The sequence below is a fragment of the Bacillus sp. FMQ74 genome (assembly GCF_001875785.1).
In the GTDB taxonomy this organism is placed as follows: Bacteria; Bacillota; Bacilli; order Bacillales; family Bacillaceae; genus Bacillus; species Bacillus stercoris.
Genome location: NZ_MOEO01000008.1, coordinates 57672 through 114789 on the forward strand (window position 1 = coordinate 57672; position 57118 = coordinate 114789).

Sequence of the window (57118 nt, forward strand, 5' to 3'; positions counted from 1 at the left end):
AGTCATTCTTCGCTTTACTTCACAAGCGTACAGCCTGTTAAAAGAAGGCGGACATTTTATTACGTCAGGTATCATCGGCCATAAAAAACAAGAAGTAAAAGAAGCATTGGAACAAGCTGGCTTCACCATTGTAGAAATCCTTTCAATGGAAGATTGGGTCAGCATTATTGCGAAAAAATAACAGTTAGTAGGTGTCACAGCGTATGCAACGATATTTTATCGAGCTCACGAAGCAGCAAATAGAGGAAGCGCCGGCTTTTTCGATTACCGGCGAAGATGTTCATCATATTGTGAACGTAATGAGAATGAATGAGGGAGATCAGATCATTTGCTGCTCTCAAGACGGCTTCGAGGCAAAATGTGAACTTCAATCTGTTTCCAAAGATAAAGTGTCCTGCCTTGTGATAGAATGGACGAATGAAAACAGAGAGCTTCCGATAAAGATCTATATTGCGAGCGGCCTCCCGAAAGGAGATAAGCTTGAATGGATTATCCAAAAGGGGACTGAACTCGGAGCTCATGCCTTTATTCCCTTCCAAGCCGCGCGTTCTGTTGTCAAGCTGGATGACAAAAAGGCAAAGAAAAAGCAGGAAAGATGGACGAAAATTGCAAAGGAAGCGGCTGAACAATCGTACCGTAACGAAGTGCCGCGAGTGATGGATGTCCATTCTTTTCAGCAGCTTCTTCAAAGGATGCAGGATTTCGATAAATGTGTCGTTGCATACGAGGAGTCATCGAAGCAAGGGGAAATAAGCGCATTCAGCGCGGTTGTAAGCAGCCTTCCGAAAGGATCATCTCTTTTGATCGTATTTGGTCCCGAAGGCGGTTTAACAGAAGCGGAGGTTGAACGGCTCACTGAGAAAGACGGTGTGCCGTGCGGCCTTGGACCGAGAATTTTAAGGACAGAAACCGCTCCGCTATATGCGTTGAGTGCGATTTCTTATCAAACAGAGTTATTAAGAGGTGATCAGTAATGGCAACTGTTGCTTTCCATACGCTTGGCTGTAAAGTCAACCATTATGAAACAGAAGCAATCTGGCAGCTTTTCAAAGAAGCGGGCTATGAAAGAAGAGACTTTGAACAAACAGCTGATGTATATGTCATTAATACATGTACGGTAACGAATACTGGAGATAAAAAAAGCCGCCAAGTGATCAGACGCGCCATTCGTCAAAATCCTGACGGTGTCATCTGTGTCACAGGCTGCTACGCGCAAACCTCACCTGCTGAGATTATGGCGATCCCTGGTGTCGATATTGTAGTTGGAACACAGGACCGTGAAAAAATGCTTGGCTACATTGACCAATACCGTGAAGAACGCCAGCCGATTAACGGCGTCAGCAACATCATGAAGGCAAGAGTATATGAAGAGCTCGATGTGCCTGCTTTCACGGACCGGACAAGAGCGTCATTGAAAATACAGGAGGGCTGCAATAATTTCTGCACATTCTGTATCATTCCGTGGGCGCGCGGCCTGCTACGCTCCCGCGACCCTGAAGAAGTCATTAAACAAGCTCAGCAGCTTGTTAATGCCGGCTATAAAGAAATTGTTCTTACAGGTATTCACACGGGCGGCTACGGCGAAGATATGAAAGATTACAACTTCGCTAAGCTTTTGAGCGAATTAGACTCTCGTGTAGAAGGCGTGAAACGGATCAGAATTTCTTCAATTGAAGCCAGCCAAATCACTGACGAAGTGATCGAAGTCTTAGACCGCTCAGATAAGATAGTGAATCATTTGCATATTCCTATCCAATCCGGATCAAACACAGTGCTTAAACGGATGAGACGCAAATATACAATGGAATTCTTTGCAGACCGTTTAAATAAATTGAAAAAAGCACTGCCAGGCTTAGCTGTTACTTCTGATGTTATTGTAGGATTCCCTGGTGAAACAGAAGAAGAATTTATGGAAACCTATAACTTTATTAAAGAACATAAATTCTCTGAACTGCATGTTTTCCCTTATAGTAAACGTACAGGAACACCAGCTGCGCGAATGGAAGACCAAGTGGATGAAAACGTGAAAAACGAACGTGTGCATCGCCTGATTGCTCTTTCTGACCAGCTTGCAAAGGAATACGCTTCTCAGTATGAAAATGAAGTGCTTGAGATTATCCCTGAGGAAGCGTTTAAGGAAACAGAAGATGAAAATATGTTTGTCGGTTACACAGACAATTATATGAAGGTTGTTTTCAAAGGCACGGAAGATATGATCGGCAAAATTGTAAAAGTCAAAATCCTAAAAGCAGGTTATCCTTACAACGAAGGACAATTTGTCCGTGTTGTTGAGGATGAAATAACTGAACATATGCGTTTGTCTTCTTAACCTAAAAAACCGGTGCATTTCATTGTGCCGGTTTTTTATTTAGCCGGGATAAGAAGGTGAATCAATCGGTAAAACAAGTTTGTAAGCGGAAGAAATAAAAGAGCTGTCACTACATTAAATAAAAGGCTGAAATGAGCAATCCTTTGGGCGGGATCGGGTGATAACTGCTCTACAAAGCCGGTCGATGCGGTCAGAAAAGGCAATACTAGAGCCACCCCTAGCACGTTAAATACCACATGAGCATACGCTGTCTGTTTCGCTGCATATCCGCCGGATACAGCCGCCATGACAGCTGTAATGCATGTCCCGATATTTGATCCGAGCACGACGCTCATCGCCTGTGTCAGTCCGATAATCCCTTCATTCATAAAACTCATTAAAATGCCGATACAGACAGAGCTGGAATGAATGATAGCAGTTAACACCATTCCGATGAGCAAAGCTGACCAGTTCGAATCGTTAACGTGGTATAGAACGTCGGCTCCCGTTTTCAGCTTTGTCAGAGGCCCTGCAAGGTGGCTGAATCCACTGATGCAAAAGAAGATGATGCCCAGTCCGAGGCAGCTTGTTCCTAGCTGTTTTAAAGGATACCTGCCAGTCAGAAAAAACAATAAACCGCCTATTAAAAGAACCCAAATCAAAATATCCATTTTGATGGCAATAAATTCAGTTGTAAAAGTAGAGCCAACATTTGTTCCCAGAATCATCGGTATCGTTCGCTTAAAAGAAAGAACGCCCGCACTGACAAAGCCGATGACAATGACCATAAAGGCTGAACTGCTCTGAAGTATCCCCGTAAATACAATGCTGATAAGAAACGCTTTTAACGGGTGGTCCGTAAATAAAAGCAAACGGTCTTCAATTTTTGAGTACGCCATCGATATTAAGCCTTTTCGAAGCATATTCATGCCTGCGAGAAAGAATAATATAAGAGCTGTAAAACTGATCAGAATCAACATCCTATTCACCAACCCCTTTCCATCATTATATAGACAGGCAGTCTCACTCATGACGGAAAAGTGAACTCACTTAGTTGACCTGACTGATGGCTTATATTATAATGTCAAAGTACATGTTTATATGTGTAACTTAAAGGTAGTCGATTGGTGTATTCGGAGGGAGGGAAAGAGAATGTCAAAAACGGTCGTTAGAAAAAACGAATCGCTTGAAGATGCTCTTCGTCGCTTCAAACGCAGTGTATCAAAGACAGGTACTTTGCAAGAAGCAAGAAAGCGTGAATTTTATGAAAAACCTAGCGTAAAGCGCAAGAAAAAGTCTGAAGCTGCTAGAAAACGCAAATTCTAAAAGAGGGTGGATTTATGAGTCTTCTTGAGCGTCTCAACCAGGATATGAAGCTGTATATGAAAAACCGTGAGAAAGACAAACTGACTGTCGTTCGAATGGTTAAGGCTTCACTTCAAAATGAAGCAATTAAGCTTAAGAAAGACAGTTTGACCGAGGATGAGGAACTCACTGTCCTTTCTCGTGAACTTAAGCAACGTAAAGACTCCCTCCAGGAATTTTCAAACGCTAATCGTTTAGATTTAGTAGATAAAGTTCAAAAAGAGCTGGACATTTTAGAAGTTTATTTACCTGAGCAGCTGTCAGAAGATGAGCTGCGTACAATCGTAAATGAAACCATCGCAGAGGTCGGTGCGAGCTCAAAAGCGGACATGGGCAAAGTGATGGGGGCAATTATGCCTAAAGTAAAAGGTAAAGCTGACGGAAGTTTAATTAATAAGCTTGTGAGCAGTCAACTGTCTTAAATGGCAAAGAAAAGGACATCTTTCTAAGAGAGATGTCTTTTTTTATACATAAAAAAATGAAACCTTTGATACATTTGTTACGTATGAAGAGAAGGCACTTATTATAAAAGGAAGGAGGGATACACAGCCCTTGCTTCAAATCAAAGGATTCCGTGCTGTTCTTTTGAGTATATTTTTACTTTCTTTATTTTGCGTTCAGCTGAACGCAAAAGCAGAAAAACAAACTATTTATGTGATCCCGGTTGAGAAAAATGTCGAACAGGGTCTCGCCTCGTTTTTGTCCCGTTCGTTACAAGATGCAAAGGATGCACATGCAGCCCACATTATTCTTGATATCAATACACCGGGGGGATTGGTCAGATCTGCTATTGATATGGCGGATGTGATCACCGAAAGCGAGATCCCCGTAACTGCATATGTAAACAAACGCGCGTTGTCTGCTGGTGCATATATTGCTCTGCAAGCCGATCACATTTATATGGCGCCTGGCGGAAAAATGGGAGCCGCTGCGATTATTGATGGTCACGGCAATGCCGCTGACCAAAAAGCTGAATCACTTTGGCTGGCAGAGATGGAAGATGCCGCAGTGAAAAATAATCGCGATCCAAAATATGCGCTCGCAATGGCTGACCCGGATATAGATGCCAAGGAAGTCGGCGCGCCTAAAGGAGATCTGCTGACACTTAACGCAGACAAGGCGATTGAGGTAGGCTATTCAGAAGGCACTGCTGACAATGTATCCGCGCTCGTAAAGAAGCTTGGGTTCGAAAAAGCGCATATCAGCTATGCAAAGGAAAGCTTTGCGGAAAAAACAGCAAGATGGCTGACGAGCCCGGTCATTGTCCCCATTCTGCTGACAATCGCTTTTTTAGGTCTGACAGTGGAGCTTTTTTCTCCGGGTGTCGGCCTCCCTGGAACGGCTGGATTCATTGCGTTATTGCTGTTTTTCTACGGTCATCTCGCAGCCGGCCTTGCCGGGTATGAGACGGTTCTCCTCTTTATCGCAGGGGTGATCCTCATCTTCCTTGAGATTTTCCTTCCTGGAGGAATCATTGGTTTACTTGGCTTGGGATCGATTATTGTGAGCCTGTTTTTAGCCGCGGGGAGCTTCACTGTCATGGCGGTTTCTCTCTTGATCGCCACAGCTGTTTCAATTACAGCTTTTATTTTACTGACAAGGGTGTTGGGAAAGCGTATGAAATTTTTTAGAAAATTGATATTAAATGATTCTACAAATACGGAGAGCGGCTACGTATCAAATCAAACGCGCACGGACCTAATGGGGAAAGTGGGTGTAACCTCTACACCGCTGCGTCCTTCCGGTACCGTCATTATTGACGATGAACGCCTTGATGTTGTTTCGGAGGGATCGTTTACAGAAAAAGATAAGAAAGTAAAAGTGATTAAAGTAGAAGGCTCACGTATTGTCGTGAGAGAAATTTAAATAGAAACGAGGAGAAGTTATATGGATCCGTCAACATTTATGATTCTGGCAATTGTCGCAGTTGCGATCATTGTTTTGGCTGTATTTTTTACATTTGTGCCTGTAATGCTTTGGATTTCAGCTTTAGCAGCTGGAGTGAAAATCAGCATTTTCACCCTAGTTGGGATGAGGCTTCGCCGAGTCATACCGAATCGGGTTGTTAACCCGCTGATTAAAGCGCATAAAGCGGGACTTAATGTTGGAACAAACCAGCTTGAAAGCCACTACCTGGCCGGAGGTAATGTTGACAGAGTCGTCAACGCGCTTATCGCCGCCCAGCGCGCGAACATTGAACTCACATTTGAACGTTGTGCTGCCATTGATCTTGCCGGCCGGGATGTATTGGAAGCTGTTCAAATGAGCGTTAATCCTAAGGTCATTGAAACGCCGTTCATTGCCGGTGTGGCCATGGACGGGATTGAAGTGAAAGCGAAAGCGAGAATCACAGTAAGAGCGAATATCGAGCGCCTTGTCGGGGGAGCAGGGGAAGAAACCATTGTTGCCCGTGTCGGTGAAGGGATCGTCTCTACAATCGGTTCATCCGAAAATCACAAAAAAGTGCTTGAAAACCCCGACATGATTTCTCAGACGGTACTAGGAAAAGGATTGGACTCAGGAACGGCATTTGAAATTCTCTCGATTGATATTGCTGATGTTGACATCGGTAAAAACATCGGTGCGATTTTACAAACTGATCAGGCCGAGGCTGATAAAAACATCGCGCAGGCAAAAGCGGAAGAACGGCGTGCAATGGCTGTCGCTCAAGAACAGGAAATGCGCGCCCGCGTAGAAGAAATGCGCGCGAAAGTGGTAGAAGCCGAGGCGGAAGTGCCGCTTGCGATGGCGGAAGCCTTGCGTGAAGGGAATATTGGCGTCATGGATTACATGAATATCAAGAACATCGATGCTGACACAGAAATGCGTGATTCATTCGGCAAGCTGACGAAAGACCCTTCGGATGAAGACCGCAAATCATAATCTCTCTAAGAAGGGAGAACGCTGATGGAAGATTTACTGACCAATCCGCTTATTATTGCAGCGATCATCGGAATCATTTCTGCGATTTTCGGCAAAAAGAGCAAAGAAGAAAAGCAAAACAGTCAAAAAAGAAAAAAACCTCAACACGTGCATCCTGCTTCTCCTCAAAAGAAGCAGTCAAAAGAAGATGCCCCTGCCCCTATCCCTAACCGTATGGAACAGGCAAGACGGGAAGCGGAAGAAAGACGCAGGGAAACAGCAAGAAACCTGAAAGGGCTGGAACGAGATCTTGCTGCTGCCAAACAAAAAACAGTATACACAAAACAAAAAATGCTTCAGGTGAATAAAGACACCGTCGTACAGGGGATCGTTCTAGGAGAGGTGTTCGGGCCTCCACGGGCGAAAAAACCTCACCATACGATGCGCTCGGCCCGTAAAAATTAAAGTGTTAGAACCTCCTTTCAAATCATACATATGAGATGAAAGGGGGTTCTTTTTGTATGGGGCAAAGAAAGAATCGTATGAAAGCTTGGCTGACAAGAGCATTGGAAATTCCCCCGGACGTTATGATGGATCTGCCGAGGATTACAATGGTTGGCAGACTTCATATCTACATAGAAAACCACAGAGGTCTTTTGCTTTTCAGTGAGAATGAAGTGAGGCTGATGCTGAAGCAGGGCCAGTGCATCATATCTGGTAAAAATTTTGTCATCAAGGCGATTCTTCCGGAAGAGATACTTTTGGAGGGTACAATTGATGTCGTTCGATATGTTGAGTCATAAAGCCGAGGGGGAAATGTTGTGAAAAATAAATGGCTGTCTTTTTTTTCGGGTAAGGTCCAGCTTGAATTGACGGGAAGAGGGATTGAGCGGCTCCTTAATGAATGCACAAGACAGGGGATTCCGGTCTTTCATGTCAAAAAAAAGAAAGAAGCCGTATCGTTATATATACAGCTTCAGGATGTACATGCCTTTCGGCGGGTGAGAAGTAAATTCAAATGTAAAGCTCGATTTATCAATCGGAAGGGATTTCCCTTCCTGTTGCTGAAATCAAAGCTGAATATAGGGTTTACGATCGGTTTTGCGATTTTTTTCATCCTTTTGTTTTTACTTTCCAATATGGTGTGGAAAATTGATGTGACAGGCGCTAAACCTGAAACAGAACATCAAATGAGGCAGCATCTTAATGAAATCGGGGTCAAAAAGGGCCGTCTGCAGTTTTTAATGATGTCGCCCGAAAAAATACAGAAATCATTAACCAATGGAATAGACAATATCACTTGGGTCGGCGTTGATCTGAAGGGGACGACCATTCACATGAAAGTTGTGGAGAAAAATGAGCCCGAAAAAGAAAAGTATGTTAGCCCGCGCAATATTGTGGCCAAAAAGAAAGCAACCATTACGAGAATGTTTGTGCAAAAAGGACAGCCTATGGCCGCCATACACGATCATGTTGAAAAGGGTCAGCTGCTTGTTTCGGGGCTGATCGGCAGCGAAGACCATCAGGAGGAAGTCGCCTCAAAAGCAGAAATTTACGGAGAAACCTGGTATAGATCTGAAGTGACAGTCCCGCTTGAAACATTATTTAACGTCTATACGGGCAAAGTAAGGACAAAGCACAAGCTTTCTTTTGGCTCTTTGGCAATCCCGATCTGGGGGCTGACGTTTAAAAAAGAGGAATTGAAGCATCCAAAAACAGAACAAGAAAAGCATTCGCTTCATTTTCTCGGATTTAAGCTCCCTGTATCCTATGTCAAAGAGCAAACAAGAGAAAGTGAAGAGGCTTTGCGAAAATATACGAAAGAAGAAGCAGTTCAAGAAGGCATTAAATTGGGTAAACAGGATGTAGAGGATAAAATAGGCGAAAACGGCGAGGTGAAAAGTGAAAAAGTTTTGCACCAGACTGTTGAGAATGGTAAAGTAAAGTTGATTATTCTCTACCAAGTTATAGAAGATATCGTTCAAACCACACCTATTGTCAGGGAGACTGAAGAATGACAGAACATTTACTTGCGATGAATCAAAAACTGAAAAACCCGGACGAGGCGCTTTCACTCTTCGGGAACCAAGATTCTTTTTTGAAATTGATGGAGAAAGATCTGAATGTAAATATCATTACGCGCGGCGAAACGATTTATGTTTCAGGCGATGATGAATCGTTTCAGATTGCAGACAGGCTGCTGGGATCGCTCCTCGCTTTAATTCGCAAGGGGATAGAGATCTCTGAACGTGATGTGATTTACGCCATCAAAATGGCAAAGAAGAATGAACTTGAATACTTTGAAAGCATGTATGAAGAAGAAATTACAAAAAACGCAAAAGGCAAATCAATTCGTGTAAAAACAATGGGACAGCGGGAATACGTGGCCGCTATGAAGCGGAATGACCTTGTATTCGGCATTGGCCCGGCGGGAACCGGGAAAACGTACCTGGCTGTCGTAAAAGCAGTCCATGCTTTAAAAAATGGACATATCAAAAAAATCATTTTAACAAGACCTGCCGTGGAAGCCGGTGAAAGCCTCGGTTTTCTCCCAGGTGACCTAAAAGAAAAAGTAGATCCTTATTTGCGCCCGCTGTATGACGCTCTCCATGATGTGCTAGGGGCAGATCATACAGAACGTCTGATGGAAAGAGGCATCATTGAAATTGCTCCGCTCGCGTATATGAGGGGACGGACGCTCGATGATGCTTATGTTATACTTGATGAAGCACAGAACACCACGCCTGCTCAAATGAAAATGTTTTTGACGAGACTGGGTTTTGGCTCTAAAATGATCATTACAGGTGACGTTAGCCAAATTGATCTGCCGAAAGGCGTCAAATCGGGACTTGCAGTAGCGAAGGAGATGCTGAAAGGAATAGACGGCATTTCTATGGTTGAGCTAGACCAGACAGACGTGGTCAGACATCCGCTTGTTGCGAAAATTATTGAAGCATACGATAAGCAAAATTAATGCTGAATGACCCGATCGCGCGTTATCGGGTCATTTTTATGATTGCTTGTGGGCTTGATGTTCAAGAGGAGGTTCTTGTGTTGAAAAAGAAGGCTAAGACCAAAAGCAGCTCAAAAAAATGGAGCAATTTTAAAAATGCCCGCTCCATGCATGTACTGCTGTATCTTCTGCTGGCTGCCATTATGTTTGCTTTGCTCTTTGTACATGTTAAGCCGGAAACACTTGATTTAGACCTGTTTTCAGTCAGCGACAAGACCATTTATGCTCCGGCAACCGTGGAAGATCAAAAAGCCACAGAGGAAAAAAAGCAAGCCGCTGAGGACGCGGTTGAAGATCAATATACATTAAAAAAAGAATACACAGATAATCGGATAGACCTTGTGTCATCAATATTCGACAGTATCAGTGAAGTGAAAAAATCATCGGAAGAAGGCAGCAAATCACCATCGGAAAAATCAATGGTCAAATCCGTAAAGGATAAATTGACGTCAGATGTGAATGATTCCATATCTGAGGATTCAATTAAGACATTGCTGAAAGCAGACAGTGAAGACTTTTCTTTTGTCAGAGATACGGTCATTACCGCGGTAAATACGGTCATGAGCAGTGAAATCCCTTCGGATAAACTATCTGATGCAAAGGATAAAGTAGAAAAAGAGCTAAAGAGCAATTCTATTCCGTCTAAATACTTGGGAGCTGCGACAGAAATCGGGCGTTTTGCTATTATTCCGAATTACGTTTTCGATCCGAAAGCAACAGAGGCAAAGCGGCAGGAAGCGTCAGACAATGTCCAGCAGGTTCAAATCAAACAGGGACAAGTGCTCGTGGAAGAAAATGACCTCATTGATCGGGAAGTGTACAGAAAACTTGAGCTGACCGGGTTATTAAATAACTCAAATCTCTTTAAGCCGATCAGCGGGCTATTGATTATGATCGGTCTGTTCATTGCAACTCTTGTATATTATTTTGAAAAACAGAAACAAAATCTAAAGGTTAAAAACCAATCTATTCTGTTATTCTCTATTATCACAACACTTTTGCTTGTGATCATGGAGGTTGTCAGTTTGTTTCAGAAGATGGAATATAATAATATCGGCTACCTGGTTCCCATTGCAGCCGGGGCCATCTTGATTAAACTGCTGATGAATGAACGCATTGCCATTTTGGGAAGTATCATTCTTGCGATTTGCGGGAGTATGATGTTTAATCAGGGTGTGACAGGAACATTCAACTATGTCATAGGGATTTATTATTTGATTAGCGGCATTTCAGGCGTTTTATTTTTAGGAAAACATAATGCAAGGTCAAAGATTTTGCAGACCGGACTTTTCGTGGCGTTTATTAATATGGTTGTCGTTCTTTCCTTATTATTGATCCAGAACACCGCACTGTCGGGTCTTGAAATCGGCACGTTAATGCTCATGGGTGTTGTGTCGGGGTTTGCTTCATCGGTATTGATCATCGGCCTGATGCCGTTTTTCGAGACAGGCTTTGGCATTTTATCTACTATGAGGCTGCTCGAGCTGTCTAACCCTAACCATCCGCTATTGCGCAAAATACTGACAGAAACACCAGGTACATATCATCACAGTGTAATGGTTGCTAATTTATCAGAGGCAGCCTGTGAAGCGGTTGGGGCTAATGGTTTGCTTGCAAGAGTCGGCGCATATTATCACGATCTTGGAAAAACAAAGCGTCCGCAGTATTTTATTGAAAACCAAATGAATATTGACAATCCGCATGATAAGCTGTCTCCTCAGCTGAGTAAAAATATTATCATTTCGCATACGACAGACGGTGCGAACATGCTGAGAAGCTATAAATTTCCGAAAGAGCTTGTCGATATTGCTGAGCAGCATCATGGAACCTCGCTTTTAAAGTTTTTTTACTATAAAGCAAAGGAAAAAGGCGATCAGATTACAGAGGAAGAGTTCCGTTATCCGGGGCCGAAGCCGCAGTCAAAGGAAGCCGCAATTATATCAGTGGCCGACAGTGTTGAAGCGGCCGTCAGATCCATGCATAATCCAAACCCTGAACGAATTGAAAAGCTTGTCCGGGGTATTATATCGGATAAGCTTCAGGACGGACAGTTCAGTGAATGTGATTTGACATTTAAAGAACTGGATACAATCGCAAAAACGCTCTGTGCAACATTAAAAGGAATTTTCCACTCCCGGATTGAATATCCGGAGGCTACTAAGAAGGTGAAATAGATGAGTTTACTGATTGATATTGTTGATGAAACGGGAAGCGTCTCAGAAGAGATGCTCAAAGAAGTAGAAAATCTGCTTCAATTTGCTGCTAAGCGTGAAGGCGTTCAGGATCAGGCTGAAGTTTCTGTCACGATCGTTACCAATGATGACATACAGCAGATTAACAAAGAATACCGGGGAAAGGATACACCGACAGATGTCATCTCATTTGCTCTTGAAGAAGAAGGAGAAGGCGAGGTCGAAATCGTGGGCGCGGAGATGCCTCCGGTTTTAGGTGATATTATCATCAGTGCCGATCGCACAAGAGAGCAGGCAGAGGAGTATAATCATTCTTTTAAAAGAGAGCTCGGATTTCTTGCCGTACACGGATTTCTGCACCTTTTAGGATATGACCATATGACGAAAGAGGAAGAAGAGGAGATGTTTACTAAGCAAAAGGATTTGCTGGACGCTTATGGACTCAAGAGATCATAGAAATGAGCTGAAGCGATTCTTCAAAAGCTTCGTGCATGCAGGCCGGGGAATCTGGAAAACAGCGCGGACGGAGCGGAATTTCCAATTTCATGCCGCAGCCGCCTGCGTTGTTCTCATTTGCGGCTTCCTTGTAGAGCTCAGCGTGATAGAGTGGGTGATTATATTCCTTTTGATCGGCGGAATGTTTTCGCTTGAGCTTTTAAATACAGCCGTTGAACATACGGTTGATTTAATAACTGACAAACATCACCCTCTTGCTAAAGCGGCCAAGGACGCTGCCGCCGGGGCTGTTTGCGTTTTTGCCGTCATTTCGTGTATCATTGGTTTACTTATTTTTTTGCCAAAGCTGTAATGGCTGAAAATTCTTACATTTATTTTACATTTTTAGAAATGGGCGTGAAAAAAAGCGCGCGATTATGTAAAATATAAAGTGATAGCGGTACCATTATAGGTAAGAGAGGAATGTACACATGAACAGACAAGAATTAATAACAGAAGCTTTAAAAGCGCGTGATATGGCATATGTGCCGTATTCCAAGTTCCAAGTAGGAGCCGCTCTTCTTACCAAGGATGGAAAAGTGTACAGAGGCTGCAACATTGAGAACGCGGCATACAGCATGTGCAATTGCGCCGAGCGTACCGCTTTATTTAAAGCTGTTTCTGAAGGGGATACAGAGTTTCAGATGCTGGCCGTTGCGGCTGACACCCCTGGACCGGTATCTCCGTGCGGAGCCTGCCGCCAGGTGATTTCTGAGCTTTGCACAAAGGACGTTGTTGTCGTACTGACTAATTTACAAGGACAAATAAAAGAAATGACTGTGGAAGAATTACTGCCAGGCGCATTTTCATCGGAGGATTTACATGACGAACGAAAGCTTTAAATCAGGATTTGTATCCATTATTGGAAGACCAAACGTAGGAAAATCTACATTTTTGAACAGAGTCATAGGGCAAAAAATCGCCATCATGAGCGATAAGCCCCAAACGACGAGAAACAAGGTGCAAGGGGTATTAACGACAGGCACATCACAAACCATTTTTATTGACACACCTGGGATTCATAAACCTAAGCATAAGCTTGGGGACTTTATGATGAAAGTGGCGCAAAATACATTAAAAGAAGTCGATTTGATCTTGTTTATGATCAATGCCGAGGAAGGCTACGGGAAAGGCGACGAATTCATCATTGAGAAATTGCAGAAGATGTCTACGCCTGTATTTTTAATCGTAAACAAAATTGATAAAATTCATCCCGACCAATTGCTTTTGCTAATTGACGAATACCGCGGACGTTATCCTTTTAAGGAAATTGTTCCGATTTCTGCTCTAGAAGGAAATAACATCGAAACATTGCTCGCTCAGATTGAAGCGTATTTGCCGGAAGGGCCGCAATTCTATCCGAGTGATCAGGTCACCGACCACCCGGAGCGATTTATCATTTCTGAATTAATCAGGGAAAAGGTGCTGCATTTGACGAGAGAAGAGATCCCGCACAGCATTGCGGTGGCCATCGAATCCATCAAAGGGCAGGACAACGGTTCTGTGCACGTAGCGGCAACGATTGTGGTCGAGCGGGATTCCCAGAAAGGCATCGTGATTGGTAAAAAAGGAAGCCTTCTGAAAGAGGTCGGAAAAAGAGCGAGGGCGGATATTGAAGCACTGTTAGGCTCCCGTGTCTACCTTGAATTGTGGGTGAAAGTGCAGAAAGACTGGCGCAATAAAATGTCCCAGCTTCGCGATTTTGGCTTTAAAGAGGACGAATATTAATCTCTTGCTGTGTGTCATTATCTCACAGGAACAGGGATACATTAGCAAATTTTGTTTAACATGAAATGGAGGACATCTGGTCAAGATAAAGGTAAGAATTTGGAGTTTAGGTAAGCTAGTTTAACTACAGAAAGGTGGGTTTCTTGTGTTGAATTTTACCTGGAACGTATTTTCTCAAACAGGAAATGTTGATACGTATCTTCTTTTTAAAGAACTGGAAAAAGAGAACATGGAAAGACCCGAAGAACTAGAAGATGAGCTAGCCCGATTTGATTATCCAATTTTATAAACCTCTTGGCCGCTCCTGCTTTAGGAAGGTGCGGAAATGCTGACAAAATGTGAAGGGATCGTTCTTCGCACAAATGATTACGGAGAGACGAATAAAATCGTAACATTACTGACAAGAGAACACGGAAAAATAGGTGTTATGGCACGAGGCGCCAAAAAACCGAACAGCCGTTTATCAGCAGTCAGCCAGCCCTTTTTGTATGGTTCATTTTTAATGCAAAAAACATCAGGCCTCGGAACGCTTCAGCAGGGGGAAATGATCCTCAGCATGAGAGGCATCAGGGAAGACTTGTTTTTAACAGCTTATGCCGCATATATTGCTGAATTAGTCGACAGAGGCACAGAGGAAAAAAAGCCAAATCCTTATTTATTTGAATTCATATTAGAATCACTAAAACAGCTGAATGAAGGAACAGATCCGGATGTTATCACCTTCATTGTTCAAATGAAGATGCTCAGTGTCATGGGGCTGTATCCTGAGCTGAATCATTGTGTACATTGTAAAAGCCAAGACGGGACCTTTCATTTTTCTGTCCGTGATAATGGTTTTATATGCCATCGCTGTTTTGAAAAAGATCCTTACAGGATTCCGATTAAACCGCAAACAGCAAGGCTGTTGAGACTCTTTTATTACTTCGATCTGTCGAGGCTGGGCAATGTGTCCTTAAAAGAGGAAACAAAAGCTGAATTAAAGCAAGTGATTGATTTGTATTACGAAGAATATTCAGGGTTATATTTAAAATCAAAGCGCTTTTTAGATCAAATGGAAAGCATGAAACACCTTATGGGTGAAAACAAAAGTTGACATCTGGTCCATCTTTTTATATGATCATTTATTATAAAATATGTTGCAGTGAGAGAAAGAAGTACTTGCGTTTACCTCATGAAAGCGACCTTAGGGCGGTGTAAGCTAAGGATGAGCACGCAACGAAAGGCATTCTTGAGCAATTTTAAAAAAGAGGCTGGGATTTTTTTCTCAGCAACTAGGGTGGAACCGCGGGAGAACTCTCGTCCCTATGTTTGCGGCAGGCAAGCATAGAGACGGGAGTTTTTTGGTTGCTGCCGCAGTCATTTTATGAAAGAAAAGTGGAGGTGCTTGAAATGAATATTCAAGACATGATTCTTACCTTGCAAAAGCATTGGTCCAGTCAGGGCTGTGTGCTTATGCAGGCTTACGATGTAGAAAAAGGAGCCGGCACGATGAGCCCGTATACATTTTTGCGCAGCATCGGCCCTGAGCCGTGGAAAGTGGCTTATGTAGAGCCTTCAAGACGCCCTGCAGACGGCCGATACGGGGAGAATCCAAACAGATTGTATCAGCATCATCAGTTCCAGGTCATTATCAAACCTTCTCCTGACAACATTCAAGAGCTGTATTTAGATTCCTTGCGGGCTCTTGGAATTGATCCGCTTGAGCACGATATTCGCTTTGTTGAAGACAACTGGGAGAATCCGTCTTTAGGCTGTGCGGGTCTTGGCTGGGAAGTATGGCTTGACGGAATGGAAATTACACAATTTACGTATTTCCAGCAGGTCGGAGGACTTGAGTGTAAACCGGTTTCAGTAGAAATTACGTACGGAATCGAGCGTCTCGCGTCTTATATTCAGGATAAAGAAAATGTTTTCGATTTGGAATGGACGACAGGGTTTACAGTAAAAGATTTATTCATGATGGCTGAATATGAGCATTCTGTTTATACATTTGAAACGTCAGACGTCGATATGCTGTTCCAACTGTTCAGCACATATGAAAAAGAAGCGATCAAGCAAATGGATAACGGACTTGTTCATCCAGCATATGACTATGTGCTGAAATGCTCGCACACCTTCAATCTGCTTGACGCCAAAGGTGCGATCTCTGTTACCGAGCGGACGGGCTATATCGCAAGAGTGCGGAATTTAGCTAGAAAAGTAGCAAAAACCTATTATGAGGAACGAGAAAAACTAGGGTTCCCAATGCTTAAAGGGGAGGGTTCTTCTCATGAGTAAACAGGATTTACTTTTAGAGATCGGATTAGAGGAAATGCCGGCGCGCTTTTTGAATGAAAGTATGGTTCAGCTTGGCGAGAAGCTGACAGGCTGGCTTAAAGAAAAAAATATTACTCACGGTGAAGTGAAGCTCTTCAATACACCGAGACGCCTTGCTGTGTTCGTTAAGGATGTCGCAGAAAAACAGGATGATATAAAAGAAGAAGCAAAAGGGCCTGCGAAAAAAATTGCCCTTGATGCGGACGGGAACTGGACAAAAGCGGCAATCGGCTTTTCAAAAGGCCAAGGCGCGAATGTGGAAGACCTGTACATCAAAGAAGTAAAAGGCACAGAGTATGTATTCGTGCAAAAATTCCAAGCCGGCCAAGAAACGAAGTCGCTTCTGCCAGAACTGAGCAGTTTAATTACAAGCTTGCATTTCCCGAAAAATATGCGCTGGGGAAATGAAGATTTGCGTTATATCCGACCGATCAAATGGATTGTCGCTTTATTTGGACAGGATGTCATTCCATTTTCGATCACAAACGTTGAATCTGGACGAACAACACAGGGGCACCGTTTTCTCGGACATGAAGTGTCGATTGAATCACCTTCAGCTTATGAAGAGCAGCTGAAAGAACAGCATGTTATTGCTGATCCTAGCGTCCGAAAGCAAATGATTCAATCTCAGCTGGAAGCAATGGCTGCTGAAAACAATTGGAGCATTCCAGTTGACGAAGACCTTCTTGATGAAGTGAATCATTTAGTAGAATACCCGACAGCACTCTACGGTTCATTTGAATCTGAGTTTCTGTCAATTCCTGAGGAAGTGCTTGTCACGACAATGAAAGAGCATCAGCGCTACTTCCCTGTCAAAGACAAAAACGGTAACCTGCTGCCTCACTTTATCACAGTCCGAAACGGCAACAGCCACGCGATTGAAAATGTGGCTCGAGGCAATGAAAAAGTGCTGCGCGCACGTTTATCTGATGCTTCATTCTTCTACAAGGAAGATCAGAAACTGAACATTGATGCAAACGTGAAGAAGCTTGAAAACATTGTGTTCCATGAAGAGCTTGGTTCTCTTGCTGATAAGGTTAGAAGAGTCACAACAATCGCAGAGAAGCTTGCAGTTCGTCTTCAGGCTGATGGAGATACGTTAAAACATGTGAAGCGGGCTGCTGAAATTTCTAAATTCGACCTTGTTACGCATATGATATATGAATTCCCTGAACTTCAAGGAATTATGGGCGAAAAGTATGCGAGAATGCTTGGCGAAGATGAAGCTGTGGCTGCGGCAGTCAATGAACATTATATGCCTAGATCAGCAGGCGGAGAAACGCCTTCTACTTTCACCGGAGCTGTTGTAGCAATGGCGGATAAGCTTGACACAATTGCTTCATTCTTCTCAATCGGCATTATTCCGACCGGTTCTCAGGACCCTTACGGACTGCGCCGCCAGGCAAGCGGTATTGTTGCGATTCTTCTTGACCGCAACTGGGGAATTTCATTTGAAGAGCTGCTTACTTTCGTAAAAACCGATAAAGAAAATGAATTGCTGGATTTCTTCACTCAGCGCCTGAAATATGTCTTGAATGCTGAACAAATCAGACATGATGTCATTGACGCCGTGCTGGAAAGCTCTGAGCTTGAGCCATACTCAGCGCTGCATAAAGCGCAAGTACTGGAACAAAAGCTTGGTGCACCTGGCTTTAAGGAAACAGCTGAAGCGTTAGGCCGAGTGATCTCTATCAGCAAAAAAGGAGTCCGCGGAGACATTCAGCCTGATCTGTTTGAAAATGAATACGAAGCAAAGCTGTTTGATGCCTACCAAACAGCGAAGCGAAATCTGCAGGAAAACTTCAGCAAAAAAGATTATGAGGCGGCGCTTGCTTCACTTGCAGCCTTAAAAGAACCGATCGATGCTTACTTCGATCATACAATGGTTATTGCGGATAATGAGGCATTAAAGGCAAATCGTTTAGCGCAAATGGTAAGCTTGGCGGATGAGATCAAGTCCTTTGCGAATATGAATGCCCTTATTGTAAAATAAAGAGAGAAAAGGCGGTTGCTGTGTGATCGGTAATCGTCTTTTCCCCATTTATAAGTTTATTGTTTGATTACAAGATATTTACGCTATAATATGAATTATTATTTCTTTACATAGCTATGAAGTGAAAAGGTGGTGAGTACGATCGAACTAAATAAACGGCAAGAACATATTTTGCAGATTGTAAAAGAAAACGGGCCGATTACAGGGGAGCATATTGCAGAAAAGCTGAACCTAACCAGGGCGACATTACGTCCGGATTTAGCCATACTCACCATGTCAGGATTCCTCGAGGCGCGCCCGAGAGTCGGTTATTTCTATACGGGAAAAACCGGCACACAGCTTTTAGCGGATAAACTCAAAAAGCTTCAGGTGAAAGACTTTCAATCTATCCCCGTAGTGATTCACGAAAACGTTTCTGTGTACGATGCGATTTGCACCATGTTTTTAGAAGATGTAGGTACTCTGTTTGTGGTGGACCGCGATGCTGTTTTAGTCGGGGTGCTTTCACGAAAGGACTTGCTCAGAGCGAGCATTGGCCAGCAGGAGCTTACATCGGTCCCTGTTCACATCATCATGACAAGGATGCCGAACATTACGGTGTGCAGACGTGAGGATTATGTAATGGACATTGCAAAGCACTTAATAGAAAAACAAATTGATGCGCTGCCTGTCATCAAAGATACCGATAAAGGCTTTGAAGTGATCGGCAGAGTGACAAAAACAAATATGACAAAAATACTTGTCAGTTTATCTGAAAATGAAATCCTATAAGATTGCAAACTAACGGGGGGATAATATGAATAACCGCATCATCTATGTTGTATCGGATTCCGTCGGTGAAACGGCTGAATTGGTAGTAAAAGCAGCACTCAGCCAATTTAACGGATCGGCGGATGATACACATGTAAGAAGAATTCCTTATGTTGAAGATATAGGCACTATCAATGAAGTGATTTCACTTGCAAAGGCAGACGGCGGCATTATCTGTTTTACACTCGTGGTGCCGGAAATCAGAGAATATTTGATAGCCGAAGCGGAAAAAGCAAATGTTTTATATTATGATATTATCGGCCCGTTAATTGATAAAATGGAAACGGCCTACGGTTTAACAGCGAAATACGAACCGGGGCGGGTCCGCCAGCTTGATGAAGATTATTTCAAAAAAGTGGAGGCCATCGAGTTTGCAGTTAAATACGATGATGGACGTGACCCAAGAGGGATTCTAAAAGCTGATATCGTTTTGATCGGCGTCTCAAGAACGTCTAAAACACCGCTGTCTCAATATCTCGCACACAAGCGCCTGAAGGTTGCCAATGTTCCGATTGTACCTGAGGTTGATCCACCGGAAGAACTTTTTAACGTTGATCCGAAAAAATGCATCGGCTTAAAGATTAGCCCTGATAAACTGAATCATATCAGAAAAGAACGCTTAAAATCACTCGGGCTTAATGACAAAGCAATTTATGCAAATATCAACCGAATCAAAGAGGAACTTGAGTATTTCGAAAAGATTGTGGATCGAATCGGTTGCCAGGTTGTTGATGTTTCAAATAAAGCGGTTGAAGAAACAGCGAATATTATCCATCATCTCAAAACAAAAAACTTATAACTCAGGACGCTCTATCCTGGGTTTTTGGCTATGCCAAAAGGGAATAATGAAAAACAATAGCATCTTTGTGAAGTTTGTATTATAATAAAAAATTGTGATAAAATGATTAATTTTAGGTTTAAGGATCGTGTGATACGAATAAACTATTATGGGTAAGATGTCAAGAATTTCTCCCGGAAATTTTTCGACAAATTCATATACATCCGCAATAATAAAGGATGTGCGATTTTGCTTGCTTTTATGCAGGAGTTTAATGGAGGGATGGAGAATTACTCTTCTTAATGAACAAGAAAAGACGATTTTTGTCGATGCTGATGCTTGTCCGGTAAAAGATGAAATTTTACAAACAGCATCTGAGTATGAAGTTCAAGTTCTTTTTGTCGCTTCATTTGAACATTATCAGCTTTCCAGAAGCAATGAAGAAAAATGGAAGTATGTTGATCCTCATAAAGAAGCTGCTGATTTATATATCGCAAATCACGTAAAACCGGGAGATATTGTTGTGACGCAGGACATCGGATTAGCATCTCTGCTGTTGAACAGAAATGTCTCTGTTATGTCGGAAAGAGGTCGTCTTTACAAAGAAGACACGATTGATTTTGCTCTTGAGAGCCGTCATTTTTCCGGCAAACAAAGGAGAAAAGGCGTATACGCCAAAGGGCCTAAAAAATTGAATAAAGAAGATCGAGAACGATTTATTACACTGCTGCAAAAAATCCTGTCGAACGATGAAGGGATTTTGCACTAAAGCATCGAATAATGTACGACGGAGTGTTATAAGATGGGAAATCGGATACCAGATGAAATTGTGGATCAGGTGCAAAAGTCGGCAGATATCGTTGAAGTCATAGGTGATTATGTTCAATTAAAAAAGCAAGGCCGAAACTACTTTGGACTCTGTCCTTTTCATGGAGAAAGCACACCTTCGTTTTCCGTATCGCCCGACAAACAGATTTTTCATTGCTTTGGCTGCGGAGCGGGCGGCAATGTTTTCTCTTTTTTAAGGCAGATGGAAGGCTATTCATTTGCTGAGTCGGTTTCTCACCTTGCTGACAAATACCAAATTGATTTTCCAGATGATATAACAGTCCATTCCGAAGCCCGGCCAGAGTCTTCTGGGGATCAAAAAATGGCTGAGGCACATGAGCTCCTGAAGAAATTTTACCATCATTTGTTAATAAATACAAAAGAAGGTCAAGAGGCACTGGATTATCTGCTTTCCAGGGGCTTTACGAAAGAGCTGATTGATGAATTTCAGATTGGCTATGCTCTTGATTCTTGGGATTTTATCACGAAATTCCTTGTGAAGAGGGGATTTAGTGAGGCGCAAATGGAAAAAGCGGGTCTTCTGATCAGACGCGAAGACGGAAGCGGATATTTCGACCGCTTCAGAAACCGTGTCATGTTTCCGATCCATGATCATCACGGGGCCGTTGTTGCTTTCTCAGGCAGGGCTCTTGGCAGCCAGCAGCCTAAGTATATGAACAGTCCTGAAACCCCGCTTTTTCATAAAAGTAAACTGCTTTACAATTTCTATAAGGCCCGTCTTCATATCAGAAAGCAGGAAAGAGCAGTCTTATTTGAAGGGTTTGCCGATGTCATATCGGCTGTAAGCTCGGGTGTAAAAGAAAGCATAGCCACGATGGGAACGTCTCTTACAGATGATCATGTCAAGATCCTGAGAAGAAACGTCGAAGAAATCATTCTTTGCTATGACTCTGATAAAGCCGGTTATGAAGCCACCTTAAAAGCTTCGGAGCTTCTGCAAAAAAAAGGGTGCAAAGTCAGAGTTGCAATGATTCCTGACGGATTGGACCCTGATGATTACATCAAAAAATTCGGCGGGGAAAAATTTAAAAACGACATTATTGACGCCAGTGTCACCGTAATGGCATTTAAAATGCAATATTTCCGAAAAGGAAAGAACCTGTCCGATGAAGGCGATCGCCTGGCTTACATTAAAGACGTACTGAAAGAAATCAGCACGCTTTCAGGGTCTCTAGAGCAGGAAGTCTATGTAAAACAGCTTGCTTCAGAGTTTTCGCTTTCACAGGAGTCTTTAACTGAGCAGCTGTCTGTTTTCAGCAAGCAAAACAAACCTGCTGACAATGGCGGTGAAACAAAAACACGGCGAGCGCATCTGACGACAAAAGCAAGGCAAAAACGTTTGCGCCCGGCGTATGAAAATGCAGAAAGGCTGTTACTCGCTCACATGCTTCGAGATCGGAGCGTCATCAAAAAAGTGATTGACCGGGTAGGGTTTCAATTTAATATTGATGAGCACCGAGCATTAGCCGCTTATCTTTATGCTTTTTATGAAGAGGGAGCCGAGCTGACACCTCAGCATCTGATGGCCAGGGTGACAGATGATCATATAAGCCAGCTCTTGTCTGATATATTAATGCTTCAGGTTAATCAAGAGCTTAGCGAAGCTGAGTTATCAGATTATGTAAAAAAAGTGTTGAATCAAAGAAATTGGTCAATGATAAAAGAAAAAGAGGCGGAAAGAGCCGAAGCCGAAAGGCAAAAAGATTTTTTAAGAGCTGCTTCTCTGGCTCAAGAAATCGTTACATTGAACCGATCTTTAAAATAACTGGAAAACTGATGAGGAGCATTTATTGGCAATGATTCCTTGCGGAGGAGCAAATAGATCGCTTAACCTCATCATGAATTGTCATTTCATTATTCGCACATTTGTTAAAGGCAGTTCATATAGAAAACGCCTGAATGGACCGAATAAGAATCATACCGCTTATAGAATTCGTTGCAAGCTTTGGAAGGAGGGATCCATAATGGCTGATAAACAAACCCACGAGACAGAATTAACATTCGACCAAGTAAAAGAGCAATTAACAGAGTCTGGTAAAAAACGTGGCGTTTTGACATATGAAGAAATCGCTGAGCGTATGTCCAGCTTTGAAATTGAATCAGACCAAATGGATGAGTATTATGAATTTTTAGGTGAACAAGGTGTTGAATTAATTAGTGAGAATGAAGAAACAGAAGATCCTAATATTCAGCAGCTTGCCAAAGCCGAAGAAGAATTTGACCTTAATGACCTTAGTGTACCGCCTGGCGTTAAAATCAATGACCCAGTTCGTATGTATTTAAAAGAAATCGGTCGGGTTAACCTTCTATCTGCAAAAGAAGAAATCGCCTACGCTCAAAAGATTGAAGAAGGTGACGAAGAATCTAAACGCAGATTGGCTGAAGCGAACCTGCGGCTTGTTGTCAGTATCGCAAAACGGTATGTCGGGCGCGGTATGCTGTTCCTCGACCTGATCCAAGAAGGAAACATGGGTCTGATGAAAGCCGTTGAAAAATTTGATTATCGCAAAGGTTATAAATTCAGTACGTATGCTACGTGGTGGATCAGACAGGCGATTACACGCGCTATTGCCGATCAGGCGAGAACGATCCGGATTCCCGTTCATATGGTGGAAACCATTAATAAATTAATCCGTGTGCAGCGTCAATTGCTTCAAGACTTAGGCAGAGAACCAACACCTGAAGAAATTGCGGAAGATATGGATTTAACGCCTGAAAAAGTACGCGAAATCTTAAAGATTGCACAAGAGCCGGTATCACTGGAAACACCGATCGGTGAAGAGGATGACTCACACCTTGGTGATTTTATTGAAGACCAAGAAGCAACTTCACCTTCAGATCACGCAGCATACGAGCTGTTGAAAGAGCAGCTGGAAGATGTACTTGATACGTTAACTGATCGTGAAGAAAATGTATTGCGTCTTCGATTCGGTCTTGATGATGGCCGTACAAGAACATTAGAAGAGGTCGGCAAAGTATTTGGAGTAACGAGAGAGCGTATTCGACAAATCGAAGCCAAAGCGTTGCGGAAACTAAGACATCCTAGCAGAAGTAAACGTTTGAAAGATTTCCTCGAATAAGATGGAACGGGTCTTGCAGATCCGTTCTTCTTTTTTAAAAAAGATATATGGATAATATGTCTTTATTTTACTGAAAAATGATGTCATTTGCAAATCAACATTGTGGTGAAAAATTTCAAAATCTAATTCCATATTTTCTATTGTAAGCGTATACAATACATTATACAATAGAATAAAAAGGATATTAGAGAAATAGGCATGTTTCTATTCAATTTTGTATAAAGTGTGAATAAAAAACTTTTGTATAGCAATCCATTTACTTTTTGTAAAAATAAGTTAGAATTAGAAGTGTTTACATAGGGAGAAGGATCAAAAAGGGGGAAGGGAAATGAAATGGAACCCGCTTATTCCATTTTTACTGATCGCTGTTTTAGGAATTGGTCTAACTTTCTTTTTATCAGTAAAAGGACTTGATGACTCTCGGGAGATTGCAAGCGGAGGAGAAAGCAAATCTGCTGAAAAGGAAGAGGCAAACGCTTCACCAGAGGATATTTATAAGGCAAACTGCATTGCATGCCACGGTGAAAATTATGAAGGTGTTTCGGGTCCAAGCTTAAAAGGTGTAGGAAATAAGAAAGATGTAGCTGAAATTAAAACAAAGATCGAAAAAGGCGGTAATGGAATGCCTTCCGGTCTTGTTCCGGCAGATAAGCTGGATGATATGGCAGAGTGGGTGTCAAAAATTAAATAAAAGAACTATATTTCTCTTTATACATTCACAGGCCGCCGAGATGTTCTCGACAGCCTTTTATTTTTGACTGCCGCGTGTAGACCCGCATCAAAAGAAATAAACTGAAAATCATTCGCTCAGCTTGGATTCCGGGCTGATTTTTTATATGATAGTAAAGGAAAAAATGATTGAGAAAAGTTGTGATGACAAGTGAATGAATTAAAATTATCTAAACGATTGCAAACAGTAGCGGAATACATACCGAATGGAGCGGTGATGGCCGATATCGGGTCTGACCACGCATACCTTCCTTGTTATGCGGTGCTGAATCATAAAGCGAGCGGAGCGATTGCCGGAGAAATAACAGACGGCCCGTTTTTGTCTGCAAAGCGGCAGGTTGAAAAATCAGGTTTACACTCGCGTATTTCTGTAAGACAGGGAGACGGACTGGAAGTGATTAAAAAAGGTGAAGCTGATGCCATTACGATTGCCGGAATGGGCGGGGCTTTGATCGCTCACATTTTAGAAGCGGGTAAAGACAAATTAACGGGGAAGGAACGCCTTATTTTACAACCGAATATTCATGCTGTTCATATCAGGGAGTGGCTTTATAAAGAAGGGTATGCGCTGATAGATGAAGTGATCCTTGAAGAGGACGGAAAATGCTATGAGGTGCTGGTTGCCGAAGCGGGAGACAGAGATGCGGCTTATGCCGATATTTCTTTATCAGCCGGAATGCTCGTCGGTCCTTTTTTGGCAAAAGAAAAAAATGCTGTCTTTTTGAAAAAGTGGGCACAAGAGCTTCAGCACACTCAAAACATTTATGAACAGATTAGACAAGCTGCAGGCACAGAGCAAAATAAACAAAAATTAAAGGAGCTCTCCGATCGAATGGAGCTATTAAAGGAGGTAATCGATCATGGCTAAAAGCGTAAATGGACAGCAGATCATCCAGCTGTTTGAACAATTTTCCCCGAAAGCCTATGCGGTCGAAGGAGATAAAATCGGCCTGCAAATTGGCACCTTAAACAAACCGATTAAAAATGTGATGGTTACACTTGATGTGTTGGAGAGCGTTGTCGATGAAGCGATTGAAAAAGAGATTGACTTGATTATTGCACATCATCCTCCTATTTTTCGGCCGCTAAAGCATATTTCAACAGATCAGCCTGCCGGAAGGTTAATTGAAAAGTGTTTGAAGCATGATATTGCTGTTTATGCAGCTCATACAAATTTAGACGTTGCGGACGGCGGCGTGAATGATTTGCTTGCTGAAGCACTAGAACTGCGTGAGACGGAAGTGCTGACGCCTACCTATACGGATCCTCTGAAAAAGCTGGCCGTATACGTGCCGAAGGAATATGAAGAGCAGGTCAGAGCGGCGCTTGGGAATGCTGGCGCTGGCCATATCGGCGAATACAGTCATTGTGCGTTTTCGTCTGAAGGGATCGGCAGCTTCAAGCCATTGGACGGAGCCAAGCCTTTTATCGGTGAAGTAGGAGAGCTTGAGCTTGTTCATGAAGTAAGGCTTGAGACTGTATTTCCTAAAAGCATCGAAAAAGCTGTTATCAATGCAATGATAAAAAGCCATCCATACGAAGAAGTCGCTTACGACATCTATCCTGTTGAACAGTCTCCCGCCGAAAAAGGGCTCGGCCGTGTCGGAACCCTTAAAAATGAGATGACGCTCAAGGAATTTGCCTTATATGTGAAAGACAAGCTTGATGTCAATGGTGTCAGAATGGTGGGAGATGCTGACAGTATGGTGAAAAAGGTAGCTGTTCTTGGCGGAGATGGAAATAAGTATATTCATCATGCAAAACGAAAGGGCGCCGATGTTTACGTTACAGGAGATTTATACTTCCATGTGGCCCATGATGCGATGATGCTTGGCCTGAATGTGGTTGATCCGGGCCATTACGCGGAAAAAATCATGAAAGAAGGCGTCACGAGAAAACTGACATCAATGTGTAATGATAAAAAATATGACGTGAATATCTTTGTTTCGGAAACAGATACAAATCCATTTACATTTCTATAAAAAAACTGAGGCTTTTACAGCCTCAGTTTTTTGCTTTTACTTTTGGAAGTATTTTTTTGAGCGGTACATTGTGATCAGTTGTCCAAGTTGATGGATCTTCGTGATCGTACTGCTCCAAAAAGCGAATGACTTCTTTTGTGATCGGCGTAGGTGTTGAAGCTCCCGCTGTAACTGCAACGGTATTAACGCCTTTCAGCCATTCAAGTTTTAATTCGCTTAAGTCGCCGATCCGGTATGCTTTTGTGCCGGCTATTTCCTCTGACACTTGAGCAAGCCGATTTGAATTGTTGCTTTTCGGGTCTCCGACAACGATTGTTAAGTCCGCTTTTTTCGCCTGCTCTGATACAGCTTCCTGCCGTACTTGAGTAGCAAGGCAAATCTCTTGGTGATATTCGACATGAGGATATTTCTCTTTGACAAGCTCCATAATGTCGTGAACATCCCATTGAGACATTGTTGTTTGATTCGTCACGATTAACTTATCTGCTTGGATATCAAGGTTTTTTACATCTTCTTCTGTTTCAACTAAGTGAACGATTTCCGGCGCTACGCCAACGGCTCCTTCAGGCTCAGGATGCCCTTTTTTGCCGATATAGATCACGTGATATCCTTTTTCTTTCATCTCTAAGATTAGATTATGAGTTTTCGTCACATCCGGACATGTAGCATCAATTGCGACTAACCCTTTTTCTTCTGCGATTCTTCTGACTTCGGGAGAAACACCGTGCGCAGTGAAAATGACAGTTCCTTTGTCAACCTGCTTTAGAATGTCCAGACGGTTAGTGCCGTCCAATGTAAAGATCCCTTCCTCTTCAAACGCATCAGTGACGTGTTTATTATGAACAATCATCCCGAGTATATAGATGGGTCTTGGCAAACTTTTATCTAGTGACGCATTTTTGGCAATGACCATAGCATCAACAACGCCATAGCAATAGCCGCGCGGCGAAATTTTAATTACGTCCATTTTCGGTTGTCCTCCAATACTGAAGTGAGTAAAGGCAATATAAAAAGCCGTAATCAAACGGCTCTATTCTTGCATTCTTCTGATCTCATTATAGCCAATCTCACTTCAGATATCAAAGAATGTTAAATATATAATCTCGGTTTTGAACTGCCTGATGTTCTTTTCGGAGCAGGAGAGGCAGCTTCTTTTTTCTTCGGATCAGATGTTTTTGATTCTTGCTCTTTATTGTCATGTGTTTTTGATTTCTTAGGTAGAGAAGAACTTTTTGGTTTTGATTTTTTGTTCCCGTCTGAGGTTTTTGTTTCAGCCTCTTTCTCTTTTTCTGATGATTCTTCTGAATCCGATTGTTTTTTACTTTCCTCATCGCTCTCTGTATCATCACTTTTACTTAATTGGCTATACAGCTTCATCATTGCTGGCAAATTGCGGACTAATGGGCCGTACTGCTGGATCATAGGGGTGACTTGCTGCGCCATGCCGAGTACTTTTTGCACATTTCCAAGCATACTGGATAAAGATGCAGGATTGGCGATATTTTGAATACCTTGCAGACCTGTACCTCCGCTCGCTGCTGCACCTGCTCCAGGAACGCCGGCGCCGCCAGCGCCTCCTCCGCCGGGTAGGAACCTTGACAGCATCCCTTTTAAGCCTCCGCCCGCACCATTTCTCGCTCCGGCATTTGCCTGAGGAAGAAATTGTCCCGCTTGCTGAAAACCCTGCTGCTGTGCTCCAAATGAAGGCCCTCGCATATTAGGCGGTCTTCTGCCTATCATTCGCTGATTTGGCATGGGGCGGGGCGGTCCGGGCTGTGGATAATTTCTCATTGGCTGCTGCGGTGAAAACATACTTGTACCTCCTTTCAGCTCTCTCTGCTATTAGAATATGCAGGGGGTGCGGTATTTGCTTTACATAACTGAATAAAACAAACGCCTTGCAAACGTGGTGTTTTTAAGGAAAATCGGGTATAATGTGATGATGGACACATAATGTGCCGCTTTAAGGAGCTGGGAAAAATGAAAGAAACGAAATTTGAACTTTATGAATTGAAACCGTTTATTATAGATGCAGTACACCGCCTTGGTTTTTACGAACCGACTGATATCCAGAAAAGGCTGATTCCTGCAGTGCTAAAAAAAGAAAGCGTCATCGGCCAGTCTCAGACGGGAACTGGAAAAACTCACGCTTATTTACTGCCTTTATTAAACAAAATCGATCCTGCTAAGGATGTCGCTCAGGTTGTCATTACGGCTCCGACAAGAGAGCTTGCCAATCAGATTTATCAGGAAGCGATTAAAATCACGCAGGGTGAAGAAGGAAGTCAGATTCGCTCGAAATGTTTTATCGGAGGCACCGACAAACAAAAATCAATTGATAAATTGAAAATACAGCCGCATCTTGTTGTCGGTACCCCCGGACGGATTGCTGATTTAATCAAAGAACAGGCGTTAAGTGTTCATAAAGCGGAATCTCTTGTTATTGATGAAGCGGATTTAATGCTGGACATGGGATTCCTTGCAGATGTAGATTACATCGGTTCCCGTATGCCTGAGGATCTGCAAATGCTTGTGTTCTCAGCGACCATACCGGAAAAGCTGAAACCATTTTTGAAGAAATACATGGAAAATCCAAAATATGCCCATGTGGAGCCAAAACAGGTGACTGCTGCGAAAATTGAGCATATCCTTATCCCTTCGAAACATCGTGACAAGGACAAACTCCTTTTTGACATCATGTCTCATCTGAATCCATACCTGGGGATTGTGTTTGCCAACACGAAAAACACGGCTGACCATATTGCCCAGTATCTGACTGGCAAAGGCATGAAAATCGGCTTGCTGCACGGCGGATTAACACCACGTGAACGGAAAAAAGTCATGAAGCAGATCAATGATTTGGAATTCACTTATGTCATTGCAACTGACCTTGCCGCAAGAGGTATTGATATTAAAGGTGTCAGCCATGTTATCAACTATGAACTGCCGGATGATCTCGATTTCTACGTTCACCGTGTGGGCAGAACGGCTCGTGCCGGCTCATCAGGACAAGCGATGACCATTTATGAGCTTTCTGATGAGGATGCATTAGTAAAACTTGAGAAAATGGGCATCGAATTTGATTACTTAGAGCTTGAAAAAGGCGAATGGAAAAAAGGCGATGACCGTCAGCGCCGTAAAAAGCGTAAAAAAACGCAGAATGAAGCGGATGAAATTGCTCATCGTCTCGTGAAAAAGCCGAAGAAGGTTAAGCCTGGATATAAAAAGAAAATGAGCTATGAGATGGAGAAAATCAAGAAAAAACAGAGAAGAAACCAATCTAAGAAAAGAAAGTAGGGGAACCTGTTGTTGAGAATAGGCTCACACGTCTCTATGAGCGGGAAACATATGCTTCTGGCAGCAAGCCAGGAAGCAGTCTCTTATGGGGCGAACACGTTTATGATCTATACAGGCGCACCGCAAAATACGCGCCGAAAGAAAATTGAAGACTTAAATATAGAAGCAGGTCGGGCACATATGCAAGAAAACGGCATTGATGAGATTATCGTTCACGCGCCTTATATTATTAATATTGGCAACACGACAAATCCGTCCACTTTTGAGCTGGGTGTTGATTTTCTTCGTTCAGAAATTGAACGGACAGCGGCCATCGGAGCGAAGCAAATTGTCCTTCATCCTGGCGCTCACGTAGGGGCAGGAGCTGAAGCCGGCATCAAAAAAATTATTGAAGGCTTAAATGAAGTGATTGATCCGAATCAAAATGTCCAGATTGCATTAGAAACAATGGCTGGAAAAGGATCGGAATGCGGCAGAAGCTTTGAGGAGCTTGCACAGATTATCGAAGGCGTTACACACAATGAGCAGCTGTCAGTGTGTTTTGACACGTGCCATACACATGATGCCGGGTACAACATTGTCGAAGACTTTGACGGAGTGCTGAATGAGTTCGATAAAATCATTGGCATTGACCGTATTAAAGTGCTTCATATCAATGACAGCAAAAATGTCAAAGGTGCCAGAAAAGACCGCCATGAAAATATTGGCTTTGGTGAAATAGGTTTTGACGCACTGCAATATATTGTTCACCATGAGCAGTTAAAAGACATTCCAAAAATTCTTGAAACACCATATGTCGGTGAAGATAAAAAGAACAAAAAACCGCCATACCGTTTTGAGATTGAAATGCTGAAAGAAAAACAATTTGATAATACATTGCTTGAGATAATTTTACAGCAATGAAAAATGGGGGATAACACCCCCATTTTTTAGCTTGTAAATTGTTTGAATAGTTCATTAACGGTTTGAGCTGTTTCTTTCGATGTAATCGTTTCTACTTGTTTTAACAGCCGCATCCGTTCACTCTCATTAAAGATGTTTACATTTTTCCCGTTTAACAGGTTCGCTACTTCAACAGCCTGCGATCTTGTTAAGCTGATTCCGTATTGTTTTGAGTACTTCAGCAAATCGTCAGCAGTAGCCTGATTAAGCCGCTGTAAAATAATTCTTTGAAATAAAATCATCGGTCATTCCACCTCCAGACTTAATGTATGGGCAAATCAGTAAAATGTGTCAGTGTTTAATGGTAAAATAGATTTATAATGTATTTAAAATAGTTATTGCAGGAAAGGAGATTTTATGACCCCAACAAAACAACATAAGAAAGAAACATTTACCCATTTTATTTTCAGGGTCTTTATGATTCTGGTAGGAGCTGCATCTGCGGCTGTAAGTATTGAATTATTTTTAATCCCCAATAATTTTATTGATGGCGGGATTATCGGTGTATCACTTATTTTAGACCACCTCTTTATGTCAAACCCCTTTCTGAATTTCGCTTTTTTCGTTGTCATATTAAATATTCCTTTTATGATCTTCGGATATAAATATATCGGTAAGACCTTTCTAGTCTCTACGTTTATAGGGATTGTTGGGCTTGCCGTTATTGAATCCTCACTTCACCATGTAGAAGCCATTACAACCCAGCCTATTTTGGCTACTGTGTTCGGAGGTCTTTTACTCGGCTTTGGCGTCGGGCTTGTTATTCGAAACGGAGGTTCAATGGATGGCACTGAAATCCTCGGTATTTTGCTGACCAAAAAACTCCCGTTTTCAGTAGGTGAGTTTGTTATGTTCATCAATGTGTTCATTTTCATTTGGGCAGTTTTTGTGTTCGGTCCTGAGCAAGCGATGTACTCATTCATGACTTATTATATTGCGATGAAAACGATTGATGCTGTGATCCAAGGGCTTGATGAAACAAAAGCTGTCATTATTGTTTCTGAGCAGTATGATGAGATTTCCGACGCGATTTTGCACCGTCTCGGTCGGGGCACAACGAAGCTGAAGGGGAAAGGCGGATATACGGACGAAGAAAAAGACGTAATTTACGCGGTTGTCACAAGGCTGGAAGTGACAAAGCTCAAATCGATCGTGTTTGAAGTTGATCAAAATGCATTCATCACAATTATGAATACTCATGAAACGAGAGGCGGAAAATTCAAAAACGCAATCCACTAGGCTTTCATTTACTTTTATTCATTTTATGGGTATAATTTATCTGCGGTAAAGAAAATGGCTTGCTGGACAGACAGCTGCCATTTTCTTTTTCATACATGGGATACGTTCTTAAGCAAAGCAAAAAGGGGGACCCTTCATGAACGTACAAGAAGCGCTGAACCTACTAAAAGAAAACGGCTATAAATATACAAACAAACGGGAGGATATGCTGCAGCTTTTTGCTGATTCAGACAGATATCTTACCGCTAAAAACGTACTGTCTGCATTGAATGATGATTATCCAGGCTTAAGCTTTGATACAATCTACAGAAACCTTTCTTTATATGAAGAACTTGGGATTTTGGAAACAACTGAGCTGTCTGGTGAAAAGCTCTTCCGATTTAAGTGTTCATTCACTCATCACCACCATCATTTTATTTGTCTTGCCTGCGGCAAAACAAAGGAAATTGAATCATGTCCGATGGACAAGCTTTGTGATGATTTGGATGGCTATCAGGTCAGCGGGCATAAATTTGAGATTTACGGCACATGCCCTGATTGTACAGCGGAAAACCAAGAAAACACTACTGCGTAAATGCGTATATATGAAAAAGGGGCCCGGTTTGGGCTCCTTTTTTAGTTATTGACACGTATTAAGTGGTGCTTGTTGTTGTTCATCCATTGGACGGCTTCCAGCCAGTTGTTCACTCTGATGATGCTTGAATCAATCGGAAGCTGATTATAAGGGGAATTAAACAATATCACCGGTATCCCGGCTTCCTTCGCAATCATCATGGCGTTTCCATGATGATCCTCAAAAAACAGGTCGATGTTATGGTTTTTGACCGCTTCAACTTTGTGATGACCGCCAACGAGTTCGATGTGGTCATAATGAATGTTTTGTCTGTCAAACCATTCATAGGTAACATCAGTTAAATGAGTCCGTCTCGCTGTAATATAAATAAGCTTGTGCTCCTCTTTGAGGAGGTCAAGTGACTGTTTCGCATGCTGTGCAAGCAATGCTTCCTTATATATGATTGCTTCATTTTGATTCATCCAATCCCAAAATTCTTCCTGAGTAATGTTTAACAGCTTTGTTAAATCATAATCCGTCATATCGTTTAATGAAATGGAAAGATTAAACGAACGGTTCAAATAAGGGACGAATGTATCCTGAGCCGTAATTGTGCCGTCAATATCTATTCCTAAGCGTAACATGCCCACACTCCTTCAGTTTCATCCTTTCAAGTGTAACATAAACAATTGACATTAACAGAAAAGTTTAGCAAACATGAATCAGGCAAAATGGATCAAACTATAAAAGCTCCTTTAATAAAACAGAAGGGGGAATTGAAGGTGGCATACGATTACGAAAAGCGTGATAACAACAGTTACTATGTTGATCATGGATCTGAAGGAACAAATATTACCCGCGACAATGACGGTTTTTTTGAGGAAACAGCTGCTGAAATTGCAGAGCCTTATCGTGCTGCTGACCGCAGCAATGACCAAGATAACGATCGCAGCGGCGGCAATGTCAATGAAGGACGGGGAATAGGATATATCGCTTTAGCCTTGTCCATTATTTCATTGTTTGTATTGCCTGTTTTATTGGGAGCTGCCGGTATTATTGTCGGCTATATCGCAAGAAGAAGAGGTGCTCAAGGCCTGGGTGCTTGGGCAATGGGTATCGGTGTCGTTTCATTAGTGCTTGGAATATTTATTATTCCATTTTTCTAACACAAAAAAGCTTGACGGGTTCCCGTCAAGCTTTTTGTGTCTCTTCTTTTAATTTTGCTTTTTCAGCTTCAAGCTTTGCATAGTGTTCCTCAGCAAGAATGTCAATTTCTTTTTTGAGTTCCTCAACCATCGTTTCCTCGGGAACCTTACGGACAATTTTTCCTTTCCGGAACAGCAGTCCTTCACCGCGTGCGCCGGCGATTCCGATATCAGCTTCTCTCGCTTCACCGGGTCCGTTTACAGCGCAGCCAAGAACAGCCACTTTAATCGGCGCTTTTATCTTAGAAATATACTCTTCCACTTCATTGGCAATACTGATCAGGTCAATCTCAATACGGCCGCAAGTCGGACATGAGATGAGCGTGGCAGCATTGGAGGCTAAACCGAAAGATTTCAGAAGCTCCCTTGCTACTTTTACCTCTTCTACAGGGTCTGCGCTTAATGAAATGCGCATGGTGTTTCCGATGCCTTTGCTTAAAATGGCGCCGAGTCCTGCTGCGCTTTTTACTGTGCCGGCAAACAGTGTTCCTGACTCGGTGATCCCGAGGTGCAGCGGGTAGTCAAACGCTTTTGCCGCTTTTTCATAAGCCTCGATCGCAAGGTTCACATCAGATGCCTTCATGCTGACGATAATATCGTGAAAATCAAGATCTTCAAGAATTTTAATGTGATGAAGTGCGCTTTCTACCATTCCGTCGGCAGTCGGGTAACCGTATTTTTCTAAAATCCGTTTTTCCAGTGAACCTGCGTTTACTCCGATTCTGATCGGAATGCCCTTGTCTTTGGCCGCTTTAACAACCGCTTCCACTTTTTCGCGACGGCCGATGTTTCCGGGATTGATTCGGATTTTATCTGCGCCGCCTTCAATGGCCTTCAACGCAAGTTTATAATCGAAATGTATGTCGACAACGAGAGGAATGGAAATGCGCTTTTTAATATCCGCAATGGCGTTTGCCGCCCGTTCATCCGGACATGCTACCCGAACGATTTGGCATCCGGCTTCAGCCAAACGGTTAATTTCCGCAACCGTTGCTTCTACATCATGTGTTTTTGTTGTTGTCATGCTTTGGATGACAACTTCATTGTTGCCGCCTATTGTTAAAGGTCCCACTTTGACGGGACGCGTTTTTGTACGATGTGTGATTTCACTCACTTGCAATCGCTCCTTAATTGTAGTTGCCGCTTCTAGATATAACAATTCTAGTATGGTTTATGTGAATTTATTTTACAAATTACATTGTAACAGTGTCTTCGCCGAACTGACAAGAAATTAACGTTAAATTAAGGGTAGACCGGGAATTTGTACGCTGTTCCGGCTTGAATTGCGTTGGCTTTCACATTCGGATTCAGTGCTTCAAAATCCTTTACAATGTCTTCTGGTGAACCTGCTGATCCGACTATCGACATAACCGTATCACCCGGCTTTACCTTCACCGTTTTATATGCTGGTTCTTGTGAAACAGATTTTGCTGATGCTTCATAGACAGGGAGGTCCTGAATGGGTATCGTTCCAATTTTAAGGTCATAAAAAAGAATAAAAAGAATAAAAACAATGCTGCATACTAAGGTGAGACGCTTCATCGCTTTTCCTCCCGCATACGAAATTTTATACCATAGTATGCTTGTCCATTTAGATTCATGACAAAAGAAAAGAGACTGCGAATGCAGTCTCGGTTTATACGGGAGCTTTTTTGGACGGAATCTCTTTTAAAACGAGAAACAGGATGACAAAGTTGACAAACCAGTTAAGCAAAAATTCACTTGGAACGGTTGCTTCTAATGCCCGCATGATTGTAAAGAATACAGTCGAAAGGGTGATGGAATAAGCAGAAAGCTTCCAGAGCTGATGATAGGATAGATGTTTTTTCTGCGAATTCTTAATGATTAACCCGATAAGCGCTAAGAATGACACTTCAATAAATTTCCCCGCTGCTGTTACGAGAAAAATAAGTGCTGAGAGAACAGTTACGATCATCGCTTTATTTTGGTTTAAACCTGCAATGACATCTTTTTTCTGTAACTCTGATGGCATCATTGAGTAAGGCATTTCTTGGGCTTGTCCGTCAATGGCCAAAACAAATTTGTTCTGAAGGATGCCGATCGCGTTTTGCTTTGCTTCAATTTGTTTCGGGCCATAGGCGTCTGTCGGATCGAATACGATAACGAAACCATTTGCCTGTGATTCCGTGGCTTTTTTCTCATCCGTTTGAAGTTTGCCGTTTGAAATTGTGAAATCAGGGAAATCTTTGTTTAAAACAGTTTTAAAACCGTTCATTGATTTTACGGTCCCTGTACTAACATAATAAGCGGTAGGGATTGCAAACAGGACAGAGAGCAAAAATACATAAAGAATCGCTTTTCCGATTCCTTGGAATCTTGTTTTTGCAATATCACGGGGAGAGTATGTACTTTTAATGAAAAGCTGAAACACATTCACTATCTTCACTTCCTAGCTAAACTAATATATGTTGCTTATTGTATCGTTGCATGCGTGTGAATACAAGGAAGATATGAAGAAGGCAGATGTAAAATGGGAGGATGGAAGCTATGGATATGTTGTATTGGCTGTTAATTGCAGCGGTTTTTATCATCGCCTTTATCGGGCTGGTGTATCCTGTTATTCCGAGCGTAGTATTTATTGTTGCCGGATTTGTATTGTACGGATTTTTATTTTCATTCAGTCCGTATTCCTATATGTTCTGGCTTGTTGAGGCAGTTTTTGCCGCAGTATTATTCGCAGCAGATTACGTGTCGAATCTGCTTGGAGTAAAAAGGTTCGGAGGAAGCAAAGCCGCAATATGGGGAAGCACGATCGGTTTATTAATCGGGCCTTTTGTCATTCCGGTTGCAGGTATCATATTGGGTCCGTTTATCGGGGCTGTTTTCGCAGAACTTATCGTCCATCAGAAGGACTTAAAGTCAGCGTTTAAAATTGGCCTCGGCTCACTCATTGGTTTTTTAACAGGGGTTATTGCCAAGGGCATCATACAGCTTTTGATGATCGGATATTTTTTATGGACGGTCCTATAAGAAATGCTGGCGGCAGGTTTAATGGGGCTGATTATCGGTTAAAGTGATATATGTCCGCTGAAATGAGCCAAATTGTGAGCTTTTTCATTGATTACAATGCATTCTTTTGTTACATTGAATGAAGAAAGGCTCGCTGTAAAGCGGCATTTCAGTACATATATATTAAGGAGGAATTATCATGGCTTACGAACTTCCAGAATTACCTTATGCGTACGATGCTTTAGAACCGCATATCGACAAGGAAACTATGACTATTCACCATACGAAACACCACAACACATACGTTACAAATTTAAACAAAGCGGTTGAAGGAAACACTGCTCTTGCAAACAAATCAGTTGAAGAGCTTGTTGCAGATCTTGATTCTGTTCCTGAAAACATCCGCACTGCAGTCCGCAACAACGGTGGCGGACACGCGAACCACAAATTATTCTGGACACTTTTATCTCCAAACGGCGGAGGCGAACCGACTGGCGCGCTTGCTGAAGAGATCAACAGTGTATTTGGAAGCTTTGACAAATTCAAAGAGCAATTCGCAGCTGCAGCGGCTGGACGCTTTGGTTCTGGCTGGGCATGGCTTGTTGTGAACAACGGCAAACTTGAAATCACAAGCACGCCAAACCAAGATTCTCCGCTTTCAGAAGGCAAAACGCCTATCTTAGGTCTTGACGTTTGGGAGCATGCTTACTACCTTAACTATCAAAACCGCCGTCCTGATTACATTTCAGCTTTCTGGAATGTTGTAAACTGGGATGAAGTGGCTCGTCTATACAGCGAAGCAAAATAATGACACAAACAAGGTCCTCAATATAGGGCCTTGTTTTTTTATGTCTTCTTTTTACATATCTCGGTTTGAGTGAGACAGACTAAGGGATAGTAAAGGGGAGTCAGTAATGAGCAAACTAAAAAAAGTGATAGGCGATGTAGACGTAAACAAAGGGTTACTCTTTCTGCTGACCATTGGCGGGCTTTACTCGCTGGGAATTGCATTGTCCAATACATTTGTTAATGTTTATCTTTGGAAGCAGTCAGGGAAATTTATTGATTTGGCGATATATAATTTATCCGTTGTGACAATGCAGCCGATAACCTTTTATTTGGCTGGACGGTTAGCCAAAAAAATAGACAGGGTGTTTATCTTAAGGTTCGGCGTCATTTTCTTAGCTGCCTTTTATTTAAGTGTGCTTTTAGCCGGAGAAACGGCGGCCAGCCGTCTCGTGCTGATAGGCGCGGTCCTCGGAGTGGGCTATGGCTTTTATTGGCTAGCGTTTAACGTGCTGACCTTTGAAATAACAGAGCCGGATACGCGAGACTTTTTCAACGGGTTTATGGGCATTCTGTCTTCCTCTGCAGGAATGATCGGCCCGATTGTAGCGGGATTCGTGATCTCAAGGCTTGAAAATAATACGGGTTATACAGTCATTTTCAGTCTCTCCCTCAGTTTATTTGCCCTGGCTGTCGTGATGAGCTTTTTCTTAAAACGGAGAGAATCAAAGGGCCGTTTTATGCTGAGCAAAGTATTTGGAGAGCGCCATAGCAATATGAATTGGCGGAGAATTACGAATGCGCATTTTTTTCAAGGTTTGAGAGAAGGTATTTTTGTCTTTTTAATCAGTGTATTTGTATTTATTGAGACAAACAGCGAACTTGCCCTCGGTACATTCGGCCTTGTCAATTCAGCTGTTTCCTTCTTTGCCTACTACTTTGCATCCAGGCTGATTAAGAAAAAGGCGAGAAAAAAATCGATTTTGCTGGGCGGACTTATTCTGTATGGCGCGCTGTTTTTGATTCTGTTTCATATGAGTTTTACGACATTATTGACGTACGGCGTTTTTATTGCCATCGGCTATCCTCTGTTACTTGTGCCATATGTATCACTTACATATGATGTGATAGGGCGGGCTAGGCATGCCAGAAAAGCAAGAATTGAATATATCGTGCTAAGGGAAATGTTTTTGAACGCCGGCAGAATTGTTTCGATTTTATGCTTCCTCCTGATCGTAGCCCTTCTGAAAGAGGATGTGGGAATTCCTTTGTCACTTGCGATATTAGGTATAGGACATCCTTTGATTTATTACTTTGTCAAGGATATCCGTTTTAAGGAGAAAGAAGGGGAAAATGAAACCATGGAAGAAGACGGCCAAAAACGGGTAACAGAACCGACCCTTTTAAAAAGCGAGAGATAATTTTTTTGCCAAAAAGGGGTTATCTGTAGAAAAAAGTCGAAAAAACCTTTAAAATGAAAACTGGCACTCTTACTGAGTGTCTTTTCTTTCTGTAAATAGAAAAAGGTGATGTTATGAGGAGAAATAAACCAAAAAAACAAAATCATAAAGAGAAAAAGAAGTCGCTTCCGATCCGGCTGAATATTTTATTTTTAGCTGCTTTTGTTATATTTACCTGGATCATTGTGGAACTGGGCATCAAGCAGATCGTGCAAGGCGATGATTACAAAAATCAAGCGAATAAGCAGGAACAAAGCGAAGTCAGCTCGGCGGTGCCGCGCGGGAAAATTTATGATCGAAACTTTAATGCCATTGTGACAAATAAGGCTTTAAATGCAATCACATACACGAGATCTAAATCGACCACGCAAGAACAGCGCTTAAAGATCGCAAAAAAGCTGTCTGACATGATCAAAGTCGATACAAAAAAAGTAACAGAACGGGATAAAAAAGATTATTGGATTTTGACTAGACCGAAAGAAGCGAAAAAGCTCATCAGCTCTAAAGAAAGACAGCAGGTTGAAGACAAAAAAATATCCGATGACGATTTATACCAGCTTCAGCTAAAACGGATTACTGATAAGCAGCTGAATGAATTGACGGATAAAGATATGCAGATCCTCGCTATCAAAAGACAGATGGATTCGGGCTATGCTTTGACCCCTCAATATATCAAAAACGAAGATGTATCAGCGAAGGAAATGGCAGTGGTAAGTGAACATTTAGACGAACTGCCGGGTGTTGATGTCACGTCCGATTGGGAACGTGAATATCCGTATAAAAACCTTCTTCGCTCAGTGCTCGGAAGTGTTTCCAGCTCTAATGAAGGATTGCCGTCCAACTTGCTCGACCATTATCTGTCGCTTGGCTACAGCCGAAATGACAGGGTCGGAAAAAGCTATTTGGAATACCAATACGAAAGCCTTTTGCAGGGCCAAAAAGCCAAAGTCGAAAATATTACAGATTCAAACGGCAATGTCACGGGAACGAAAACCGTTTCTGAAGGTAAAGCCGGTAAAGATCTCGTCCTTACGATTGACATTGATTTGCAAAAAGAAGTGGAAAAAATCATTGAGAAGAACCTCAAATCTGCTAAAGCAAGACCAAGCACTCAATTGTTAGACCGGGCATTCGTTGTTATGATGGACCCAAGAAACGGTGAAGTGCTTTCAATGGCGGGCAAGCAGATTAAACAAGAAAATGGGAAATATAAAATCGATGATTACGCTTTAGGTACAATGACGTCATCTTACGCTATGGGTTCAGCAGTCAAAGGCGCAACAGTCTTGACAGGCCTTCAAACCGGAGCCATCAATCTGAATACTGTTTTTCAGGATGAACCATTGTATATCGGTCAGGATAAACGCGGTAAAAAGTCATGGACTAACTTAGGACCGGTCAATATTCAAAGAGCTTTAGAGCAGTCTTCCAACGTATTTATGTTTAAAACTGCGATCGCTCTCGGAAAAGGTGAATATAAACCGCACCAAGCTTTACCGATTGATACGACGGCCTTTGATACGTTCCGTAATTACTTCAGCCAATTTGGATTAGGTGTCAAAACTGGAATTGATCTTCCGAATGAAATGACAGGCTTTAAAGGAACAGACAGATTGACGGGATTCTTGCTTGACTATGCGATCGGCCAATACGACACGTATACACCGCTGGAACTTGCGCAATACGTATCAACAATTGCAAACGGCGGATATCGCTTAAAGCCTCAGCTTGTAAAGGAAGTCAGAGAACCTGATGCTAAAAGAGGGATCGGTGCTGTCGTACAATCCGTTCAGCCGGAAGTGCTGAATAAAATCGACATGAAGAGTGAATACATTAAAGAGGTTCAGGCCGGATTCAGACGGGTGATGACAAAAGGGACAGCTGCCAGCCAATTTGCTTCAGCGTCATATCAGCCTGCTGGTAAAACAGGAACAGCACAATCGTTCTATGATGGACCTGATAAATCAAAAACAGGAACAGCGACTTATAATACGACACTTGTTGCCTATGCACCGGCTGATAATCCTGAGATTGCGATCTCTGTAGTAGTCCCTTGGGCTTATATTGATTACAGCGCTAAATATACCATTACAAACGAAATCGGCAGGGAAGTAATGGATAAATATTTTGAGCTGAAATCGAAGCAGGACAAAGAAGATACTCAGCAAAAGAATAAAGACAAAATTGAAGAAAATGCAGAAAACACAACGTCTTCTGATAACTAAAAAGAAACGCTCACATGATGTGGGCGTTTTTTTTATACAAAAAAACGCACTGATTTACAAAACCTTAACATTCGATTCAAACCCTTTTTACATAGAACCTTTACTCTATACGTGTAGGACAAATTACACATTATACGCAGGGGGAATTCAGGAAATGAAAAAAAACAAATTGGTGCTTATGCTTCTGATGGCTGCTTTTATGATGATTGCAGCTGCATGCGGAAATGCAGGAGAAAGTAAAAAATCGAATAGCGATTCTGCAAAAGGAGAAGAAAAGGCATCAGGTTCTTTAACCATTTCTGGTTCATCGGCTATGCAGCCACTAGTACTTGCAGCCGCGGAAAAATTTATGGAAGAAAACCCTGATGCTGATATACAGGTACAAGCTGGCGGTTCTGGAACAGGGCTTTCTCAAGTCTCTGAAGGAGCTGTTCAGATCGGGAATTCAGACGTTTTTGCTGAAGAAAAAGAAGGCATCGATGCAAAAGCGCTTGTCGATCATCAAGTCGCTGTAGTTGGTATGGCAGCAGCTGTAAACCCTGATGCTGGTGTGAAGGATATTTCAAAAGATGAATTGAAAAAAATCTTCACTGGCAAAATCAAAAACTGGAAAGAGCTCGGCGGCAAAGACCAAAAGATTACACTTGTAAACCGTCCTGATTCTTCTGGCACACGTGCTACATTTGTGAAATATGCGCTTGACGGAGCGGAGCCTGCAGAAGGCATTACTGAAGATTCCTCCAACACAGTGAAAAAGATCATTGCTGATACTCCGGGAGCGATTGGATATCTTGCATTCTCATATTTAACAGATGACAAAGTAACTGCTCTATCTATTGACGGTGTTAAACCTGAAGCGAAAAATGTAGCAACTGGTGAGTATCCGATCTGGGCTTATCAGCATTCTTATACAAAAGGTGAAGCGACAGGTTTAGCTAAAGAATTTCTTGATTATCTAAAGAGTGAAGACATTCAAAAAAGCATTGTTACTGACCAAGGCTACATTCCGGTTACTGATATGAAAGTGACACGCGATGCCAACGGGAAGCAAAGCTGATCTTAATAAAAAGAGGAGTGCGGGGACAACCGTTTCTCCTCTTAACACATTCATAGGAGTGTAAAAAATGATAAACAATAGAGAAAATATGTCTGTGAGCGAGCGTTTAATCAGCTCAAGGCAAAATCGGCAATTGGATGAAGTTCGGGGAAGAATGATGGTGACAGCATGTGCGTTGATTATGATTGCGGCATCTGTGGCGATCACCATTTTCCTCGGCGTTAAGGGGCTGCAATCTTTTCTTGTAAATGGTGTAAGCCCAATTGAATTCTTAACGAGCTTAAATTGGAATCCTACAGATACTGATCCGAAATACGGAGTGCTGCCATTTATTTTTGGCTCATTTGCAGTAACGATTCTTTCTGCTCTAATCGCTGCGCCGCTTGGCATTGCAGGTGCGATTTTCATGACAGAGATTGCCCCGAATTGGGGGAAGAAAGTGCTGCAGCCGGTGATTGAGCTTTTAGTCGGCATTCCATCTGTTGTTTATGGATTCATAGGTCTTACAGTATTGGTGCCGTTTATCGCCCAGTTCAAATCGAGCGGAACAGGGCACAGTTTATTGGCGGGAACGATTGTCCTTTCCGTCATGATTCTGCCGACAATCACATCGATTTCTGCTGATGCAATGGCTTCTCTTCCAAAGAGTTTAAGAGAGGGTTCTTACGCGCTTGGTGCGACAAGATGGCAGACGATCAGAAAAGTACTTGTGCCTGCAGCTTTTCCAACATTAATGACGGCTGTTGTGTTAGGCATGGCTCGGGCGTTCGGTGAAGCTTTGGCTGTTCAGATGGTCATTGGAAATACAAGAGTATTGCCGGAAAGCCTGTTTGACACTGCGGGAACGCTGACAACGATCATCACGCTGAATATGGGCCACACCACATACGGAAGTGTTGAAAATAATACGCTGTGGTCAATGGGACTTGTGCTTCTGGTGATGTCATTCTTGTTCATCCTGCTTATTCGCTACTTGTCATCTAGGAGGAAAGTGTAATGAACCGCAAAATAACAGATAAACTGGCGACCGGAATGTTTGGTTTGTGTGCAGCCATTATCGCTGCCATTTTAGTAGGTTTGTTTTCCTATATTATTATAAACGGTGTTTCTCAGCTCAGTTTTCATTTTATTACGACAAAATCGAGCGCCATTGCAGCTGGAGGAGGCATACGAGATCAGCTGTTTAACTCCTTTTATATTTTGTTTATTACAATGCTGATTACAATCCCGCTCGGTGTGGGCGGCGGAGTATTCATGGCTGAGTACGCGCCGAATAACAAAGTGACTGACTTCATCAGAACATGTATAGAGGTGCTTTCATCTCTTCCGTCTATTGTCATTGGGATGTTTGGATTATTGATGTTTGTCAACTTAACAGGCTGGGGATATACGATCATAGGCGGGGCGCTTGCGTTAACTGTTTTTAACCTTCCTGTCATGGTGCGTGTGACAGAAGACGCGATCCGTTCAGTCCCTAAGGATCTGAAGGAAGCCTCTCTCGCTTTAGGTGTATCACGCTGGCATACCGTAAAAACGGTTTTAATTCCAAGTGCGATCCCTTCTATCATTACTGGAGCCATTTTAGCGTCAGGAAGGGTGTTCGGGGAAGCGGCAGCATTATTATTTACAGCAGGTCTGACAACACCGCGTCTTAATTTTACGGAGTGGAATCCGTTTTCGGAAACATCGCCGCTTAATATTTTCAGGCCCGCTGAAACACTTGCGGTCCACATTTGGAACGTAAATACACAAGGGATGATTCCGGATGCTGAAGCGATTGCCAACGGTGGTTCTGCTGTGCTGGTGATTTCTGTTCTTGTGTTTAATCTCGCAGCGAGATGGCTTGGCACGATGATCTACAAAAAGCTTACGGCAAATTAGAACGGAAAGAGGCGAAAAACATGTCTGAACAAATGGTAAAAGAAAAACCTGAGCGAGCTGTTATTGCTCCGAAGCAGAACCACGTGCTCGAAGTCAAAGATCTGTCTATTTTTTACGGAAATAAACAAGCGGTTCATCATGTGAACATGGATATTGAAAAGAATGCGGTGACTGCTTTAATTGGGCCATCGGGATGCGGAAAGTCTACTTTTTTGAGAAATATTAACCGAATGAATGATTTAATTCCATCTGCAAGAGCAGAAGGTGAAATCCTTTATGAAGGATTAAATATATTGGGCGGCAATATTAACGTCGTCAGCCTGAGAAGAGAAATCGGAATGGTTTTTCAAAAACCAAATCCATTTCCGAAATCGATTTATGCAAATATCACACATGCATTGAAATATGCCGGAGAGCGGAATAAAGCTGTTTTAGATGAAATTGTGGAAGAAAGTTTAACAAAAGCAGCGCTCTGGGATGAGGTGAAGGATCGTTTACATTCATCCGCACTCTCGTTATCCGGCGGCCAGCAGCAGCGTTTATGCATCGCGAGAACGCTTGCGATGAAGCCGGCTGTTCTTCTGCTTGATGAACCAGCTTCAGCGCTTGATCCGATTTCAAATGCAAAAATAGAGGAATTAATTACAGGATTAAAAAGAGAATACTCAATTATTATTGTCACGCACAATATGCAGCAGGCTCTGCGGGTTTCTGACCGGACGGCATTCTTTTTAAACGGCGAGCTTGTAGAATATGGACAGACCGAACAGATTTTCACGAGTCCGAAAAAGCAAAAGACAGAGGATTATATTAATGGGAAATTCGGATAGGAGGGCGGCAATGAGTATTGCTACCGAAGCTGTAATGAAGCAGGAAGTCTATCAAGTCAATGGAATGAACTTATGGTATGGACAGCATCATGCTTTAAAAAATATCAATTTGAGCATTTATGAAAATGAGGTTACGGCGATTATCGGTCCATCTGGATGCGGGAAATCGACCTTTATCAAGACATTGAATTTAATGATTCAAATGACGCCGAATGTAAAGCTTGCAGGTGAGCTGAACTACAATGGCAGCAATATTTTAAAGGATAAAGTTGACATTGTGGATTTGCGAAAAAATATCGGCATGGTATTCCAAAAAGGGAATCCGTTTCCGCAATCTATTTTTGATAATGTGGCTTACGGACCGAGAGTCCACGGCACCAAAAATAAAAAGAAGCTTCAAGAAATTGTGGAAAAGTCATTAAGAGACGTGGCGTTATGGGATGAGGTGAAGGATCGATTGCATACGTCCGCTCTTTCGCTGTCAGGGGGCCAGCAGCAGCGTCTTTGCATCGCCAGAGCACTTGCAACCAATCCTGATATTTTGCTGATGGATGAACCGACATCTGCACTAGATCCAATCTCAACGAGAAAAATTGAAGAACTCATTCTAGAGCTGAAAAATAAATATACAATTGTCATTGTCACGCATAACATGCAGCAGGCAGCAAGGGTTTCTGATCAAACCGCCTTTTTCTACATGGGCGAGCTTGTTGAATGCGACAATACGAATAAAATGTTCTCTAACCCGCAGGACCAAAGAACCCTCGATTACATTACAGGAAAGTTTGGGTAAAAAAACAGGCTGAGTCAGTCAGCCTGTTTTTTTATCGTGTTAACGTTTTTACGAGCTTTTTAAAGCTCATATCTGATTTTACTTTAAATTCACCGGCGCGGATTTCTTTGTGATAGCCGGCATCAATGACGTAGTCGTTAAAGTCTTGAGCTGAGGAGATAATGCCCTCTTTTTCAAGAATAGCAGATACATCTGCAGTGCTCATGCCGTCTTTAATTTTCAGTTTGTACGTTTTGACTTTGTCTGATTTCGTGTCTGATCCGCTGTCATTGTTCAAGGATTTCTCTTTTGAATCGAGAAGTTTTTGATATTCATCGCGATTCACAGAAACCATTTTTTTAGAATCAAGGTAATTGTTCACGTCTTGTTCGGTTACTGTTTTATTTTCTTTTACAGCAGCGGCCTGGTCTTCGTCAGTCAGATAAAAAACAGCTGCAAGAACGGCTGTCGCTAAAATGATGCCGCCAGCAAATGCCTGAATGCCCCGTTTTGTCATACGAGCACCTTCTCGTTATCTTTGATAATCGTATTTACGTCTTCCACTGATACATGCTCAGCTTTAGCAATCGCTTCAGCGGACATGCCGTTATTATATTTAGAAAGTATTTGTTTAGCGATTTTTTGATTGATGTCGCTCTGCTTTGATTTGCGGATGACAAGGTTTGTTTCCAGTAATTCTTCCTCAAGCACGGTCATTTTCTTTTTGAGCTTGTAAATTTCCTGCATCGCAGAAAGCTGCAGAGTTTCGAGCTCTTGTTCTACATCTTTCATCGGGTCTCTTTGAGAATATGAGAATGCAATTAGCGCTATACTGACGATAAACAACGCAATAATAGCAATTTCCACGTTTCATCACCTTCTATTCTTTTTTTATCCTTCTTTTTTATACCATAAAACCAATAGTTTCTAAAGGAATTCGCGAAAAAAACGAGATTTTGCCGGGAAATCTTTCTTTTCTTCTTCTCTATGTAATGGTTTAATAGGATCACTAAGTGAACGATAGGAAAGGAGAATGTTAGGAGTCCATGGATAAACACCCATTTCCCTATAATATACGACATAATCTTTCTTTTTTTAGGGACACATTCGACATGATCATTCAAAACGCTCACACCTTGACTGTATACTGGGAAATATCGGAAGAAACAATGCAGCTTGCTGAAGCGGTCCTTTTCGAAAAAACGCAGGATATGATAAAAGAATTGCGCATTGTCATCAAAAGAAAAGATATCGAAGCTGTCAGGACTAAACGCACAACGTATGATAAAGGGGAATGGACGATTGGACAGGCGGCTGGTGATGCTGTATATCGGGCTGAATACAGAATTGTTAACTCCATGAATGTCTCTCTCAAACTTGCCTGTACAGACGACACCTATCTTGATGAAAATGGGATTGGTCATATAAACAGCTTTCAGATTGAGAAGGCGCACACCAGGTGGGAGGCGCAATTTTCTGCATACAGCTGTTATGGAGAAGGAGAAAAAGAACGGTGAACATTCTCATGCTTTCACTCGAACATCCCGATGGCCCGAAAAGCGGGCTCGGTGTCCATTTAAACCGTCTCATTTCCTATTTGAATTCTCATATCAACATTACGGTTTGTACTCCGAGAGGGCAGTTGTCTTCATATGCGAAGTTTGAAGATTACATAGCCGATGCTAACTTTACAATGGTTCGCCAGGTGTTATCCAGCAATGAACGCTTTGATCTGATTCATGCTCATGATGACACAACAGCCCCTGCGGCCCAGTATTTGAAACAACGGCTTGGCCTTCCGCTTGCTGCGACAATCCACGGTCTTGAAAGCGAAAGGAAGAAGGTGTGCCGAGAAGTACCGAACCCATACAGGTTCAAGACTGAACAGCTCCTTATAGAGTCCGCTGATGCTTTGATCGTATTAAGCACATTTATGAAGCGGTCTCTTAATAAGGAGGCACATAAAAAAATAACCGTTATCCCAAGCCCTGTATCTATGGAGGAAGAGAAGAGGAAAATCCCAAGGAGCATGAATAGAAGATTCCTCTTTTCATATGGAAGATTTGTTCCGGAAAAAGGATTTTCTCAGCTGTTAAAGGTGTTTGCCATCTTGAAGCAGCTTCAGCCTGACCTCTATCTAGTGCTGGCTGGGGAGGGTCCGTCTCTGTCCTCTTATGAGAAATTGGCTGCGGCATTGAACCTAGAGGATCGTGTCATGTTTCTGCCGTTTCTGAATAGGGAAGACATCAGAACGTTACTGTCTCACTGTGAAATGGCTGTTTTCCCTAGTTCTTATGAACCGTTTGGGCTTGCCGCACAGGAAAGCATGGAACAAGGTGTGCTGACTGTCGTTTCTCAGTCGGGTGGGTTTTGTGATTATGCCGTTCATGACAAAACGGCAATCATCGCTGATTTTACTCTCGTACAGGAAGCGGCTGATCTGCTGGACCGTTTTTTAAAAGACCGGGAAAAAGCCCGCAGGATAAAAGAAGCTGGCAGACAACAAGTGGTTAAGCTTCACCACCCTCGACTCATTGCGTCATCATATTTGCAGCTTTATGAGCGTATCATCAATAATTCAGCAATTCATTGAAAAACAGCCTAGCATTCCGTCCATTATAGTGGTATTATATATAAGTCTGAATAAGTAAATGATTTTAGTTTGGAGGGAAAATAATGCGCGTTAATATTACTTTGGCTTGCACTGAATGTGGTGAGCGTAACTATATTTCTAAAAAGAACAAACGCAACAATCCAGACCGCGTTGAATTTAAAAAATATTGCCCACGTGATAAAAAATCTACGTTACACCGTGAAACAAAATAACAGCTTTGCTGTTTGAGGTGTAAGAAAAAAGCCAGAGCTTTGAAAAAGGTTCTGGCTTTTTTTCTATTCCGAGGGGGATGAGAGATGAAATCACAATTAAGAAAAAAGACGATGGAGGAACTGTCTGCTTTATCAAATGAAGATCTGCTTCAAAAAACGGAACGTATATATAAGTATTTGTTTTCTCTGCCGGACTGGCAAAATGCCGGCACCATTGCCGTCACCATTTCCAGAGGACTAGAAATACCGACGCGTCCTGTCATTGAGCAGGCTTGGGAGGAAAGAAAGCAAGTTTGCATCCCAAAATGCCATCCTGACACGAAGAAAATGCAATTTCGCGCATATCAGACTGATGATCAGCTCGAAACCGTTTACGCCGGACTCCTTGAGCCGATAATTGAAAAAACTAAAGAAGTAAACCCATCAAAAATTGACTTGATGATCGTTCCAGGTGTTTGTTTTGATGTTAACGGGTTTAGGATCGGCTTTGGAGGCGGCTATTATGATCGTTATTTAAGTGAATATGAAGGAAAGACAGTCTCTCTGCTTTTCGAGTGCCAGCTGTTTGCAAATGTACCCCGTCTGCCGCACGACATGCCGGTACATAAGCTGATAACAGAGGATCGCATCATTTCTTGTTATTCATAACTTTCCTGCCTCTTTTTCGAGAATAAATCAGGTAGAATAACAAACCCTATTGGCAGGAGGGATATCATGAAAAAACTTTTGATTTATGCCATTTTTGCTGTTTCTGCCGTCATGTTTTATCAAAATCGCTACCGTCTTATGAATACTGTACTCAGCCAGCCAGGAATCAGGCGGTCTTTTATCCATTTGTTTTTAAGAATTCCGTTTATCCGCAATAAGTTTATACAGCAAGCTTTCTAAAATCCCGTGAAAAACGGGATTTTTTGCTTTCAGTAGGCGTTTCGGACCGCCAGCTGTTATAATGAAAAAAAACTATTGGAGCGGTAAACATGTTTTTGCTGGAGTATACATATTGGAAAGTGGCAACGCATCTGGTGAAAAGCGGGTATGGCGTCATACAAGCCGGCGAGTCAGATGAAATATGGCTGGAAGCGCCGGACAAGTCCTCTCATGATCTAGTTCGTCTTTATAAGCACGATCTTGATTTCCGTCAAGAAATGGTTAGAGACATCGAAGAGCAGGCCGAACGAGTAGAAAGAGTCAGAAATCAATTGGGCAGACGAAGGATGAAGCTGCTGAATGTATTTTTTTCAACCGAAGCTCCTGTTGATGACTGGATAGAAATTGCCAAACAAACTTTTGAGAAGGGAACTGTGTCAGTTGAACCTGCGATCGTTAGAGGATCGATGCTTCGAGATGATCTTCAAGCGGTTTTTCCATCATTTCGTACAGAAGATTGTACAGAGGAACACATTTCGTTTGAAGACGCGCAAATGGCGCGAGAACGCTTCCTTTCGCTAGTGCAGAAACAAGAAGAACAGAGAAAAACTGAAGCGGCGGTTTTTCAAAACGGAAAACCGATTTTTACATATTTATTTATTGCGCTTCAAATCCTGATGTTTTTCTTGCTCGAAATAAACGGAGGCAGCACTAATACGGAGACGCTGGTCGCTTTTGGAGCAAAGGAAAACAGCCTGATTGCACAAGGAGAATGGTGGCGTCTTCTGACACCGATCGTGCTTCACATTGGCATAACGCATTTAGCTTTTAATACGCTGGCTTTATGGTCGGTTGGTACAGCGGTTGAGCGCATGTATGGATCGGGCAGGTTTCTGCTGATTTATCTGGCGGCTGGCATTACGGGTTCGATTGCGAGCTTTGTGTTCAGCCCGTATCCTTCAGCAGGCGCATCAGGAGCCATATTCGGATGCTTAGGCGCACTGCTGTATGTAGCTTTGTCGAATCGGAAAATGTTTTTGAAAACCATAGGCACCAATATTATTGTCATAATTATCATCAATCTGGGCTTTGGTTTTGCGGTTTCGAATATTGATAATTCGGGACATATTGGCGGCTTGATTGGCGGCTTTTTCGGCGCTGCAGCACTGGGGTTTCCCAAAGCCGGAGTCTTTGGGAAAAGATTGTTGTCAGCGGTTTTACTGATTGCTTTGGCGGCTGGATTTTTATATTACGGATTGCATTCGCCTTCCCACCAGGAGTCAGCGCTGATTCAGCAGGCAAGCGAGCTTCATCAGGAAGGCAAGTATGAAGAAGTAACGGAATTGCTAAACGGAGAAGCAGAGCAAAAAGATGCCTCTGCCGATCTGTTGAAAATCCTGGCGGTTTCTGATATTCAACTCGGCGAATACGATCAGGCAGTTTCCCTTTTGGAACGAGCAGTGAAAAAAGAGCCTAAAGACCATGCTTCATATTACAATTTAGCCGTATTATATATAGAAAAAAATGAGCTTGGCCAAGCAGAAAAGGCCATCCGGACGGCTGTGAAACTGAAGCCGAAGGAGAAGCGCTACAAAGAGCTCCAGCAGCAAATTGAAAACAATAAACGTTCATAAAGGTGGAATAGGGTAAGGGGGCTGGCTTTTTTGTCAGCGTTTTCTTCTTGACGGACCGCTTCCATATGAATACGCTTATGATAAGTTAAGATCAAGAAATGGTGAGGAAAAATGAATACATTTTATGATGTGCAGCAGCTGTTAAAAACGTTTGGCCACATTGTTTATTTTGGAGACAGAGAGCTTGAAATTGAGTTTATGTTAGATGAATTAAAGGAGTTATACATGAACCACATGATTGAAAAGGAGCAGTGGGCCAGAGCGGCGGCAGTCCTTCGAAAAGAATTGGAACAAACAAAAAACGTTAAGAGATTTTTATAAAGGCTAAGGTGATAAAAATGGATGAGATTTGGTTTGCGGGCATTGACTTGGGAGGAACGACGATTAAACTCGCTTTTATTAATCAATATGGTGAAATTCAGCATAAATGGGAAGTCCCGACTGATAAAACTGGCGACACCATTACCGTTACAATTGCAAAAACAATCGACAGCAAGCTGGATGAGCTGCAAAAACCGAAGCACCTCATCAAATACATCGGAATGGGCGCACCAGGTCCTGTAGATATGGCGGCAGGAGTTGTTTATGAAACAGTAAATCTAGGATGGAAAAATTACGCTTTAAAAAACCATTTGGAGACAGAGACCGGCATCCCAGCTGTGATAGAAAATGACGCGAATATTGCTGCGCTCGGGGAAATGTGGAAGGGAGCGGGTGATGGCGCGAAGGACGTCATTCTCGTGACGCTTGGCACAGGAGTTGGCGGCGGCATCATTGCAAATGGTGAAATTGTACATGGCATAAATGGCGCCGGCGGAGAAATCGGCCATATTTGCAGCATCCCTGAAGGCGGAGCGCCTTGCAACTGCGGCAAGACGGGCTGTATCGAAACGATTGCATCGGCAACAGGAATTGTAAGAATTGCAAAAGAAAAAATAGCGAATGCTAAGCAGACGACACGTTTAAAAGCAACTGAACAATTGTCAGCGCGGGATGTGTTTGAAGCGGCTGGTGAAAATGACGAAATTGCCCTTGAGGTGGTTGATTATGTAGCCAAGCACCTTGGTTTGGTGCTAGGAAATTTGGCAAGCTCGCTTAATCCGTCAAAAATCGTTCTTGGCGGCGGCGTATCGAGAGCCGGAGAGCTGCTGAGATCAAAAGTCGAGAAAACATTCCGCAAATGCGCGTTTCCGCGGGCAGCCCAAGCTGCTGATATTTCAATCGCAGCACTTGGAAATGATGCCGGCGTTATTGGAGGCGCTTGGATCGCTAAAAACGAATGGCTAAAACACCAAAATTGTTAAAATTGTGTAAATGAAATTGATTTTTTGTTGTGCTCAGGTTAAGATTTAATTTGATGTGTTAATGAGAATGTTGGGAATTGACTGATTTTTTTTGAGCGTGCTGCATAGGAGGTTGAAATGCGAAAAACGTTTTTTTCGAAGATTTCATTTATGCTGATTGCCATTTTATTGATGTGGCTGAAAACGTATGCTGTTTACAAAACCAGTTTTCATATTAAAATCGACAATCTAACACAGGAATTTATTCTGTTTATCAACCCATTGAGTTTTTTGTTGCTTATTTTTGGCTTCAGCCTGTTTTTAAAAGGCAAAAACAGAAATCGCTACATTATCGCGATGAGCTGTCTAGTCACTTTTGTATTGCTGGCTAATATGGTTTTTTACCGTTTTTACAATGATTTCTTAACAATTCCTGTTCTTTTTCAAACGAGCAATATGGGTGATCTCGGGAGCAGCATCGGAACACTTCTTGAACCGACAGACCTACTATTGGGTGTAGATATTGCGGTTTTAATATGGCTTTACATCCGGCAAAAAGCTTTTCAATCGGACATTCCCTCTACGAAAAATGAACGGGCGGCTTATTTTTTGTTCGTTGCTTCTGTTTATTTCTTCAACCTGGGATTGTCTGAGGCGGAAAGACCTCAGCTATTGACACGCTCATTTGACAGAGAAATGCTTGTTAAAAACATTAGCCTGTTTAATTTTCATATTTACGACGGTGTTCTTCAGTCAAAGCAATCCGCACAGAGAGCGTTGGCAGATAGCAACAGTCTGACGGAAATTGAAAACTACGTAACCGCTAATGCGAAAGATGCCAACAAAAGCTTATTCGGCGCTGCAAAAGGAAGGAATGTCATTCTGGTATCCTTAGAGTCGACGCAAAGCTTCGTGATTAATGAAAAAGTGAATGGGGAAGAAATCACGCCTTTTCTGAATGACTTTATAAAACAGAGCTACAACTTTAATAATGTTTACCACCAAACAGGCCAGGGGAAAACCTCGGATTCTGAATTTATCGTGGACAATTCACTGTATCCGCTTGGACGAGGTGCCGTGTTTTTTACGAATGCGGGCAATCAATATATGGCCGCTCCTGAAATTTTGAAAAACAGCGGATACTATTCAGCGGTGCTTCACGCTAATAATAAAAGCTTTTGGAATCGTGATTTAATGTACGACTCATTTGGATATGATTCGTTTTTTGATATTAACTCGTATGATGTAACTGACGAAAATTCAGTCGGTTGGGGACTTAAGGATAAAGAATTTTTTGAGCAGTCTTCAGAGCTGATGAAAAATCTGCCTCAGCCGTTTTACTCGAGGCTGATCACACTGACGAACCACTTCCCATTTGATCTTGGTGAAGAGGATCAATTGATTGATGAATATGATTCAAGCAGCCAGACGCTAAATAAATATTTTCCGACAGTGCGTTATCAGGATGAGGCGCTGAAACGGTTTATCGAAAAGCTGAAGGAAGACGGGTTATACGACAACTCTGTTATTGTATTATACGGTGACCATTATGGAATATCGGAAAACCATAATGAAGCGATGGGGCAGTTTTTAGGAAAAGAAATAACTCCATTTGAAGAGGTGCAGCTCCAAAAAGTGCCGCTTGTCATTCATATTCCGGGTATTACTGATAAAAAGCCGCAAACTATTGAAACAGTAGGCGGGCAGATTGATATCAGGCCGACGCTGATGAATCTTTTAGGAATTAATACGAAAGATCAAATTCAATTCGGCAACGATCTGCTTTCGGACGAAAAACTGGATTTTACAGTGCTCCGGGACGGGAGCTTTATCACGGATCAGGTTGTATATACTGACGGTGCGTGTTATGACAAAGAGACGGGGAAACCGTTAGAAGAGACACAACAATGTGAAGCATTTGCTGATAAAGCGAAACAAGAGCTATCACTTTCTGATGAAATCATTTATGGAGATTTGTTGCGATTTTATGATCAGAAAAGGCTGGACAATTCGTCAAAACGGAAAGAAAAACAAATGCTTGATCAAGCATCGTAATGACAATGTCTCCCGCATCAAAGTGAGCGGGAGGCTTTCTTTTTTTTAATGCGCTGTCATATAGTAACAAAAAAGGGGGATGATGATGGCGTTTATTACGGTGAAGCCTGAGATCAAGAACAATTTGTCCAGAGTGGCGAGAGAACTGAAGATAGACGAGGAATTACTTAGACGTGCAAATCGTTCCGCACAGAAACACCAATTGTATTGCCCTGGTTATGTGATAGAAGAGCATAGTGGCAAAGAGCTTCAAACCATACAGGACATAAAGCGGTTTTTACAGCCTCGGCAGCTGGACTTTTCTGATAACTGGATTGAACAAGAGAAAATCTACGATGAAACAGCTGTTGAAAAGGAAATAAAGAAGATCATTGATGTGTTTCCGTTTGTCTCATGCCGGGAAATTGGCCGTTCTGTACTCGGAAGGCCTATCTGGGAGCTGAAGGCTGGTGGGGAACATGCCGTAAAAAAGGTCCATATGAATGCGTCATTTCATGCGAATGAGTGGATTACAACGTCTGTCCTGCTAAAATGGTTTAAGCAATACTGTATGTCATTATGCTGCAACTCGCCCTTCTTCGGCTTTTCTCCCATACAGCTGTTTAGCAGCACATCCTTATCCCTCGTTCCTCTTGTCAATCCGGATGGCGTGGATCTTGTCTTAAACGGATCAGAAGTTATGGGAGCCAGAAGAGATGAGCTCGAGAGGCTAAATGAACATCGTCCGAATTTTAATGAATGGAAGGCGAACATAAACGGGGTTGATTTAAATAAACAATTCCCTTCGTTATGGGAAATTGAAAAATACCGAAAACCGACAGCGCCCAGCTACCGCGATTTTCCAGGAATCTCTCCGCTTACGGAGCCGGAGTCCATTGCGATGTACCGGCTGATAACGGAGAATCCGCCTGACAGACTGCTGGCTCTCCATACTCAAGGGGAAGAAATTTATTGGGGCTATAAAGGCCTTGAGCCTGAAGAATCTGCCGCTGTTATAAAGGATTTTGAGGAGATAAGCGGGAACATTTATAAGGGAGTAAGGGATATAGACAGCTACGCGGGATTTCGCGATTGGTTTATTCACCACTATTTTAAAGAAGGGTACACGGTGGAACTTGGAAAAGGCCGAAATCCTTTGCCGTTTCAGCAGTTTTCACATATATATAACGCCACAAACGGCATCTTGTGGAGAGCGTTATTTTTTCATGAGTAACTTAAACTTTTTCTTTTTTCTGCCGAAGCAAATATGAGACAATAAAGAGGATCGGAGGGGGAGGCTGATGAGATCAGTTTGTTTCATTCTGCTGTCGGCATTGCTGTTTAGTTTATCGGCATGCGAACCATCTCATCAGCAGCAAAAACAGGCATCAGCGGCAAATGATGAGGAAAAAGATATCATACCGCTTTCCGCGGAAAAAGCGGACGGGGTGGAAGGCTGGCTGAATAACAGTACCATTTTGTATACTGCATCTAATCCGACGAAGACAGAGCTTTTTGCGTACCGTATCTTTACAGGCAAATCGAAAAAGCTCTATCAAACGGATGGTCAAATCGTTGATGTTCAAATCAATGCGAGGGAGCAGATGATTCTGCTGCAAATCACACATAGCCAAAAGACAGCAGTGGTTTTGCTTAATGCAGAAGGAGAGACGCTTTACGAAAAAGATTACGAAACGTATGAACTGGAGGCTGCCTGGAATCAGTATGATCCTTATCAAATAATGGTTACGGAATTCAGTGAAAACTGGGATTTCCATACATATCAGGTGAATGCTAAAAAAGACGAGTCTTTCTTAAGTCCGATACAGGTTCCGTTTATTCATTGGACATCCAAAAATACATTTGATTATGTAAAAGAGGAAAGAGACGAAAAAACAGGGCCTTTATATACGTTCAATACAGCCTCTAAGACGGAACAAAAGCTTGAGGAAAACGTTCTTTTCTTCGATTCTTTCCATCAAATGAGTTTTACTGTGAAGTCAGCTTCCGGAGGGAAAGGGACGTATCAGTTTGAAACGCCGCATACAAAATCACCTGTTACAGTGAAATGGCCGCTCCAAACGAAATATACAAGTTTGGCTCCAATGGAGTATGACTATGATGAAGCGGGAGGCCTGTTTTATACGTTCAAACAAAGCGGTGATGCTTATAAGCTTGCTGCAGTCAATGTGGCATCGGGAGAGACAAAAGATCTCGTCTCTCTGCGGGAAATGGAGCCGATTCAAATATCTCCGAATGGGAAATATGCGTTATACGGCTTTCATTTTGAGCAAATCATTTTATTGAAATCACATAAAACGAAGCAACTCATTATTGATCAAAAGGAGATGGAGTAACGATGGCTATCGCAGATGTGACCATTATCCCAATCGGTACGGAAACACCCAGTGTCAGTGCTTACGTGGCCGATGTGCAAAAGATTTTAGAAGGATATCAAGCTGAAGGGAAAATCAAATATCAGCTGACACCGATGAATACGCTGATCGAGGGAGAACTCAGTGACCTTTTCACAGTCATTCAGGCCATTCACGAAGCGCCATTTCAAAAAGGAATGCACAGAGTGGCAACGAATATCCGCATTGATGACAGACGTGACAAAAAAACGACGCTTGAGAGCAAAATAGAAAGTGTCAAAAAACATTTACAGCCATAAAAATAAACCTGTATCCCATCGGATACAGGTTTTAATGTGCGGTTGGATAGCCGCTGTTTATTACGGTCATCACGGTAAACCAG

64 protein-coding genes, 1 pseudogene and 1 other annotated feature (2 of these 66 only partly in view) are annotated in these 57118 nt (G+C 42.4%); of the genes and pseudogenes, 54 read left to right on the forward strand and 11 right to left on the reverse strand.

Annotation, left to right across the window (positions count from 1 at the left end; genetic code table 11):
• The 3 genes in view from prmA to mtaB are tightly spaced (at most 22 nt apart) and all read left to right on the forward strand, a layout consistent with a single transcriptional unit that may run on beyond the window.
• A protein-coding gene (gene prmA / locus BLL41_RS15500; protein ID WP_004398884.1) for a 50S ribosomal protein L11 methyltransferase crosses the window boundary here: on the forward strand, nt 1-181 show its end. Its footprint begins 755 nt before the window's first position; the window shows 181 of its 936 coding nt (coding positions 756-936); the start codon falls outside the window, past its left edge; its stop codon occupies nt 179-181.
• A 22-nt stretch (nt 182-203) separates the two neighbouring features.
• Complete coding sequence (locus BLL41_RS15505) at nt 204-974, forward strand: 16S rRNA (uracil(1498)-N(3))-methyltransferase (protein WP_071578539.1); 771 nt, start codon at nt 204-206, stop codon at nt 972-974.
• Nucleotides 974-2329: a tRNA (N(6)-L-threonylcarbamoyladenosine(37)-C(2))-methylthiotransferase MtaB gene (gene mtaB / locus BLL41_RS15510; protein WP_071578540.1), complete on the forward strand. Its 1356-nt coding sequence runs from the start codon at nt 974-976 to the stop codon at nt 2327-2329. Before BLL41_RS15505 ends, mtaB begins: the two co-directional genes overlap by 1 nt.
• Before the next feature lie 35 nt (nt 2330-2364).
• Here mtaB and BLL41_RS15515 read toward each other — a convergent pair whose 3' ends face one another.
• Nucleotides 2365-3288 carry a Na/Pi symporter gene (locus BLL41_RS15515; protein WP_071578541.1) on the reverse strand — a complete coding sequence of 308 codons (924 nt, stop codon included), beginning with the start codon at nt 3286-3288 and terminating at the stop codon, nt 2365-2367.
• A 172-nt stretch (nt 3289-3460) separates the two neighbouring features.
• Here BLL41_RS15515 and rpsU point away from each other — a divergent pair, with 172 nt between their 5' ends.
• The 25 genes from rpsU (at nt 3461) to BLL41_RS15650 (ending at nt 26500) form a co-directional block, all read left to right on the forward strand.
• Entirely contained in the window at nt 3461-3634 is a 174-nt protein-coding gene (gene rpsU, locus BLL41_RS15520; protein WP_003152957.1) for a 30S ribosomal protein S21, read from the forward strand.
• 14 nt (nt 3635-3648) lie between these two features.
• A complete protein-coding gene (locus BLL41_RS15525; RefSeq protein WP_040082586.1) occupies nt 3649-4095 on the forward strand; it encodes a GatB/YqeY domain-containing protein in 447 nt (148 codons plus the stop codon).
• A 130-nt stretch (nt 4096-4225) separates the two neighbouring features.
• Nucleotides 4226-5539 carry an NfeD family protein gene (locus BLL41_RS15530; protein WP_071578542.1) on the forward strand — a complete coding sequence of 438 codons (1314 nt, stop codon included), beginning with the start codon at nt 4226-4228 and terminating at the stop codon, nt 5537-5539.
• Nucleotides 5540-5560: 21 nt separating this feature from the next.
• Nucleotides 5561-6556: a flotillin-like protein FloA gene (floA, locus tag BLL41_RS15535; protein ID WP_071578543.1), complete on the forward strand. Its 996-nt coding sequence runs from the start codon at nt 5561-5563 to the stop codon at nt 6554-6556.
• 24 nt (nt 6557-6580) lie between these two features.
• Nucleotides 6581-7000 (forward strand): hypothetical protein, encoded by a 420-nt coding sequence (locus tag BLL41_RS15540; protein WP_071578544.1) that lies wholly within the window; start codon nt 6581-6583, stop codon nt 6998-7000.
• Nucleotides 7001-7056: 56 nt separating this feature from the next.
• On the forward strand, nt 7057-7338 hold the full coding sequence (gene yqfC, locus BLL41_RS15545; protein WP_003226191.1) for a sporulation protein YqfC: 282 nt from the start codon (nt 7057-7059) through the stop codon (nt 7336-7338).
• Nucleotides 7339-7356: 18 nt separating this feature from the next.
• The gene (yqfD, locus tag BLL41_RS15550) at nt 7357-8553 is read left to right on the forward strand and encodes a sporulation protein YqfD (protein ID WP_071578545.1); all 1197 of its coding nucleotides are present in this window, start codon (nt 7357-7359) and stop codon (nt 8551-8553) included.
• On the forward strand, nt 8550-9509 hold the full coding sequence (locus BLL41_RS15555; protein WP_071578546.1) for a PhoH family protein: 960 nt from the start codon (nt 8550-8552) through the stop codon (nt 9507-9509). The genes yqfD and BLL41_RS15555 overlap by 4 nt, the downstream gene beginning before the upstream one ends.
• 77 nt (nt 9510-9586) lie before the next feature.
• Entirely contained in the window at nt 9587-11722 is a 2136-nt protein-coding gene (gene pgpH, locus BLL41_RS15565; RefSeq protein ID WP_083428052.1) for a cyclic-di-AMP phosphodiesterase PgpH, read from the forward strand.
• Nucleotides 11723-12196: an rRNA maturation RNase YbeY gene (gene ybeY / locus BLL41_RS15570; RefSeq protein ID WP_071578548.1), complete on the forward strand. Its 474-nt coding sequence runs from the start codon at nt 11723-11725 to the stop codon at nt 12194-12196.
• On the forward strand, nt 12177-12548 hold the full coding sequence (locus BLL41_RS15575; protein WP_071578549.1) for a diacylglycerol kinase family protein: 372 nt from the start codon (nt 12177-12179) through the stop codon (nt 12546-12548). The genes ybeY and BLL41_RS15575 overlap by 20 nt, the downstream gene beginning before the upstream one ends.
• Before the next feature lie 118 nt (nt 12549-12666).
• A complete protein-coding gene (locus tag BLL41_RS15580; RefSeq protein WP_071578550.1) occupies nt 12667-13077 on the forward strand; it encodes a cytidine deaminase in 411 nt (136 codons plus the stop codon).
• Nucleotides 13058-13963, forward strand: a complete 906-nt coding sequence (era, locus tag BLL41_RS15585) for a GTPase Era (RefSeq protein ID WP_003226207.1) — start codon at nt 13058-13060, stop codon at nt 13961-13963. The genes BLL41_RS15580 and era overlap by 20 nt, the downstream gene beginning before the upstream one ends.
• 145 nt (nt 13964-14108) lie before the next feature.
• Nucleotides 14109-14252: a YqzL family protein gene (locus BLL41_RS15590; RefSeq protein ID WP_003230053.1), complete on the forward strand. Its 144-nt coding sequence runs from the start codon at nt 14109-14111 to the stop codon at nt 14250-14252.
• Nucleotides 14253-14288: 36 nt separating this feature from the next.
• Nucleotides 14289-15056, forward strand: coding sequence for a DNA repair protein RecO (recO, locus tag BLL41_RS15595; RefSeq protein WP_071578551.1), 768 nt, complete (start codon nt 14289-14291; stop codon nt 15054-15056).
• A gap of 39 nt (nt 15057-15095) precedes the next feature.
• Nucleotides 15096-15270 (forward strand) — a binding site (T-box leader).
• 82 nt (nt 15271-15352) lie between these two features.
• On the forward strand, nt 15353-16240 hold the full coding sequence (glyQ, locus tag BLL41_RS15600; protein ID WP_040083765.1) for a glycine--tRNA ligase subunit alpha: 888 nt from the start codon (nt 15353-15355) through the stop codon (nt 16238-16240).
• On the forward strand, nt 16233-18272 hold the full coding sequence (gene glyS / locus BLL41_RS15605) for a glycine--tRNA ligase subunit beta (RefSeq protein WP_071578552.1): 2040 nt from the start codon (nt 16233-16235) through the stop codon (nt 18270-18272). The genes glyQ and glyS overlap by 8 nt, the downstream gene beginning before the upstream one ends.
• Before the next feature lie 132 nt (nt 18273-18404).
• Entirely contained in the window at nt 18405-19043 is a 639-nt protein-coding gene (ccpN, locus tag BLL41_RS15610) for a transcriptional regulator CcpN (RefSeq protein WP_003237058.1), read from the forward strand.
• Between the two features lie 25 nt (nt 19044-19068).
• Nucleotides 19069-19881, forward strand: a complete 813-nt coding sequence (locus tag BLL41_RS15615) for a pyruvate, water dikinase regulatory protein (RefSeq protein ID WP_014664641.1) — start codon at nt 19069-19071, stop codon at nt 19879-19881.
• 253 nt (nt 19882-20134) lie between these two features.
• Nucleotides 20135-20629 carry a YaiI/YqxD family protein gene (locus tag BLL41_RS15620; protein WP_071578553.1) on the forward strand — a complete coding sequence of 165 codons (495 nt, stop codon included), beginning with the start codon at nt 20135-20137 and terminating at the stop codon, nt 20627-20629.
• A gap of 33 nt (nt 20630-20662) precedes the next feature.
• Nucleotides 20663-22474, forward strand: coding sequence for a DNA primase (gene dnaG, locus BLL41_RS15625; protein WP_071578554.1), 1812 nt, complete (start codon nt 20663-20665; stop codon nt 22472-22474).
• A gap of 199 nt (nt 22475-22673) precedes the next feature.
• Entirely contained in the window at nt 22674-23789 is a 1116-nt protein-coding gene (gene rpoD / locus BLL41_RS15630) for an RNA polymerase sigma factor RpoD (RefSeq protein WP_003226225.1), read from the forward strand.
• A 328-nt stretch (nt 23790-24117) separates the two neighbouring features.
• Nucleotides 24118-24480, forward strand: coding sequence for a cytochrome c550 (gene cccA / locus BLL41_RS15640; protein WP_071578556.1), 363 nt, complete (start codon nt 24118-24120; stop codon nt 24478-24480).
• Between the two features lie 255 nt (nt 24481-24735).
• Nucleotides 24736-25386 (forward strand): tRNA (adenine(22)-N(1))-methyltransferase TrmK, encoded by a 651-nt coding sequence (gene trmK / locus BLL41_RS15645; RefSeq protein ID WP_256252457.1) that lies wholly within the window; start codon nt 24736-24738, stop codon nt 25384-25386.
• The gene (locus BLL41_RS15650; protein ID WP_071578557.1) at nt 25379-26500 is read left to right on the forward strand and encodes a Nif3-like dinuclear metal center hexameric protein; all 1122 of its coding nucleotides are present in this window, start codon (nt 25379-25381) and stop codon (nt 26498-26500) included. Before trmK ends, BLL41_RS15650 begins: the two co-directional genes overlap by 8 nt.
• A 22-nt stretch (nt 26501-26522) precedes the next feature.
• On the opposite strand, the gene BLL41_RS15655 is transcribed toward BLL41_RS15650, so the two are convergent.
• Together BLL41_RS15655 and BLL41_RS15660 are read right to left on the reverse strand one after the other, a co-directional pair.
• A complete protein-coding gene (locus BLL41_RS15655) occupies nt 26523-27467 on the reverse strand; it encodes a 4-hydroxy-3-methylbut-2-enyl diphosphate reductase (RefSeq protein WP_071578558.1) in 945 nt (314 codons plus the stop codon).
• A gap of 122 nt (nt 27468-27589) precedes the next feature.
• Nucleotides 27590-28312, reverse strand: coding sequence for a YqfQ family protein (locus tag BLL41_RS15660; RefSeq protein WP_071578559.1), 723 nt, complete (start codon nt 28310-28312; stop codon nt 27590-27592).
• Between the two features lie 168 nt (nt 28313-28480).
• On the opposite strand from BLL41_RS15660, the gene cshB reads away from it, so the two are divergent.
• Nucleotides 28481-29797: a DEAD-box ATP-dependent RNA helicase CshB gene (gene cshB, locus BLL41_RS15665; RefSeq protein WP_071578560.1), complete on the forward strand. Its 1317-nt coding sequence runs from the start codon at nt 28481-28483 to the stop codon at nt 29795-29797.
• A gap of 9 nt (nt 29798-29806) precedes the next feature.
• A complete protein-coding gene (locus BLL41_RS15670; protein WP_071578561.1) occupies nt 29807-30700 on the forward strand; it encodes a deoxyribonuclease IV in 894 nt (297 codons plus the stop codon).
• Nucleotides 30701-30726: 26 nt separating this feature from the next.
• Here BLL41_RS15670 and BLL41_RS15675 read toward each other — a convergent pair whose 3' ends face one another.
• Nucleotides 30727-30981 (reverse strand): DUF2624 domain-containing protein, encoded by a 255-nt coding sequence (locus BLL41_RS15675; protein WP_014664631.1) that lies wholly within the window; start codon nt 30979-30981, stop codon nt 30727-30729.
• A 115-nt stretch (nt 30982-31096) separates the two neighbouring features.
• Between BLL41_RS15675 and BLL41_RS15680 the strand changes: the two genes are divergently transcribed.
• Both BLL41_RS15680 and zur read left to right on the forward strand, forming a co-directional pair.
• Nucleotides 31097-31978: a YitT family protein gene (locus tag BLL41_RS15680; protein ID WP_071578562.1), complete on the forward strand. Its 882-nt coding sequence runs from the start codon at nt 31097-31099 to the stop codon at nt 31976-31978.
• A 136-nt stretch (nt 31979-32114) separates the two neighbouring features.
• Nucleotides 32115-32552 (forward strand): zinc uptake transcriptional repressor Zur, encoded by a 438-nt coding sequence (gene zur / locus BLL41_RS15685; RefSeq protein ID WP_004398578.1) that lies wholly within the window; start codon nt 32115-32117, stop codon nt 32550-32552.
• A gap of 41 nt (nt 32553-32593) precedes the next feature.
• Here the strand turns inward: zur and BLL41_RS15690 are convergent, their stop codons facing one another.
• On the reverse strand, nt 32594-33175 hold the full coding sequence (locus BLL41_RS15690; protein ID WP_014664629.1) for a nucleotidase: 582 nt from the start codon (nt 33173-33175) through the stop codon (nt 32594-32596).
• 132 nt (nt 33176-33307) lie between these two features.
• On the opposite strand from BLL41_RS15690, the gene BLL41_RS15695 reads away from it, so the two are divergent.
• A complete protein-coding gene (locus BLL41_RS15695; RefSeq protein ID WP_083428053.1) occupies nt 33308-33697 on the forward strand; it encodes a DUF308 domain-containing protein in 390 nt (129 codons plus the stop codon).
• A 25-nt stretch (nt 33698-33722) separates the two neighbouring features.
• On the opposite strand, the gene ispG is transcribed toward BLL41_RS15695, so the two are convergent.
• From ispG to BLL41_RS15710, 3 genes are all read right to left on the reverse strand, one after another.
• On the reverse strand, nt 33723-34856 hold the full coding sequence (gene ispG, locus BLL41_RS15700) for a flavodoxin-dependent (E)-4-hydroxy-3-methylbut-2-enyl-diphosphate synthase (protein ID WP_010886567.1): 1134 nt from the start codon (nt 34854-34856) through the stop codon (nt 33723-33725).
• A gap of 122 nt (nt 34857-34978) precedes the next feature.
• Nucleotides 34979-35278, reverse strand: a complete 300-nt coding sequence (locus BLL41_RS15705) for a LysM peptidoglycan-binding domain-containing protein (RefSeq protein ID WP_071578564.1) — start codon at nt 35276-35278, stop codon at nt 34979-34981.
• A gap of 94 nt (nt 35279-35372) precedes the next feature.
• On the reverse strand, nt 35373-36134 hold the full coding sequence (locus BLL41_RS15710) for a DUF1189 domain-containing protein (RefSeq protein WP_071578565.1): 762 nt from the start codon (nt 36132-36134) through the stop codon (nt 35373-35375).
• A gap of 110 nt (nt 36135-36244) precedes the next feature.
• On the opposite strand from BLL41_RS15710, the gene BLL41_RS15715 reads away from it, so the two are divergent.
• The 9 genes from BLL41_RS15715 to pstB (BLL41_RS15755) all read left to right on the forward strand — a co-directional run bounded on the left by BLL41_RS15715 (nt 36245) and on the right by pstB (BLL41_RS15755) (nt 45738).
• Nucleotides 36245-36727, forward strand: a complete 483-nt coding sequence (locus BLL41_RS15715) for a DUF456 domain-containing protein (RefSeq protein ID WP_071578566.1) — start codon at nt 36245-36247, stop codon at nt 36725-36727.
• Between the two features lie 178 nt (nt 36728-36905).
• Nucleotides 36906-37514: a superoxide dismutase SodA gene (gene sodA / locus BLL41_RS15720; RefSeq protein ID WP_004398583.1), complete on the forward strand. Its 609-nt coding sequence runs from the start codon at nt 36906-36908 to the stop codon at nt 37512-37514.
• A 106-nt stretch (nt 37515-37620) separates the two neighbouring features.
• Nucleotides 37621-38913, forward strand: coding sequence for an MFS transporter (locus BLL41_RS15725; RefSeq protein WP_071578567.1), 1293 nt, complete (start codon nt 37621-37623; stop codon nt 38911-38913).
• Between the two features lie 113 nt (nt 38914-39026).
• Entirely contained in the window at nt 39027-41177 is a 2151-nt protein-coding gene (gene pbpA / locus BLL41_RS15730; protein ID WP_071578568.1) for a penicillin-binding protein 2A, read from the forward strand.
• A gap of 154 nt (nt 41178-41331) precedes the next feature.
• Nucleotides 41332-42234, forward strand: a complete 903-nt coding sequence (locus BLL41_RS15735; protein WP_004398774.1) for a phosphate ABC transporter substrate-binding protein — start codon at nt 41332-41334, stop codon at nt 42232-42234.
• A 67-nt stretch (nt 42235-42301) separates the two neighbouring features.
• Nucleotides 42302-43231 carry a phosphate ABC transporter permease subunit PstC gene (pstC, locus tag BLL41_RS15740; protein WP_071578569.1) on the forward strand — a complete coding sequence of 310 codons (930 nt, stop codon included), beginning with the start codon at nt 42302-42304 and terminating at the stop codon, nt 43229-43231.
• The gene (gene pstA, locus BLL41_RS15745) at nt 43231-44115 is read left to right on the forward strand and encodes a phosphate ABC transporter permease PstA (RefSeq protein ID WP_071578570.1); all 885 of its coding nucleotides are present in this window, start codon (nt 43231-43233) and stop codon (nt 44113-44115) included. The genes pstC and pstA overlap by 1 nt, the downstream gene beginning before the upstream one ends.
• Nucleotides 44116-44135: 20 nt before the next feature.
• Entirely contained in the window at nt 44136-44945 is an 810-nt protein-coding gene (gene pstB, locus BLL41_RS15750) for a phosphate ABC transporter ATP-binding protein PstB (RefSeq protein ID WP_071578571.1), read from the forward strand.
• 10 nt (nt 44946-44955) lie between these two features.
• A complete protein-coding gene (gene pstB, locus BLL41_RS15755; RefSeq protein WP_071578572.1) occupies nt 44956-45738 on the forward strand; it encodes a phosphate ABC transporter ATP-binding protein PstB in 783 nt (260 codons plus the stop codon).
• 31 nt (nt 45739-45769) lie between these two features.
• On the opposite strand, the gene BLL41_RS15760 is transcribed toward pstB (BLL41_RS15755), so the two are convergent.
• Complete coding sequence (locus BLL41_RS15760; RefSeq protein WP_071578573.1) at nt 45770-46234, reverse strand: endolytic transglycosylase MltG; 465 nt, start codon at nt 46232-46234, stop codon at nt 45770-45772.
• On the reverse strand, nt 46231-46584 hold the full coding sequence (locus BLL41_RS15765; protein WP_014477348.1) for a hypothetical protein: 354 nt from the start codon (nt 46582-46584) through the stop codon (nt 46231-46233). Before BLL41_RS15765 ends, BLL41_RS15760 begins: the two co-directional genes overlap by 4 nt.
• A 179-nt stretch (nt 46585-46763) precedes the next feature.
• On the opposite strand from BLL41_RS15765, the gene BLL41_RS15770 reads away from it, so the two are divergent.
• The 12 genes and pseudogenes from BLL41_RS15770 (at nt 46764) to BLL41_RS15825 (ending at nt 57035) form a co-directional block, all read left to right on the forward strand.
• The gene (locus BLL41_RS15770; protein ID WP_071578574.1) at nt 46764-47234 is read left to right on the forward strand and encodes a hypothetical protein; all 471 of its coding nucleotides are present in this window, start codon (nt 46764-46766) and stop codon (nt 47232-47234) included.
• On the forward strand, nt 47231-48310 hold the full coding sequence (locus tag BLL41_RS15775) for a glycosyltransferase family 4 protein (protein ID WP_071578575.1): 1080 nt from the start codon (nt 47231-47233) through the stop codon (nt 48308-48310). The genes BLL41_RS15770 and BLL41_RS15775 overlap by 4 nt, the downstream gene beginning before the upstream one ends.
• A gap of 83 nt (nt 48311-48393) precedes the next feature.
• Nucleotides 48394-48543 carry a 50S ribosomal protein L33 gene (gene rpmG, locus BLL41_RS15780; protein ID WP_003153056.1) on the forward strand — a complete coding sequence of 50 codons (150 nt, stop codon included), beginning with the start codon at nt 48394-48396 and terminating at the stop codon, nt 48541-48543.
• Between the two features lie 84 nt (nt 48544-48627).
• Nucleotides 48628-49191, forward strand: coding sequence for a 5-formyltetrahydrofolate cyclo-ligase (locus tag BLL41_RS15785; RefSeq protein ID WP_071578576.1), 564 nt, complete (start codon nt 48628-48630; stop codon nt 49189-49191).
• Between the two features lie 66 nt (nt 49192-49257).
• Nucleotides 49258-49431 (forward strand): hypothetical protein, encoded by a 174-nt coding sequence (locus BLL41_RS15790; RefSeq protein WP_003230126.1) that lies wholly within the window; start codon nt 49258-49260, stop codon nt 49429-49431.
• A gap of 89 nt (nt 49432-49520) precedes the next feature.
• Nucleotides 49521-51044, forward strand: coding sequence for a rhomboid protease YqgP (yqgP, locus tag BLL41_RS15795; protein ID WP_071578577.1), 1524 nt, complete (start codon nt 49521-49523; stop codon nt 51042-51044).
• 111 nt (nt 51045-51155) lie between these two features.
• Nucleotides 51156-51372: pseudogene (locus tag BLL41_RS15800) on the forward strand (YqgQ family protein).
• Between the two features lie 10 nt (nt 51373-51382).
• The gene (gene glcK, locus BLL41_RS15805; protein WP_014664607.1) at nt 51383-52348 is read left to right on the forward strand and encodes a glucose kinase GlcK; all 966 of its coding nucleotides are present in this window, start codon (nt 51383-51385) and stop codon (nt 52346-52348) included.
• Between the two features lie 117 nt (nt 52349-52465).
• Complete coding sequence (locus tag BLL41_RS15810; protein WP_071578578.1) at nt 52466-54382, forward strand: LTA synthase family protein; 1917 nt, start codon at nt 52466-52468, stop codon at nt 54380-54382.
• Nucleotides 54383-54464: 82 nt separating this feature from the next.
• Nucleotides 54465-55595 (forward strand): M14 family metallopeptidase, encoded by a 1131-nt coding sequence (locus BLL41_RS15815; RefSeq protein ID WP_083428044.1) that lies wholly within the window; start codon nt 54465-54467, stop codon nt 55593-55595.
• A gap of 67 nt (nt 55596-55662) precedes the next feature.
• Nucleotides 55663-56718 carry a YqgU-like beta propeller domain-containing protein gene (locus BLL41_RS15820; RefSeq protein WP_071578580.1) on the forward strand — a complete coding sequence of 352 codons (1056 nt, stop codon included), beginning with the start codon at nt 55663-55665 and terminating at the stop codon, nt 56716-56718.
• Between the two features lie 2 nt (nt 56719-56720).
• Nucleotides 56721-57035, forward strand: a complete 315-nt coding sequence (locus BLL41_RS15825; protein ID WP_071578581.1) for an MTH1187 family thiamine-binding protein — start codon at nt 56721-56723, stop codon at nt 57033-57035.
• A 31-nt stretch (nt 57036-57066) separates the two neighbouring features.
• Here BLL41_RS15825 and BLL41_RS15830 read toward each other — a convergent pair whose 3' ends face one another.
• Nucleotides 57067-57118 carry the 3' portion of a DUF2759 domain-containing protein gene (locus BLL41_RS15830; RefSeq protein WP_003230141.1) on the reverse strand. 122 nt of this gene lie beyond the right edge of the window, so the window shows 52 of its 174 coding nt (coding positions 123-174); its start codon lies off the right edge, out of view; its stop codon occupies nt 57067-57069.

Excerpts from the sequence above, each read along its gene's own strand:
- cshB (WP_071578560.1), top strand. The coding sequence starts at position 28,481 with ATGAAAGAAACGAAATTTGAACTTTATGAATTGAAACCGTTTATTATA.
- BLL41_RS15540 (WP_071578544.1), top strand. The coding sequence starts at position 6,581 with ATGGAAGATTTACTGACCAATCCGCTTATTATTGCAGCGATCATCGGA.
- BLL41_RS15555 (WP_071578546.1), top strand. The coding sequence starts at position 8,550 with ATGACAGAACATTTACTTGCGATGAATCAAAAACTGAAAAACCCGGAC.
- pstC (WP_071578569.1), top strand. The coding sequence starts at position 42,302 with ATGATAAACAATAGAGAAAATATGTCTGTGAGCGAGCGTTTAATCAGC.
- pstA (WP_071578570.1), top strand. The coding sequence starts at position 43,231 with ATGAACCGCAAAATAACAGATAAACTGGCGACCGGAATGTTTGGTTTG.
- BLL41_RS15580 (WP_071578550.1), top strand. The coding sequence starts at position 12,667 with ATGAACAGACAAGAATTAATAACAGAAGCTTTAAAAGCGCGTGATATG.
- BLL41_RS15620 (WP_071578553.1), top strand. The coding sequence starts at position 20,135 with ATGGAGGGATGGAGAATTACTCTTCTTAATGAACAAGAAAAGACGATT.
- BLL41_RS15650 (WP_071578557.1), top strand. The coding sequence starts at position 25,379 with ATGGCTAAAAGCGTAAATGGACAGCAGATCATCCAGCTGTTTGAACAA.
- BLL41_RS15725 (WP_071578567.1), top strand. The coding sequence starts at position 37,621 with ATGAGCAAACTAAAAAAAGTGATAGGCGATGTAGACGTAAACAAAGGG.
- sodA (WP_004398583.1), top strand. The coding sequence starts at position 36,906 with ATGGCTTACGAACTTCCAGAATTACCTTATGCGTACGATGCTTTAGAA.
- rpoD (WP_003226225.1), top strand. The coding sequence starts at position 22,674 with ATGGCTGATAAACAAACCCACGAGACAGAATTAACATTCGACCAAGTA.
- pstB (WP_071578572.1), top strand. The coding sequence starts at position 44,956 with ATGAGTATTGCTACCGAAGCTGTAATGAAGCAGGAAGTCTATCAAGTC.
- BLL41_RS15820 (WP_071578580.1), top strand. The coding sequence starts at position 55,663 with ATGAGATCAGTTTGTTTCATTCTGCTGTCGGCATTGCTGTTTAGTTTA.
- BLL41_RS15660 (WP_071578559.1), bottom strand. The coding sequence starts at position 28,312 with ATGTTTTCACCGCAGCAGCCAATGAGAAATTATCCACAGCCCGGACCG.
- BLL41_RS15810 (WP_071578578.1), top strand. The coding sequence starts at position 52,466 with ATGCGAAAAACGTTTTTTTCGAAGATTTCATTTATGCTGATTGCCATT.
- zur (WP_004398578.1), top strand. The coding sequence starts at position 32,115 with ATGAACGTACAAGAAGCGCTGAACCTACTAAAAGAAAACGGCTATAAA.
- trmK (WP_256252457.1), top strand. The coding sequence starts at position 24,736 with ATGGCCGATATCGGGTCTGACCACGCATACCTTCCTTGTTATGCGGTG.
- BLL41_RS15525 (WP_040082586.1), top strand. The coding sequence starts at position 3,649 with ATGAGTCTTCTTGAGCGTCTCAACCAGGATATGAAGCTGTATATGAAA.
- glcK (WP_014664607.1), top strand. The coding sequence starts at position 51,383 with ATGGATGAGATTTGGTTTGCGGGCATTGACTTGGGAGGAACGACGATT.
- ybeY (WP_071578548.1), top strand. The coding sequence starts at position 11,723 with ATGAGTTTACTGATTGATATTGTTGATGAAACGGGAAGCGTCTCAGAA.
- BLL41_RS15680 (WP_071578562.1), top strand. The coding sequence starts at position 31,097 with ATGACCCCAACAAAACAACATAAGAAAGAAACATTTACCCATTTTATT.
- BLL41_RS15515 (WP_071578541.1), bottom strand. The coding sequence starts at position 3,288 with ATGTTGATTCTGATCAGTTTTACAGCTCTTATATTATTCTTTCTCGCA.
- BLL41_RS15825 (WP_071578581.1), top strand. The coding sequence starts at position 56,721 with ATGGCTATCGCAGATGTGACCATTATCCCAATCGGTACGGAAACACCC.
- BLL41_RS15790 (WP_003230126.1), top strand. The coding sequence starts at position 49,258 with ATGAAAAAACTTTTGATTTATGCCATTTTTGCTGTTTCTGCCGTCATG.
- BLL41_RS15705 (WP_071578564.1), bottom strand. The coding sequence starts at position 35,278 with ATGAAGCGTCTCACCTTAGTATGCAGCATTGTTTTTATTCTTTTTATT.
- cccA (WP_071578556.1), top strand. The coding sequence starts at position 24,118 with ATGAAATGGAACCCGCTTATTCCATTTTTACTGATCGCTGTTTTAGGA.
- BLL41_RS15655 (WP_071578558.1), bottom strand. The coding sequence starts at position 27,467 with ATGGACGTAATTAAAATTTCGCCGCGCGGCTATTGCTATGGCGTTGTT.
- BLL41_RS15785 (WP_071578576.1), top strand. The coding sequence starts at position 48,628 with ATGAAATCACAATTAAGAAAAAAGACGATGGAGGAACTGTCTGCTTTA.
- yqgP (WP_071578577.1), top strand. The coding sequence starts at position 49,521 with ATGTTTTTGCTGGAGTATACATATTGGAAAGTGGCAACGCATCTGGTG.
- BLL41_RS15575 (WP_071578549.1), top strand. The coding sequence starts at position 12,177 with ATGGACTCAAGAGATCATAGAAATGAGCTGAAGCGATTCTTCAAAAGC.
- glyQ (WP_040083765.1), top strand. The coding sequence starts at position 15,353 with ATGAATATTCAAGACATGATTCTTACCTTGCAAAAGCATTGGTCCAGT.
- rpmG (WP_003153056.1), top strand. The coding sequence starts at position 48,394 with ATGCGCGTTAATATTACTTTGGCTTGCACTGAATGTGGTGAGCGTAAC.
- mtaB (WP_071578540.1), top strand. The coding sequence starts at position 974 with ATGGCAACTGTTGCTTTCCATACGCTTGGCTGTAAAGTCAACCATTAT.
- dnaG (WP_071578554.1), top strand. The coding sequence starts at position 20,663 with ATGGGAAATCGGATACCAGATGAAATTGTGGATCAGGTGCAAAAGTCG.
- rpsU (WP_003152957.1), top strand. The coding sequence starts at position 3,461 with ATGTCAAAAACGGTCGTTAGAAAAAACGAATCGCTTGAAGATGCTCTT.
- recO (WP_071578551.1), top strand. The coding sequence starts at position 14,289 with ATGCTGACAAAATGTGAAGGGATCGTTCTTCGCACAAATGATTACGGA.
- BLL41_RS15615 (WP_014664641.1), top strand. The coding sequence starts at position 19,069 with ATGAATAACCGCATCATCTATGTTGTATCGGATTCCGTCGGTGAAACG.
- yqfC (WP_003226191.1), top strand. The coding sequence starts at position 7,057 with ATGGGGCAAAGAAAGAATCGTATGAAAGCTTGGCTGACAAGAGCATTG.
- BLL41_RS15735 (WP_004398774.1), top strand. The coding sequence starts at position 41,332 with ATGAAAAAAAACAAATTGGTGCTTATGCTTCTGATGGCTGCTTTTATG.
- floA (WP_071578543.1), top strand. The coding sequence starts at position 5,561 with ATGGATCCGTCAACATTTATGATTCTGGCAATTGTCGCAGTTGCGATC.
- era (WP_003226207.1), top strand. The coding sequence starts at position 13,058 with ATGACGAACGAAAGCTTTAAATCAGGATTTGTATCCATTATTGGAAGA.
- BLL41_RS15770 (WP_071578574.1), top strand. The coding sequence starts at position 46,764 with ATGGATAAACACCCATTTCCCTATAATATACGACATAATCTTTCTTTT.
- BLL41_RS15760 (WP_071578573.1), bottom strand. The coding sequence starts at position 46,234 with ATGACAAAACGGGGCATTCAGGCATTTGCTGGCGGCATCATTTTAGCG.
- BLL41_RS15815 (WP_083428044.1), top strand. The coding sequence starts at position 54,465 with ATGATGGCGTTTATTACGGTGAAGCCTGAGATCAAGAACAATTTGTCC.
- BLL41_RS15675 (WP_014664631.1), bottom strand. The coding sequence starts at position 30,981 with ATGATTTTATTTCAAAGAATTATTTTACAGCGGCTTAATCAGGCTACT.
- BLL41_RS15505 (WP_071578539.1), top strand. The coding sequence starts at position 204 with ATGCAACGATATTTTATCGAGCTCACGAAGCAGCAAATAGAGGAAGCG.
- pstB (WP_071578571.1), top strand. The coding sequence starts at position 44,136 with ATGTCTGAACAAATGGTAAAAGAAAAACCTGAGCGAGCTGTTATTGCT.
- pbpA (WP_071578568.1), top strand. The coding sequence starts at position 39,027 with ATGAGGAGAAATAAACCAAAAAAACAAAATCATAAAGAGAAAAAGAAG.
- BLL41_RS15715 (WP_071578566.1), top strand. The coding sequence starts at position 36,245 with ATGGATATGTTGTATTGGCTGTTAATTGCAGCGGTTTTTATCATCGCC.
- BLL41_RS15690 (WP_014664629.1), bottom strand. The coding sequence starts at position 33,175 with ATGTTACGCTTAGGAATAGATATTGACGGCACAATTACGGCTCAGGAT.
- glyS (WP_071578552.1), top strand. The coding sequence starts at position 16,233 with ATGAGTAAACAGGATTTACTTTTAGAGATCGGATTAGAGGAAATGCCG.